The 57,671-nt window shown below is 63.1% G+C and carries 46 protein-coding genes and 2 tRNA genes (2 of these 48 cut by a window edge); 29 read left to right on the top strand and 19 right to left on the bottom strand.

From position 1 onward, the window contains the following. The 4 genes from HV753_RS21495 to pssA all read left to right on the top strand — a co-directional run. Positions 1-1,507, top strand: the 3' portion of a protein-coding gene (locus HV753_RS21495) for an acetolactate synthase 3 catalytic subunit (RefSeq protein ID WP_281370984.1). 263 nt of this gene lie to the left of the window's left edge; only the last 1,507 of its 1,770 coding nucleotides appear in the window; its start codon lies off the left edge, out of view; it ends in the stop codon at positions 1,505-1,507. Positions 1,508-1,517: 10 nt separating this feature from the next. After that, positions 1,518-2,009 carry an acetolactate synthase small subunit gene (gene ilvN / locus HV753_RS21490; RefSeq protein WP_006223608.1) on the top strand — a complete coding sequence of 164 codons (492 nt, stop codon included), beginning with the start codon at positions 1,518-1,520 and terminating at the stop codon, positions 2,007-2,009. Between the two features lie 76 nt (positions 2,010-2,085). After that, positions 2,086-3,102 (top strand): ketol-acid reductoisomerase, encoded by a 1,017-nt coding sequence (gene ilvC / locus HV753_RS21485; protein ID WP_175176601.1) that lies wholly within the window; start codon positions 2,086-2,088, stop codon positions 3,100-3,102. Positions 3,103-3,262: 160 nt separating this feature from the next. Next, entirely contained in the window at positions 3,263-4,036 is a 774-nt protein-coding gene (pssA, locus tag HV753_RS21480) for a CDP-diacylglycerol--serine O-phosphatidyltransferase (RefSeq protein ID WP_175176600.1), read from the top strand. A 71-nt stretch (positions 4,037-4,107) separates the two neighbouring features. Here the strand turns inward: pssA and HV753_RS21475 are convergent, their stop codons facing one another. Beyond that, positions 4,108-4,626 (bottom strand): hypothetical protein, encoded by a 519-nt coding sequence (locus HV753_RS21475; protein WP_175176599.1) that lies wholly within the window; start codon positions 4,624-4,626, stop codon positions 4,108-4,110. A 299-nt stretch (positions 4,627-4,925) separates the two neighbouring features. Between HV753_RS21475 and rpsO the strand changes: the two genes are divergently transcribed. From rpsO to HV753_RS21455, 4 genes are all read left to right on the top strand, one after another. Next, a complete protein-coding gene (rpsO, locus tag HV753_RS21470; RefSeq protein ID WP_006223612.1) occupies positions 4,926-5,195 on the top strand; it encodes a 30S ribosomal protein S15 in 270 nt (89 codons plus the stop codon). A 94-nt stretch (positions 5,196-5,289) separates the two neighbouring features. Then, positions 5,290-7,452 carry a polyribonucleotide nucleotidyltransferase gene (pnp, locus tag HV753_RS21465; protein WP_175176598.1) on the top strand — a complete coding sequence of 721 codons (2,163 nt, stop codon included), beginning with the start codon at positions 5,290-5,292 and terminating at the stop codon, positions 7,450-7,452. 140 nt (positions 7,453-7,592) lie between these two features. Next, positions 7,593-8,318, top strand: coding sequence for a hypothetical protein (locus HV753_RS21460; RefSeq protein WP_175176597.1), 726 nt, complete (start codon positions 7,593-7,595; stop codon positions 8,316-8,318). Between the two features lie 15 nt (positions 8,319-8,333). Beyond that, entirely contained in the window at positions 8,334-9,551 is a 1,218-nt protein-coding gene (locus HV753_RS21455; protein WP_175176596.1) for a threonine ammonia-lyase, read from the top strand. 33 nt (positions 9,552-9,584) lie between these two features. Here the strand turns inward: HV753_RS21455 and HV753_RS21450 are convergent, their stop codons facing one another. The 4 genes from HV753_RS21450 to HV753_RS21435 all read right to left on the bottom strand — a co-directional run bounded on the left by HV753_RS21450 (position 9,585) and on the right by HV753_RS21435 (position 14,889). Further along, positions 9,585-10,148 (bottom strand): PIN domain-containing protein, encoded by a 564-nt coding sequence (locus tag HV753_RS21450; RefSeq protein ID WP_246288344.1) that lies wholly within the window; start codon positions 10,146-10,148, stop codon positions 9,585-9,587. Positions 10,149-10,322: 174 nt separating this feature from the next. Next, the gene (locus tag HV753_RS21445; protein WP_175176594.1) at positions 10,323-11,663 is read right to left on the bottom strand and encodes a C4-dicarboxylate transporter DctA; all 1,341 of its coding nucleotides are present in this window, start codon (positions 11,661-11,663) and stop codon (positions 10,323-10,325) included. A gap of 662 nt (positions 11,664-12,325) precedes the next feature. Next, positions 12,326-13,861 (bottom strand): tetratricopeptide repeat protein, encoded by a 1,536-nt coding sequence (locus HV753_RS21440; protein ID WP_175176593.1) that lies wholly within the window; start codon positions 13,859-13,861, stop codon positions 12,326-12,328. A 29-nt stretch (positions 13,862-13,890) separates the two neighbouring features. Beyond that, a complete protein-coding gene (locus tag HV753_RS21435) occupies positions 13,891-14,889 on the bottom strand; it encodes an RDD family protein (RefSeq protein ID WP_175176592.1) in 999 nt (332 codons plus the stop codon). Between the two features lie 190 nt (positions 14,890-15,079). Here HV753_RS21435 and HV753_RS21430 point away from each other — a divergent pair, with 190 nt between their 5' ends. The 4 genes from HV753_RS21430 to HV753_RS21415 all read left to right on the top strand — a co-directional run bounded on the left by HV753_RS21430 (position 15,080) and on the right by HV753_RS21415 (position 19,377). Beyond that, complete coding sequence (locus tag HV753_RS21430) at positions 15,080-16,000, top strand: LysR family transcriptional regulator (protein ID WP_175176591.1); 921 nt, start codon at positions 15,080-15,082, stop codon at positions 15,998-16,000. A gap of 168 nt (positions 16,001-16,168) precedes the next feature. Continuing rightward, positions 16,169-17,377 (top strand): CaiB/BaiF CoA transferase family protein, encoded by a 1,209-nt coding sequence (locus HV753_RS21425; RefSeq protein WP_175176590.1) that lies wholly within the window; start codon positions 16,169-16,171, stop codon positions 17,375-17,377. 70 nt (positions 17,378-17,447) lie between these two features. After that, the gene (locus HV753_RS21420; protein ID WP_175176589.1) at positions 17,448-18,407 is read left to right on the top strand and encodes a Bug family tripartite tricarboxylate transporter substrate binding protein; all 960 of its coding nucleotides are present in this window, start codon (positions 17,448-17,450) and stop codon (positions 18,405-18,407) included. Positions 18,408-18,447: 40 nt separating this feature from the next. Further along, complete coding sequence (locus HV753_RS21415) at positions 18,448-19,377, top strand: hydroxymethylglutaryl-CoA lyase (RefSeq protein WP_175176588.1); 930 nt, start codon at positions 18,448-18,450, stop codon at positions 19,375-19,377. 11 nt (positions 19,378-19,388) lie between these two features. Here the strand turns inward: HV753_RS21415 and HV753_RS21410 are convergent, their stop codons facing one another. From HV753_RS21410 to HV753_RS21390, 5 genes are all read right to left on the bottom strand, one after another. After that, positions 19,389-19,826: a universal stress protein gene (locus tag HV753_RS21410; RefSeq protein WP_175176587.1), complete on the bottom strand. Its 438-nt coding sequence runs from the start codon at positions 19,824-19,826 to the stop codon at positions 19,389-19,391. 162 nt (positions 19,827-19,988) lie between these two features. Then, a complete protein-coding gene (locus HV753_RS21405; protein WP_175176586.1) occupies positions 19,989-22,376 on the bottom strand; it encodes a TonB-dependent siderophore receptor in 2,388 nt (795 codons plus the stop codon). Between the two features lie 101 nt (positions 22,377-22,477). Beyond that, entirely contained in the window at positions 22,478-23,434 is a 957-nt protein-coding gene (locus HV753_RS21400; RefSeq protein ID WP_175176585.1) for a FecR family protein, read from the bottom strand. Further along, positions 23,431-23,946 carry a sigma-70 family RNA polymerase sigma factor gene (locus tag HV753_RS21395; RefSeq protein WP_175176584.1) on the bottom strand — a complete coding sequence of 172 codons (516 nt, stop codon included), beginning with the start codon at positions 23,944-23,946 and terminating at the stop codon, positions 23,431-23,433. The genes HV753_RS21400 and HV753_RS21395 overlap by 4 nt, the downstream gene beginning before the upstream one ends. Positions 23,947-24,211: 265 nt before the next feature. Further along, positions 24,212-24,299 (bottom strand) — tRNA-Ser (locus HV753_RS21390). 151 nt (positions 24,300-24,450) lie between these two features. Here HV753_RS21390 and HV753_RS21385 point away from each other — a divergent pair. The 4 genes from HV753_RS21385 (at position 24,451) to HV753_RS21370 (ending at position 27,077) form a co-directional block, all read left to right on the top strand. Next, positions 24,451-25,428, top strand: coding sequence for an NAD(P)H-quinone oxidoreductase (locus HV753_RS21385; RefSeq protein WP_175176583.1), 978 nt, complete (start codon positions 24,451-24,453; stop codon positions 25,426-25,428). Between the two features lie 130 nt (positions 25,429-25,558). Beyond that, positions 25,559-26,305 carry a triose-phosphate isomerase gene (tpiA, locus tag HV753_RS21380; protein ID WP_175176582.1) on the top strand — a complete coding sequence of 249 codons (747 nt, stop codon included), beginning with the start codon at positions 25,559-25,561 and terminating at the stop codon, positions 26,303-26,305. A 21-nt stretch (positions 26,306-26,326) separates the two neighbouring features. After that, positions 26,327-26,803 (top strand): preprotein translocase subunit SecG, encoded by a 477-nt coding sequence (secG, locus tag HV753_RS21375; RefSeq protein ID WP_175176581.1) that lies wholly within the window; start codon positions 26,327-26,329, stop codon positions 26,801-26,803. 189 nt (positions 26,804-26,992) lie between these two features. Next, a tRNA-Leu gene (locus HV753_RS21370) sits at positions 26,993-27,077 on the top strand. Between the two features lie 216 nt (positions 27,078-27,293). On the opposite strand, the gene HV753_RS21365 is transcribed toward HV753_RS21370, so the two are convergent. The 4 genes from HV753_RS21365 to HV753_RS21350 all read right to left on the bottom strand — a co-directional run bounded on the left by HV753_RS21365 (position 27,294) and on the right by HV753_RS21350 (position 29,596). Further along, on the bottom strand, positions 27,294-27,599 hold the full coding sequence (locus tag HV753_RS21365) for a hypothetical protein (protein ID WP_175176580.1): 306 nt from the start codon (positions 27,597-27,599) through the stop codon (positions 27,294-27,296). A gap of 65 nt (positions 27,600-27,664) precedes the next feature. Continuing rightward, complete coding sequence (locus tag HV753_RS21360) at positions 27,665-28,444, bottom strand: tyrosine-protein phosphatase (protein ID WP_175176692.1); 780 nt, start codon at positions 28,442-28,444, stop codon at positions 27,665-27,667. A 77-nt stretch (positions 28,445-28,521) separates the two neighbouring features. Further along, positions 28,522-28,707, bottom strand: a complete 186-nt coding sequence (locus HV753_RS21355) for a hypothetical protein (protein WP_246288343.1) — start codon at positions 28,705-28,707, stop codon at positions 28,522-28,524. A gap of 70 nt (positions 28,708-28,777) precedes the next feature. Further along, positions 28,778-29,596, bottom strand: a complete 819-nt coding sequence (locus HV753_RS21350) for an aminotransferase class IV family protein (RefSeq protein WP_175176579.1) — start codon at positions 29,594-29,596, stop codon at positions 28,778-28,780. Positions 29,597-29,703: 107 nt separating this feature from the next. Between HV753_RS21350 and HV753_RS21345 the strand changes: the two genes are divergently transcribed. The 5 genes from HV753_RS21345 (at position 29,704) to HV753_RS21325 (ending at position 34,950) form a co-directional block, all read left to right on the top strand. Beyond that, on the top strand, positions 29,704-30,651 hold the full coding sequence (locus tag HV753_RS21345; protein WP_175176691.1) for a LysR substrate-binding domain-containing protein: 948 nt from the start codon (positions 29,704-29,706) through the stop codon (positions 30,649-30,651). A 139-nt stretch (positions 30,652-30,790) separates the two neighbouring features. Next, a complete protein-coding gene (locus tag HV753_RS21340) occupies positions 30,791-31,390 on the top strand; it encodes a nitroreductase family protein (RefSeq protein WP_175176578.1) in 600 nt (199 codons plus the stop codon). Positions 31,391-31,625: 235 nt separating this feature from the next. Then, entirely contained in the window at positions 31,626-32,681 is a 1,056-nt protein-coding gene (locus HV753_RS21335; RefSeq protein WP_175176577.1) for a sensor domain-containing diguanylate cyclase, read from the top strand. Between the two features lie 249 nt (positions 32,682-32,930). Beyond that, entirely contained in the window at positions 32,931-34,085 is a 1,155-nt protein-coding gene (locus tag HV753_RS21330; protein ID WP_246288342.1) for a COG3904 family protein, read from the top strand. A gap of 37 nt (positions 34,086-34,122) precedes the next feature. Continuing rightward, positions 34,123-34,950, top strand: coding sequence for a lysozyme inhibitor LprI family protein (locus tag HV753_RS21325; RefSeq protein WP_175176576.1), 828 nt, complete (start codon positions 34,123-34,125; stop codon positions 34,948-34,950). 106 nt (positions 34,951-35,056) lie between these two features. Here HV753_RS21325 and HV753_RS21320 read toward each other — a convergent pair whose 3' ends face one another. Beyond that, the gene (locus tag HV753_RS21320) at positions 35,057-35,827 is read right to left on the bottom strand and encodes an extracellular solute-binding protein (RefSeq protein WP_175176575.1); all 771 of its coding nucleotides are present in this window, start codon (positions 35,825-35,827) and stop codon (positions 35,057-35,059) included. Between the two features lie 187 nt (positions 35,828-36,014). Here HV753_RS21320 and HV753_RS21315 point away from each other — a divergent pair, with 187 nt between their 5' ends. Next, complete coding sequence (locus HV753_RS21315; protein WP_175176574.1) at positions 36,015-41,987, top strand: DUF3320 domain-containing protein; 5,973 nt, start codon at positions 36,015-36,017, stop codon at positions 41,985-41,987. A 578-nt stretch (positions 41,988-42,565) separates the two neighbouring features. Then, positions 42,566-43,288, top strand: a complete 723-nt coding sequence (locus HV753_RS21310; RefSeq protein ID WP_217481489.1) for an META and DUF4377 domain-containing protein — start codon at positions 42,566-42,568, stop codon at positions 43,286-43,288. Between the two features lie 103 nt (positions 43,289-43,391). Here the strand turns inward: HV753_RS21310 and HV753_RS21305 are convergent, their stop codons facing one another. Continuing rightward, positions 43,392-45,854, bottom strand: coding sequence for a penicillin acylase family protein (locus HV753_RS21305; RefSeq protein WP_175176572.1), 2,463 nt, complete (start codon positions 45,852-45,854; stop codon positions 43,392-43,394). A gap of 345 nt (positions 45,855-46,199) precedes the next feature. Between HV753_RS21305 and HV753_RS21300 the strand changes: the two genes are divergently transcribed. The 4 genes from HV753_RS21300 (at position 46,200) to HV753_RS21285 (ending at position 51,370) form a co-directional block, all read left to right on the top strand. Beyond that, on the top strand, positions 46,200-46,706 hold the full coding sequence (locus HV753_RS21300; protein ID WP_175176571.1) for a sigma-70 family RNA polymerase sigma factor: 507 nt from the start codon (positions 46,200-46,202) through the stop codon (positions 46,704-46,706). Next, complete coding sequence (locus tag HV753_RS21295) at positions 46,703-47,689, top strand: FecR domain-containing protein (RefSeq protein ID WP_175176570.1); 987 nt, start codon at positions 46,703-46,705, stop codon at positions 47,687-47,689. The genes HV753_RS21300 and HV753_RS21295 overlap by 4 nt, the downstream gene beginning before the upstream one ends. 66 nt (positions 47,690-47,755) lie before the next feature. Then, positions 47,756-50,212 carry a TonB-dependent siderophore receptor gene (locus HV753_RS21290; protein WP_175176569.1) on the top strand — a complete coding sequence of 819 codons (2,457 nt, stop codon included), beginning with the start codon at positions 47,756-47,758 and terminating at the stop codon, positions 50,210-50,212. Positions 50,213-50,320: 108 nt separating this feature from the next. After that, entirely contained in the window at positions 50,321-51,370 is a 1,050-nt protein-coding gene (locus HV753_RS21285; RefSeq protein ID WP_175176568.1) for a hypothetical protein, read from the top strand. A 42-nt stretch (positions 51,371-51,412) separates the two neighbouring features. Here HV753_RS21285 and HV753_RS21280 read toward each other — a convergent pair whose 3' ends face one another. Further along, the gene (locus HV753_RS21280) at positions 51,413-52,543 is read right to left on the bottom strand and encodes an agmatine deiminase family protein (protein WP_175176567.1); all 1,131 of its coding nucleotides are present in this window, start codon (positions 52,541-52,543) and stop codon (positions 51,413-51,415) included. A gap of 148 nt (positions 52,544-52,691) precedes the next feature. On the opposite strand from HV753_RS21280, the gene HV753_RS21275 reads away from it, so the two are divergent. Next, complete coding sequence (locus tag HV753_RS21275; RefSeq protein WP_175176566.1) at positions 52,692-53,555, top strand: LysR substrate-binding domain-containing protein; 864 nt, start codon at positions 52,692-52,694, stop codon at positions 53,553-53,555. A 31-nt stretch (positions 53,556-53,586) separates the two neighbouring features. Here the strand turns inward: HV753_RS21275 and HV753_RS21270 are convergent, their stop codons facing one another. After that, a complete protein-coding gene (locus HV753_RS21270) occupies positions 53,587-54,549 on the bottom strand; it encodes a FecR domain-containing protein (protein ID WP_175176565.1) in 963 nt (320 codons plus the stop codon). Then, positions 54,542-55,081 carry a sigma-70 family RNA polymerase sigma factor gene (locus HV753_RS21265; protein WP_175176564.1) on the bottom strand — a complete coding sequence of 180 codons (540 nt, stop codon included), beginning with the start codon at positions 55,079-55,081 and terminating at the stop codon, positions 54,542-54,544. The genes HV753_RS21270 and HV753_RS21265 overlap by 8 nt, the downstream gene beginning before the upstream one ends. A 339-nt stretch (positions 55,082-55,420) precedes the next feature. Here HV753_RS21265 and HV753_RS21260 point away from each other — a divergent pair, with 339 nt between their 5' ends. Continuing rightward, positions 55,421-57,671, top strand: the 5' portion of a protein-coding gene (locus HV753_RS21260) for a TonB-dependent receptor (protein ID WP_246288341.1). It continues 620 nt past the right edge of the window; 2,251 of the gene's 2,871 nt are visible here — the first part of the coding sequence; the start codon lies at positions 55,421-55,423; the stop codon falls past the right edge of the window.

Genomic DNA, 57,671 nt, shown 5'->3' with positions numbered 1-57,671 from the left:
CCTCGTGACCAGCGGCCCGGGCGTGACCAATGCCGTCACTGGCATTGCCACCGCCTATATGGACTCCATCCCGATGGTCATCATCAGCGGGCAGGTGCCCACTGCGGCCATTGGCGAAGACGCCTTCCAGGAATGCGACACCGTCGGCATCACGCGCCCCTGCGTCAAGCACAACTTCCTTGTGCGTGACGTCAAGGACCTGGCCGAAACCATGCGCCGCGCGTTCTACATCGCGCGCACGGGCCGTCCGGGCCCGGTGCTGGTGGATATCCCCAAGGACATCACCGTCGCGCAGTGCAAGTACACGCCGCCCAAGGGCGAGATCTCGATGCGTTCCTACGCGCCCGTCAACAAGGGCCACCAGGGACAAATCAAGAAAGCCGTGCAGATGCTGCTGGCCGCCGAGCGGCCGATGATCTACACGGGTGGCGGTGTCATCCTGTCGAACGCCGCGCCCGAGCTGAACAAGCTCGTGTCGCAGCTGGGCGCGCCCTGCACCAGCACCCTGATGGGGCTGGGCGGCTATCCGGCCAGCAGCGGCCAGTTCGTGGGCATGCCCGGCATGCACGGCACCTACGAAGCCAATATGGCGATGCAGCATTGTGACGTGCTGCTGGCCATTGGCGCCCGCTTCGATGACCGCGTGATCGGCAACCCCAAGCACTTCGCGCAGAACGCCCGCAAGATCATCCATATCGATATCGATCCGTCGTCGATCTCCAAGCGCGTGCGCGTGGACGTCCCGATCGTCGGCAACGTCAAGGATGTGCTGGCCGATCTCAGTGCGCAGTACGAGGCCGCTTCGGCCGAGCACAAGCCCGCCTCCATCACCAAGTGGTGGGAGCAGGTCGAGACCTGGCGCGGCAAGGAATGCCTGAAGTTCGCCAACTCGGACGAAGTCATCAAGCCGCAGTACGTGGTGGAAAAGCTCTGGGAAGTGACGGGCGGCGACGCCTTCGTCACGTCCGACGTGGGCCAGCACCAGATGTGGGCGGCCCAGTACTACAAGTTCGACAAGCCGCGTCGCTGGATCAACTCCGGCGGCCTGGGCACCATGGGTGTGGGGCTGCCGTACGCGATGGGCGTGCAGATGGCCAACCCTGGGCACGACGTCGCCGTCATCACCGGCGAAGCGTCGATCCAGATGAACATCCAGGAACTGTCGACCTGCCATCAATACCGCCTGACGCCCAAGATCGTCTGCCTGAACAACCGTTTCCTGGGCATGGTCCGGCAATGGCAGCAGATTGACTACGGTTCGCGCTATTCCGAGTCCTACATGGATTCGCTGCCCGACTTCGTCAAGGTGGCCGAGGCCTATGGCCACGTGGGTCTGCGCATCGAGCGTCCGGCGGATGTCGAACCCGCGCTGCGCGAAGCGTTTGGCAAGCACAAGGAACGCCTGGTCTTCCTGGACTTCATCACCGACCGCACGGAAAACGTGTGGCCGATGGTCAAGGCCGGCCGCGGGCTGACCGAAATGCTGCTTGGCTCTGAAGACCTGTAAGGAGGCCACCATGAAGCACGTGATTTCCGTCCTCCTCGAAAACGAACCCGGCGCGCTGTCGCGCGTGGTGGGGCTGTTTTCCGCGCGGGGCTACAACATCGAAACCCTGACCGTGGCGCCCACCGAGGACTCCACGCTGTCGCGCATGACCATCGTGACGACGGGTTCCGACGAGGTCATCGAACAGATCACCAAGCACCTGAACCGCTTGGTGGACGTCGTTAAAGTGGTGGACCTGACCGAAGGCGCCCACATCGAGCGCGAGCTGATGCTCGTGAAGGTGCGCGCCGTGGGCAAGGAACGCGAAGAAATGAAGCGCATGGCGGACATCTTCCGCGGCCGCATCATCGACGTGACCGACAAGTCCTACACCATCGAATTGACCGGGGTGCAGGAAAAAGTACAGGCCTTCCTGGAGGCCCTGGACCGCAGTGCCATCCTTGAAACCGTGCGCACCGGCGTGTCCGGCATCGGACGCGGTGAACGGATTTTGAAGATTTGACCGGCCTTCCAGGCCAAGCCGCACCCTACATCTGAATTAATCGAATATCCAAAATACTGGAATCTGGAGCACAACCATGAAAGTTTTCTACGACAAAGACTGCGATCTGTCCCTCATCAAAGGCAAGACTGTTGCCATCATCGGCTACGGTTCGCAAGGTCACGCGCACGCGCTGAACCTGCATGAGTCGGGCGTGAAGGTCGTGGTCGGCCTGCGCAAGGGCGGCGCCTCGTGGAACAAGGCCGCCAACGCCGGCCTGGAAGTCAAGGAAGTGGCTGATGCCGTCAAGTCCGCCGACATCGTCATGATGTTGCTGCCCGACGAGAACATCGCTTCCGTCTACAACAACGAAGTGCACGGCAACATCAAGGCGGGCGCCGCCCTGGCTTTCGCCCACGGCTTCAACGTCCACTACGGCCAGGTCGTGCCGCGTGAAGACATCGACGTCATCATGATCGCTCCGAAGGCCCCTGGCCACACGGTGCGCAACACGTACAAGCAAGGTGGCGGCGTGCCCCACCTGGTGGCCGTGTACCAAGACAAGTCGGGCGCCGCGCGTGACGTGGCCCTGTCGTACGCCAGCGCCAACGGCGGCGGCCGTGCCGGCATCATCGAAACCAACTTCCGTGAAGAAACGGAAACCGACCTGTTCGGCGAACAAGCCGTGCTGTGCGGCGGTACCGTTGAGCTGATCAAGGCAGGTTTCGACACGCTGGTTGACGCCGGTTACGCGCCCGAAATGGCGTACTTCGAATGCCTGCACGAACTGAAGCTGATCGTCGACCTGATCTATGAAGGCGGCATCGCCAACATGAACTACTCGATCTCGAACAACGCTGAGTTCGGCGAGTACGAAACGGGCCCGAAGATCGTCACCGAAGAAACCCGCAAGGCCATGCGCCAGTGCCTGACGGACATCCAGACCGGCGAATACGCCAAGAAGTTCATCCTGGAAAACACCGCCGGCGCCCCGACCCTGACCTCGCGCCGCCGCATCAACGCGGAATCGCAGATCGAGCAAGTGGGCGGCAAGCTGCGCGCCATGATGCCCTGGATCGCCGCCAACAAGCTGGTGGACAAGTCCAAGAACTGATCGATGCCTCTGCGCGGGGGAATTCCCCGCGCAACAGCGGTCAAAGCGGCATGCCTGCGAGGGCATGCCGCTTTTTTTCTACAGGCACGATCCTTGCTCTGGCCCGCAAGCGGGGCCAGATGGGTTAACCTTTCTAAGTCCGTTGTAAGTTATTGAGACTATGCCCAATTTTTCCATGCGCGATTCCGAGAACCGCCACCGAAGCATCTATCTGCTTCCCAACGCATTCACCACCGCGGCCCTGTTCGCGGGGTTCTATGCCGTGGTGCAGGCCATGAACGACCGCTTCGAAGTCGCTGCCATCGCTATTTTCGTGGCCATGGTGCTGGACGGCATGGATGGCCGGGTGGCCCGGTTGACCAATACGCAGTCCGCGTTCGGCGAACAATACGACTCGCTGTCGGACATGACGTCCTTCGGCGTGGCGCCCGCGCTGGTCATGTACGAGTGGATCCTGAACGACCTGGGCCGCTGGGGCTGGCTGGCCGCATTTGTCTATGTGGCCGGAGCTGCCTTGCGCCTGGCGCGGTTCAACACCAATATCGCCGTCGTCGACAAGCGCTATTTCCAGGGCTTGCCCAGCCCGGCCGCGGCTGCGCTGGTGGCAGGTTTCGTCTGGCTGGCGGTGGACAACAAGCTGCCCATCCATGACAGCCTGATGGCGTGGGTCGCGTTCACGCTGACCATGTACGCCGGTATCACCATGGTGTCGAATGCACCGTTCTTCAGCGGCAAGAGCTTTGCCCTGGGCCGCAGCGTGCCGTTCTGGGGCATCTTGCTGGTGGTGGCCGTGTTCGTGTTCGTGTCCAGCGACCCCCCGGTCGTGCTGTTCGGCCTGTTCGTGCTGTATGGCCTGTCGGGTTGGATCATGTGGGCCTGGCGCTGGAACAAGGCTCGCCGCCTGACGCAAGAACGTCGCGGGCATTCTTCCTGATTCCAGTCCCGTGATCGCATTAAAAAAAACCCGCCAGCTGGCGGGTTTTTTGATGTGGCGGCGGGATGCAATCAACGCCACATGAATTTTTCGTCGTCGTACATCGGGTCGGGGCCGGGGTGGAAGTGCGTCAGCTTGCTGCCGTCGCGGCTCATGTAGACGTACATCAGCGAATTCCACACGCCATTCTCTTTATAGCGGTATGACCAGACGACTTCGCGCTTTTCACCCAAGCCGGTCTCTTCGATGCGGGCGGGCGGCCCGAACTCGCAGCGCACGCGGTCAGGTCCCCAGTCGCCGGTTTCAAGCACCTTGAAGTGCGCGTCGGTCAGCAGCGGCACCACTTGGCCCACTCGTCCGTCGGTGCCGACGTTGGTGCCCCAGGCGTATTGCCCCATCGGTTGCTGGGTCCAGATCACTCGTTCTCCGCCGCCGGCTTGCGGGCAGACAAAGTTAGGCTTGCCAAATTGCGTCAGCACCTCGGCGTAGGGCGTGCCCGGCGGTACCTGGGCCAGGTTGGCACAGGCGGTCAGGCCGGTCAGGGCCAGCGAAGCCAGCGCGATGCGGGCCGTTTTGTAATAATTAGACATACCTTGCTCCTCTTGGGCGCCGGTCGCTCGCTTGCCAGCCTGCGCGGGCAGGACGAAACCGTCTCTGGGGTAATTCTAGCGAATCAGCTATAATCATCGAGCTTTATCAAGTGTATTGATTTTGCAAGATGCTTTGCGCCGGCAGTCCGGCTGCAAGGTTTGACCCCAAAGCGGGGTCACCTTTGCAGCTATTGAAGCAGCAGTGAGAAAGCAAAAACGCTTATCGCCGGATCCACGCAAATTTTTTCCAAACCACGTCAGGGCACCTCGGCCCTGTCGCATGTCCGAAGAGGTCATCAATGTCTGTAGCTGACATCAAGAAATCCGATATCGTTGCGCAATTCCAACGCGCTCAAGGCGATACCGGCTCCCCCGAAGTTCAGGTGGCTCTGCTCACCGCCCGTATCAACGAACTGACTGGTCACTTCAAAGAACACATGAAGGACCATCACTCGCGCCGCGGTCTGCTGCGTATGGTCAGCCGTCGCCGCAAGCTGCTCGACTATCTCAAGGGCCGCAATCCCGATTCGTACCGCGCTCTGATCGAAAAACTCGGTCTGCGTAAGTGATCGACGGGGCTGGCTCCCCATGACGCAATAACCGTGGTCGGTGCGACGTATTGTCGCGACGGCCACGGTTTTTCATTTGTAAGGAATAATCGTCATGTTCAACAAAGTGACAAAATCGTTCCAATACGGCCAGCACACGGTCGTGATGGAAACTGGCGAGATCGCTCGTCAGGCCTCCGGCGCCGTTGTGGTGTCGATCGAGGACACCGTTGTCCTGGCCACCGTCGTGGCTTCCAAGAAGGCCAAGCCGGGACAGACGTTTTTCCCGCTGACCGTCGACTACATCGAGAAGACCTACGCTGCCGGCCGTATTCCGGGTGGGTTCTTCAAGCGCGAAGGCAAGCCGTCCGAAAAGGAAACGCTGACCTCGCGCCTGATCGATCGTCCGCTGCGTCCGCTGTTCCCCGAAGACTTCTACAACGAAGTCCAAGTGGTCATCCACACGCTGTCGGTCAATCCTGAGATTGATCCCGACATCGCCGCCATGATCGGCGCCTCGGCCGCTCTGGCCATCTCGGGCATCCCGTTCTCGGGCCCGATCGGCGCCGCTCGCGTGGGTTACATCGATGGTCAATACACCATCAACCCGAACGCCTCGGACCTGAAGTCGTCGAAGCTGAACCTGGTTGTCGCCGGTACGGAAAACGCCGTGCTGATGGTGGAATCGGAAGCCCAAGAGCTGTCCGAGGAAGTCATGTTGGGCGGCGTGGTCTATGGCCACCAGCAAATGCAGACCGTCATCAACGCCATTCACGAACTCGTGAAGGACGCTGGCAAGCCCGATTGGGATTGGCAAGCGCCGGCCAAGGACCAAGCCCTGATCGCCGCCGTGACCTCGGCTGCCCAGGAAGGCCTGAACGCCGCCTACCAGATCCGCGAAAAGCAAGCCCGCACCACCAAGCTGCGTGAAGTGTCGGCTGACGTGTCGGCCAAGCTGGCTGCCGCCGCCGCTGAAAAGGGCGAATCGCTGCCTGACGCCGTGACCGTCGACAACATCATGTTCTCGCTGGAATCGGCCATTGTCCGCGGTCAGATCCTGAACGGCGAACCGCGTATTGACGGTCGCGACACGCGCACCGTGCGCCCCATCAGCGTGCGTCTGGGCGTGCTGCCCCGCGCACACGGCAGCGCGCTGTTCACCCGTGGTGAAACGCAAGCGCTGGTCGTGGCCACGCTGGGCACCAAGCAAGACGAGCAGATCATTGACGCGCTCATGGGCGAGTACCGTGACCGCTTCATGATGCACTACAACATGCCTCCGTTCGCCACCGGCGAAACGGGCCGCATTGGTGTGCCGAAGCGCCGCGAAATCGGCCACGGCCGTCTGGCCAAGCGTTCGCTGATCCCGCTGCTGCCGGCACCGGAAGACTTCCAGTACACGATCCGCATCGTGTCGGAAATCACCGAGTCCAACGGCTCGTCGTCGATGGCTTCGGTCTGCGGCGGCTCGCTGGCCATGATGGACGCTGGCGTGCCGGTCAAGGATCACGTGGCCGGTGTGGCCATGGGCCTGATCCTGGACGGTGGCAAGTTCGCCGTGCTGACGGACATCTTGGGTGACGAAGATCACCTGGGCGACATGGACTTCAAGGTTGCGGGCACCGAAAACGGCGTCACCGCACTCCAGATGGACATCAAGATCCAGGGCATCACCAAGGAAATCATGCAAGTGGCGCTGGCGCAAGCCCGCGAAGGCCGCCTGCACATCCTGACCAAGATGAAGGAAGCGCTGGACGGTTCGCGTGGCGAGCTGTCGGCTTTCGCCCCGCGCATGCTGACCATCAAGATCAACCCCGAGAAGATCCGCGACGTGATCGGCAAGGGCGGCGCCACCATCCGCGCCCTGACCGAAGAAACCGGTACGCAGATCGACATCTCCGACGACGGCACGATCGTGATCGCCAGCGTCGACGAAGCGCAGGCCAAAGAAGCCCAGCGCCGCATCGTCGAACTGACCGCCGACGTCGAAGTGGGCCAGATCTACGAAGGCTCGGTCCTGCGTCTGCTGGACTTCGGCGCCATCGTGCAAGTGCTGCCGGGCCGCGACGGTCTGCTGCACATCTCGGAAATCGCCAACTACCGCATCGCGAACATCAACGATGTGCTGAAGGTCGGCCAGCAAGTCCGCGTCAAGGTCATCGAGGCCGACGACAAGGGCCGTCTGCGCCTGTCCATCAAGGCAATCGGCGGCATCGAGCAACAGCAACCTGCTGCTGCTCCGGAAGCTGCCCCCCAATCGGAACCGCAAGCTGAATAAGCTTGTTGCCTGATTGATCGAAAAACGGCGCCTTGCGGCGCCGTTTTTCATTGGGCCGCGCCCCTTCCTACTCGGCCCGCCTTTCCTGTAAAGTCGTGCGCGAGAAAGGGACAAGAACAAGGGGATGGGATGGGCAACGCATGACGGGATGGCCGGGAGCCGCTACCGCGGCGGCGCTGCTGACGGCGTTGCTGGCCGGCTGCATGAGCAGCCCAGGCCCGGGTCAACGCGGCCCGAAAGGCGAGGACATGTCGGCCGACCAGTTCGCCCAGACCGATTTCAACCGCACCGTCACCCTGGAAGTGCGCGACAACCTGTCCAGCCTGTATTCCTTGCTGGACAAGCTCTACCGCCGCAATCCCCGGGAATGGCGCAAGACCGGTTCGCCTGACCAGAAGACGGCGGTTAACCGCGTCAAGCACGCCATCGAAGTCCGCATTCCCCCCAGCGACCTGGCCGGCCTGCGGGATATCCAGATCCTGGCGGTATCGCTGGACCCCAACTACACCGGTGACCGGGTCGGGGCCTTCATCTATGGCCTGGCCGACACCATTATCGCGGCCCACAACGGCAAGACGCGCTTGTACGCCACCGACGCGCTGGACGGCCAGCGGGTCTACAATGCCGCACGGAATGTCGAGGCCGCCGCCTGGTTGCTGGCGTCGCGACGCAACAACCAGGGCGAGCTCTTATTGCTGGCCAATGAAATGTCCCCGAACGCCACGAACCTTAGCTTTGAGCGCGAATTCGGCGCCATCATCGGCCGGCTGGACCTGATCGCCAACCTGCTCGGCGAGAATTCACGGCGCATCGGGATCAACTATGCGCAGGGCCTGCTGTTGTTCAATTTCTTGCCTGTGCGCTAACAGGATCTACCCATCGTGATCGATATCGCCTCTATCCAGACCGCCCGCGAGAATCTGCGCGGCCAGGTACTGAAGACCCCGTTTACCCTGTCGCGCACGCTGTCCGACATCTTCGGCGCCGAGATCTGGCTGAAGTTTGAAAATCTGCAATTCACGGCCTCGTTCAAGGAACGCGGTGCCTTGAACCGCATGCTGACCCTGTCGGACGACGAACGCGCCAAGGGCGTGATCGCGGTGTCGGCCGGCAACCATGCCCAGGGCGTGGCCTACCATGCGCAGCGCATGGGCGTGCCGGCCGTGATCGTGATGCCGCGCTTCACGCCCACGGTCAAAGTGGCGAACACGCGCCGCTTCGGCGCTGAAGTGGTGTTGGCGGGCGATACCTTCGATGATGCCAAGGCTCATGGCTATGAATTGGCAAGCGCGCGTGGCCTGATCATGATCCACCCCTATGACGATGAAGCCGTCATCTCCGGGCAGGGCACCGTGGCGTTGGAAATGCTGGAAGACCAGCCTCAGCTGGACATGCTGGTCATCGCCATCGGCGGTGGTGGTCTGATCTCCGGGATTGCCACGGCGGCCAAGGCCCTGAAGCCCGGCATCGAAATCGTGGGCGTGCAGACCGAACGCTTCCCGTCGATGTACGCCGCCGTCAAAGGTGTGGCGATGCCGCAGGGGCAATACACCATTGCCGAGGGCATCGCCGTGAAGTCGCCCGGCGCGCTGACCCAGCCGATCGTCAGCAAGCTGGTCGACCACATCGATCTGGTCAGTGAAAGCGACATCGAGCACGCCATCGTCGTGCTGCTGGAAATTGAAAAGACCGTGGTGGAAGGCGCGGGTGCCGCCGGCCTGGCCGCGCTGCTGCGCGCACAAGAGGCGGGCAGCGACCGCTTCAAGGGCAAGCGCATCGGCCTGGTGCTGACGGGCGGCAACATTGACCCGCTGATGCTGGGCGAACTGATCGAACGCGGCATGGTCCGCGCTGGACGACTGGCGCGCATTCGCGTGGACCTGCGCGACCTGCCGGGCGCCTTGGCGCACGCCACCAAACTGATTGCCGACGCCCAGGCCAACATCACCGAAGTGCATCACCAGCGTGCGTTCACGTCATTGCCGGTGCGCAATGTCGAGGTGGACTTTGTGTTGCAGACACGCGGCCCGGATCACATCCTGGAAGTGATCGACATTCTGAATGCGGCGGGTTTTGCCGCCAGCAATCACGATCATTAAGGCGTTCGACCAGGGCGTGGCCCTGAGTCGCCGTCAGGCGGCGTCGCGAGTCGCGGCGTCGCGCGCAACCAGGCTTTTCAGGCCGTACAGTCGTTCGCGATGCAAGGTCGCGGACAATGGTTCGGGTTCACGGCCCAGCGCGACGTAATCCGCAGGTATCTGCGCGATGGCCTCGCGCATGCGATCCGCATGGGCTTGCCACCACTGCACCAGCATGCGATCCGGGTTGTAGACATCCAGCCCCTGGCGGCGCAATTCCGAACGATTGAAATCCTTCAGATTCCACGTCAGCACCTGCACCACGGGCGGTTGTTGCAGGCCGCAGCGCGCGCGCCGCGCCAAGCCTGCCGCGATCACGTGGAAGTCCTTGGGATCGCTGTAGCGCAGCGATGCCTCGTAGACCTCGGTGTCGCGCTCGTTGGCCTCGGGGAACCGCGCATTCATGTCGGCCCAGAACTCGGCCATCACTTCCGGCGGAATATCCCAGATACGCGAGGCGTTGCGGCGCCATTCCTCGCCGATGCGGTCAGTCCAGACCGGGATGTAGACGTTGGCATCCGCCAAACGCAGCAATAGCCGGCGCAGGATGCCGGACATGAGGACGCAAGCGTCAAGGACGATGAAAGGGGCAGAAGCGGCTGGAGCGGTCAAGATGGGGTCGGGCCCCTGGGCGGGCGGGACGCACGTGGCGTCCCGCTCGCCCAGGTGGGGAAAAGGGTAGGCGAGGCGCAAGAATAAAGGTTTTTTCCCCGGGGCGTTGCAGACGGCGCGTCAGGCGCGGCTTTGGTAGCCAGGCAAGGGCACGACGTCATCGGCTTCCGGATCAACCGGGGCTGGGGCCAAACTCGCCGGGCGCTTGCCATCCAGCACGGCATGAGCCTGCTCGCGGTCGATATCGCCGTTCCAGGCGCCAACCGCCACCGTGGCCACGCAATTGCCGATCAGGTTGCCCAGCGCGCGGGCGATGCCCATGAACCAGTCCACCGACAACACCAGCACCAGACCGATCGCCGGGATCGCCGGAATGGCTTGCAAGGTGGCAGCCAGGATCACGATGGCCGAGCCGGGCACGCCATGTGCCCCCTTGGAGGTGATCAGGGCCACGGCCAGGATGCTTAGCAAGTCCACCGTGGAGATGGGCGTATTGGTCGCTTGGGCGATGAACACCGCTGCCAGCGTGATGTAGATGGAGAAGGCGTCCAGGTTGAAGGAATAGCCCGTTGGAATCACGAGGCCCACCGTGGAGTCCCGGATACCCAAGTGGCGCAGCTTGGCGATGACTTGCGGCAGCACGCTGTCCGACGACGTGGTGGCGAAGACGACCGCCAGTTCTTCCCGCAGATAGCGCAGCAGCTTGATCAAACTGAAGCCGCATACGCGCATCACCACCCCCAGCACGGCGAATACAAAGACCGCCACGGACGCATAGAACACCAGTACCAGCATGCCCAGTTGCTTGAGCGAACTGACTCCATATTGGCCCACGGTGAACGCCACCGCGCCCAGCACGCCGAGTGGCGCCAGGCGGATGATGATGCCCATGATCTTGAACATGACGCGCGAGGTTGCGTCGATCAAGCGCACCACCGGCTTGCCGTGTTCGCCCAATTGCGACAGGGCGCAGCCGAACAGCACGGCAAACAGCAGGACCTGGAGCACGTCGCCCGTGGCAAAGGGATTGACGGCGGTGGTGGGGATGAGCTTCATCAGGAATTCGACGGTACCGCCGCTGGTGAGCTTGTCCGCGTTGGACATGTAGGCGCTCATTGCCGAGGCATCCAGGGTGCTGGTGTCGATATTCATGCCCGCGCCGGGCTTGAACACCATCGCCACCAGCAGGCCCAGGGCCAGCGCCAGCGTTGTCAATACCTCGAAGTAGATCAGCGCCTTGACGCCGACGCGACCCACCCGCTTCAGATCGCCCGCGCCGGCGATGCCATGCACCACGACGCAGAAAACCAGCACGGGAATGATCATCTTGATCAGTTTGATGAAGGCATCGCCCAGCGGCTTGAGCTTGGCGGCGATGTCTGGGGCGGCCAGTCCCAGTATGACGCCCAGGACTAGGGCGAAGACGACTTGACCGAACAACGATGTCGCAAAACGGCGCATGAGTTTGTCCCCTCGGTGTGCCTGTATCGGCAAAGGGTCCGCGTCGGGCGCGTGCTGCATGGCCGGGCGAACCGTCAGTTAACTGATTGATGCATGCTTAAGTTGTATACAAAACATGGGTACGATAAACCGGAATGTCAGGTGTGACTGCTGGGGCATACCCTGCATTTCAAGGATAAAAGGGGGGAGTTGGCGTCGTGATAGCGCGCCAGTAGGCGGCGGCGTGGGGCGCGCGCCGTATTGCTGTGTGTGGGGGTGGTGCCCGAGACCGGAATCGAACCGGTACGACCTTGCGGTCGAGGGATTTTCTTACCACTTCGGCTTTCGCCGCCAGCGCGAGGCGCTGTTCGTGGTCTGGAGCACGCCTTCACCATAGCCTTGCGGCCGTAGGTGCCCGCCGTCTGCTCTCTACACCTTCCTCGATTTTTCAATCAAGGCTTGGCTCGGCGTTGGCTCGGAACAGGTCCAGGGCGTTCGCCGAGTTTGACGGGCTACACCTTTGGAGTTTCCCCCAAAGGGCTCAAATTGTTTAAGTCCCTTGTGTCTACCAATTTCACCACTCGGGCGTGCGTGGCCCGTGTCGGGTCAGCAGCGGGCGAGACTATACCATCTTGGGGGTGATGACATAGGCGCGCGCCAGCGGCGTTCGGGTAATGACGAGACTATTTACGGCCGAATAAACGGCCCAGGAATCCGCGCGGGGCGGCCGCGGCGTCTTCCGCCGCTTGGGCCCTGCGCAACGACAGATCCTGGTAATCGGCTTTGCCGTTCTGCTGATAAGAAGCCGCTGCCTGGCGGAAGGCCATGGCCGATTCGGCGTGGCGCCTCATGTGACCGTAGATCTCTCCGCGTGAAAACAAGGCCCAGCTGCGGTAGTCGGGGTCCAAGCCGATCAGGCGGTCGCACGCGGCAAGCGCCTCTTCCTGTTGCTTTGCGGCAATCAGCGCATTGATGCGCTCGGCATGCAGAGGGCCATCGTCCGGCCACGTCGCGAGCGCGCGATCGGCATCGGCCACGGCCTCGGCGCCACGGCCAAGGTTTGTCAGGGCGTCAATGCGGACCCGGCGCCATTTCAGCCAGTCGGGGTCCAGGGAGATCGCGACTTCCGACAGGGGCAGGGCTTCGGCGTAGCGATCCAGGCGAGTCAGCATGTCGGCGGCGTTGCCCGGCAGGAAATCGTTGTCGGGCGCGATTTCATAGCCGCGCAGGTAGTAGGCAAGCGCCGCTTCCCACTGGCGTTGGTCGCGCTGGGCGTTGCCCGCCACGAACAGCAATTGTGGATCGCCGCTGTCCATGGGATCCAGCCCCTCTAAGGCCTGCTCGGCCAATTCAGGGGCGCCGCCGCGCACGTATTCGCGGGCCTGTTCCTTGCGGCCCTCCCAGCCGGTGTCCGACAGCAAGTCCAGATGCCGCCATAGCGGCGCGGCTTCGTCCGCGCGACCCAATCGGTGCAGGGACCGCGCCTTGCCTTCCAGCGGCCAATCCCAGTCGGGCTCGCGGCGCAGCAGGCTGGTCCATTCCGCCACCGCGTCTTCATGGCGCTCCAGCGCTTGCAGGCACGAGGCCCGGTTGTGCTGGATGGCGTTTTCCTCGCCCAGGATGGCGCGGGCGCGGTCAAACATCGCAATGGCGTTTTTCAGATCTCCCAGACGGCGGTAGTTGTTGCCCGCGTCGTACAGGAAACCGCCGTTGTTGGGCGCCAAGGCCACGGCGCGCTGATGGTAGGGCAGCGCGTCCTGGTAGCGGCCGGCGTTGTGCAGGTTGGAGCCGATGTAGCAATGCGGCGCCGCGGCGGAGGGCCGCAGTTGCGACGCGCGGGTCCAGCAGGCGATGGCGTCTTCCAGCCGGCGGTCGTTGATCAGCAGGTAGGCTTCGGACATCATCAAGCCGAAATGCGAGGGGGTACGCTGCCGAGCCTCGCGCAGGATGCGCCAGGCTTCTTGCTGTTCGCCCGCATCGTAGAGGGCGGTCGCGCGCACGCGCAGGGCATCGCTGCACTGCGGGTCCAAGGTAAGCGAGCGGGCCAGGTCGGCATCGCGTTGGGCGTGGGCGTGGCGCTTGTCGTGATAGTGGGCGCGCAAGGCCCACATCACGGCGGAACCGGGTTGTTCGCGCAAGCCCTGTTCGCACAGGGACAGCATTTGGACGTGGTCGTGGCCGTCATCGGCGCGGTGGATGGCTTCGATCAGACTGGACATGCGGCGCGTTCCGTATTCAAAAGGGCTGGCTAGCGCGCAAAGGCGCTGGTGTCATGGCGGCAGCGGTAGGGGCGGTCGGCAGGCGCGATGTCGTCGCTACCGCATTGCCAGCGGCGCACGCCACCGCCTTTCTTTTCCGAGCGCAATTCCGGCAGATACATCAAGTGCTTGCCCGCCAGCGTGGGAAAGCCGTCATCGCGCGGTGTGCCGGCAATCGTCAGCCGCAACACGCCGTTGACCGGATTCATTTCCAGCTTGGAGAAGCCGCTTTTCTGTAGCGATTCCTGGGTCATGCCGATATCCGCCATCGTCGCGGGGAATGTCTTCGTGCTGCGGTACTGGTTTTCCACCAGCATGCGGATGGGGTCAGACACCAGATCCAGGCGGCGAATGTCCGCGTGCAAGGGATTGTCGCCATCGTCGTTGCTCATGACGCCTACCCCAATGACCACGCCACCCAGAATCAGCGCCAGCACGCCGAACACGAAGAACAGGAACTTGCCGGTGCCGGTGACTGCGGGGGCCTTTGCAACCGCCGACTGCACCGCGCGCGGATTCGCCTGACTGGCGACCACATGAGTGCCGGCCAGGGCGTTGTGCATCGCCCGTTCGCCAAAGATGGCTTGCTGAATATGGTGGAACAGGCCGGGCAGCGCCAGATTGAGTGCGAACTTCAGCGTGTGCCTCCAGATGGAACGGGTCAGGCCGGGGGCTTGCCCCTTGCCATTCACGACGCGCAATTTCAGCAGGCGTTTGCCGGGCGATCCGCTAGCCCAGGAATCCATGAAGGCGGGGAGCAGCCAGCCGATCAGCCCTGCAAGCACCAGCAGCAGCACGGGCCGGGGTTCACCTGTCAGGCCTTCATACGTGAGCGATGCAGCCCAGACGAGCGCGATGATCGCCACCAGCATGAACAGACCGTCGATCGCCGTGGCGCCCAGCCGGGGCCAGATGCTGGGAAACACGGGCGTGCTCTGCGCCGGGGTGGTGCGCCCGGCAGGGGCGGGCGTGGCAGCTTTGACCGGCAACGGCGCGCGGCAGCTGAAGCACTGGGTGTTGGAGGCTGGGTTTTGCCAATTGCAGCGTGGGCATTGCATAAAAGCGTGATCCGCAAAACGAAGGCCGAGCGGAGCGGCCGGACTGCGGATCATACTCAGGTCCTGCGTGCGGGAAAACCCCGATCCCTGCCCGGGCGGCCAACGCGGGACACTTCCTGCCATGAAGCCCGTCCAGCCCGTTCCGCCTGCCCCCCGCGACATCGACCCCGTATCGCTTCGACTGTTTCTGTCCGCCCTGGAAGAGGGCAGCCTGGCGCGCGCCGCTGCGCGCGAGAACATTGTGCCGTCCGCCGTCAGCAAGCGCATGTCGGAAATGGAAGAGGCCTTTGGCGTGCCCCTCTTGGAGCGCGGCGTGAAAGGGGTGCAGCCCACGCCGGCAGGCAATGCGCTGGCAACCCATGCGCGCCGCCTGCTGCAAGACATGGATCGCATGCACCGCGAGATGGCGGGGTTTGCGACGGGCGTGCGCGGGCATATCCGGTTGGCGGTCAGCGTGGCGGCCTTGTCGGGCGACTTGCCCGCTCAGATCCAATCGTTTCGGCGGGCCTTTCCGCAAATCGATATCTCGTTGGAGGAAGACACGACGCAAGCGGCGTTTCGCGCCGTCCTGGAGGGCCATGCGGATGTGGCCGCCGGGTCGGATTTTGGTCATGACGGATTACAGGTCTTTGCTTGCGGCCATTGCGAGCTGGCGGCCGTGGTGCCGGGCCAGCATCTGCTGGCTGACCGCGAGACGCTGGACTACGCGCAATTGTTGCCCTTTGAACATATTGAGCTGAATCGCGATAACGGCATCAGCAGCGTGTTTGAACAGGCGGCAAAAGAGGCAGGGGTGACACGGCGCATCAGCGCGCGCGTCAGTTCGCACGAGACGATCTGCATGCTTGTCGCGCGAGGCATGGGCGTGGCGGTCGTGCCGCAGTATCTGAAGGCACGTCTGCCGCACCTGGACATCCGCTTTGTGCCGTTGACCGGCCCGTGGTCAAGCACGCCGATCTGTATTGCGGTGCGCGATCCGGACGCCGTGTCGCCGGCCGCGCGGGCCTTGCTCGCGCATTTGGGCGTGGTGCCGGCGGGCTAGCGCTAGGGGCAAACCCGGACGTTCCGAAACGAGAATGCCCCCGTGCTGAAAGACTGCTACCCATCACGCCGGCAAGCCCGCGATGATGGATGCATTCGCGGAGCGGCAGAAGGTCTTCTGACTTGTCCTGCACGCATCCCATCACCCGGCAGGCGAGAGGAAACGTTGATGAGCGCAGCACCGGCTTCACCCTTCATGGACAGTTCTGAATTGCCCTTGCGTGGCATCAAGGTTCTGGAACTGTCCCACATGATCATGGGGCCGGCCGCCGGTCTGTCGTTGGCGGATCTGGGGGCCGATGTGATCAAGGTGGAGCCCATTGACGGCGACCGGACACGCCGGCTGAAAGGGTCGGGCAGCGGCTACTTCCCGGTGTTCAACCGCAATAAGCAAAGCCTGGCAATCGATTTGAAATCGCCTGAAGGGCAGGACGTGGTGCGCAAGCTTGCGCTGCAAACCGACATGGTGGTGGAGAACTTCCGCGATGGCAGCCTGGCTCAGTACGGACTGGACTATGCGTCCTTGTCGGCTGACAACCCCGGGCTGATCTATGTGTCGCTGAAAGGGTTCTTGTCGGGGCCGTACAAGCATCGCACGGCGCTGGATGAAGTCGTGCAGATGATGGGCGGGCTGGCCTACATCAATGGCGGCGCCGACTCGCCGCAGCGTGTCGCGGCGTCGGTCAATGACATTCTGGGCGGCACCTTCGGCGTCGTGGGCGCGTTGGCCGCGCTGCATGACCGCCACGCCACGGGCCGAGGCCGGCATGTGCGTTCTGGTCTGTTCGAGAACAATCTGCTGCTGGTGGCGCAGTTCATCGCGCAATACCAATTGACCGGCTCGGCGCCCAAGCCGATGGGTGCCGAGCGCAAGCCGCCTTGGGGTGTTTACGACGTATTTGAAACGGCGGATGGTCGCGTGTTCGTCGCGGTGGTGGGCGATGCGCAATGGCGCAACTTCGCGCAGAAATTCCTGCCGCCAGAATGGGCAGCCGATCCGAGGCTGGCCACGGCCGTCGATCGCGAGGCCGCCCGGCCGTGGCTGGTGCCTGGCGTGGCCGAGATCTTGAAGACCTGGAAGACCGACGCGCTGTGCCAGGCGCTGGAGGCTGCCAATCTTTCTTATGGACCGATCCGGCAGCCGCACGATCTGCTGGACGATGCGCACCTGAATGCCGGGGGCGCGTTGCTAAGAACCCGGCTGCCCGACGGCAGCGAGATATCCACAGCGGCGCTGCCCATCGAGTTTGATGGGCGCAAGGCGGGCAAACGTTGCGATCCGCCCGTGCAAGGCGGCCAAACCCACGCCATCTTGCAAGGCCTGGGGCTGGATGCGGCACGCATCGAGGCGCTGCGCTCGGCGGGAATCATTGCATGAGAGGCTGTAGCGCTTGAGTTCTGTCGAGGCGGCGTCAGACCGCCAAGACATCCATCAAAGAGGAGACCCCATGATTCGAAAACTGATTGCGATGGCCGCTTTGGCCGCCGCCTGCACGGCGCATGCGCAGGACTATCCCAACAAGCCCATCCGCATCATCATTCCGTCCACGCCGGGTGGAGGCACCGACTACATCGGCCGCCTGATGAGCAACAAGCTGCACGAGTTGAACGGTTGGGCCGTGGTGCCTGAAAACAAGCCTGGCGCGGGCACGGCGCTGGGCCTGGCCGAAGCGGCACGTGCGCCCGCGCAAGGGTATGACCTGGTGATCGGCCAATCCGACAACGTCACCTTGATTCCGCTGTTGATGAAGGTGGCCTACGACCCCGTCAAGGATCTGACGCCCGTGGCGCTGGTGGCCACTACGCCGATGGTATTGCTGGTGTCGGAAAACTCGCCCTACAAGACCTTGCCTGAAGTGATTGAAGCCGCCAAGAAAGAACCCGGCAAGATTGCCTACGGCACGTCGGGCACTGGCGGGGGCGTGCACATTGCCATGGAGATGTTGCAGCACGAAGCCGGATTCAAGATGCAACATGTGCCGTACAAGGGCTCGGCACCTGCCCTGGCCGACCTGATGGGCGGCCATTTGCAGTTCGCGGGTTCGTCGATTTCATCAGCGGCCTCGCTGATCAAGGCCGGCAAGGTGCGCGCGTTGGCGGTGACATCGCCCAGGCGCAATCCCGCGTTGCCGGACGTGCCGACCGTGGCTGAGCTGGGCTACAAGGATTTCAGTGTCGTCACTTACTACGGTGTGCTGGCGCCGGCCAAGACGCCCGCCGACATCGTGTCGCGCCTGAACAGCGACTTCAATAAGCTGCTTTCGCGCAAGGACGTGCAAGAGGCGTTGGCCTCGCAAGGATTGGAGACGGATCCAGTCTCCAGCGCACAGTTCGCAGCGCTGATCCGGTCAGACATCGGCAAGGCGCAGCAAACGATCAAGAGCGCGGGCATCGTGGTGCAGCAATAGGGCGTGCCGATAGCGCCCCGCGTATTCGACAGGAGAACATATGAACCAGGAAGTCAGGCTTTGCGAAGTGGGCCCCCGCGATGGGCTGCAAATGGCCAAGGGCATGATGCCGGCGGCCGACAAGCTGCGCTGGATACGCCAACTGGCCCAGGCGGGCCTGCGTGAGATCGAGGTGGGTAGCTTCGTGTCAGCGCGACTCGTGCCGCAGATGGCGGACACCGGCGCCATCCTGCCTGAAGTCCTGAAGATAGAGGGCCTGACCGTCTGCGCGCTGGCCTGCAACCTGAAGGGGGCGATCGCCGCCTACGAGGCGGGCGCGCACGTGTTGTCGTTTCCGATCTCGGTCAGCGACACGCATAGCCATGCCAACGTCGGCAAGGGCACCGATGCGCAGGTGGAGATGATGGCGGCGATCGTGGACTGGGTGCGGTCGCAGCCGCGCGCCATGCGCATCGATGCGGCGGTCGCCACTGCGTTTGGCTGTTCGATGGAAGGCGCCGTGCTGGTGTCGCGGGTGGCGCGAGTGGCCGCCGCCGTGGCGCTCACGGGCGTCGATGAAATTGCATTGGCCGACACCGTGGGCTATGCGCACCCGGCTCAGGTGCGTGATGTGGTGCGAGCCACGCAGGACGCCGTGGGCAGCCAACTGACCAAGCTGCATCTGCATGACACGATGGGGTTGGGGCTGGCCAATGCGCTGGCAGGTTTGAACGAAGGCATACGCAGCTTTGATTCTTGCCTGGGCGGTCTGGGTGGTTGTCCGTTCGCGCCGGGGGCGTCAGGGAACATCGTCACCGAAGATCTCGTGTTCATGCTGGAAAGCATGGGCTTTAACACCGGGGTGGACCTTGGGCGGCTGTTGGACGCGCGCGCCTTGCTGGCCGAGGCCTTGCCACAAGAGACCTTGCGTAGCGGGGTGGCCGCGGCAGGCATACCCAAGACCTTTCACGACGCGCCCGCCAGGGTGTGAAGCCCGCGGGCTTATCGGTACACCAGCACCGGTACCGTGGAGTGCGCCAGCACCTTTTGCGTCTGGCTGCCCAGCAGCAGCGCAGCCATGCCGCTACGGCCATGCGAGCTCATTGCGATCAGGTCGCAATTTTGCGTCAAGGCAATGTCGATGATGACCTGATACGGCGCGTCGCTTTCCCGCATTTCAGTCGTGCAGGGCACGCCCATGGCCTGGGCGCGGGCGGCGGCTTCCGTCAGGTAGGAGCTGGCCAGTTCCTGGGCCTGGTGTTCATACGTCTTGCGCACCCCTTCCAATTGCACGGTTTCCATCGAGGGCATGTGGAAGGAGCCATAGGCCGTCACCACGGTGACGCTGGCGCCCAGTGCGCGGGCCAGGCCCAGCCCTTGCTCCAGGCCTGTGTTGGCCAGGCTGGATCCGTCGATGGGGATGAGAATGTGTTTGTACATGGCAACCTCCGGGGGGCGAGGGCGGCGCGAGTCATGGCCGCCACGTTGGCGAGTCGACAGCAATGACCATACTACGCCTGCGCCGCGTGGGTCGGAAGGTGCGTACCCGCATGCGTCTGACGCCGATCAAGCGCCGGCCCCGGAATGGGGCCGGCAGCCTCCTTACCAGCGGTACGTCGCCGTGCCGATGACGGTGCGCTGATCGCCGTAGTAGCAATTGCCGTAGCCGCAATTGGCGATGTAGGTCTTGTTGGCCAGATTGCGGGCATTCAGCGCCAAGGTCCATTGGTTGACCTGATAGCTGACCATCGCATCGAACAGCAGGAACGACGGCACCTTGGCGGGCGCGGCCTCGCCGTCGCCGAAGTTCGTGCCGGTATAGCGCGCGCCGACGCCAACCTTGATCGCGGATTCAAATCGATAGTCCAGCCACAGCGACGCGCGATGCTTGGGGACGGCAGTGGCCTGCTTGCCGATTTCAGCCGGATTGCTGCTGGCGATCACATCCGCCTTGGGCGTCCATGTGTAGGCGGCGACGACGTTGAAGCGAGGGATGGGCTGAAAGGTCGCTTCAAGTTCCAGGCCACGCACCTGCACTTCGCCCGTTTGATGCGGGATGGATTCGCTGTCGTAGGTAAGGTAGTTCTTGCGGCGCAATTCAAAAATGGCGGCGCTGTAGCTGTCTGTGCGCCCGGCTGGCTGGTAACGCACGCCGGCCTCGTATTGCCGTCCGGTTTCAGGCAGGAAGGGCTGGCCGCTGACCGGATCGATGGTGGAGGTAGGCGAGAACGACTCCGAATAGCTCAGGTAGGGCGCCCAGCCGGTGGGGTCCAGGTAGACCAGGCCGGCGCGCTTGGTGAAGCGATTGTCCGGGAAGCGCGTGGTGGTGCCGTCCTGGCGGTTGCGCAGCTTGCCCGACACGTCGTCGTAGCGACCGCCCAGCGTCAATATCCACCGGTCATTCCATTTGATCTGGTCCTGAAGGTAGACACCCGTCTGCGCCACGGTGATGTCCGCGTCCAGCCAGGGCATCGGCCGTTCGATGCCGCCGCGACCGTACACGGGATCGTAGATCGAGAGCGGCGGCGCCACACCGCCATTGAAACTGACTTGGTCGATGGCGGTGCGCTGGTAGTCCACACCCAGCAACACGCGATGCTGCCAGTTCCCCATGCGTAGGTCGGTCTGTGCCTGGTTGTCGATGGTGAAGCTGGAGATGTTCTCCTTGCTGCCGGAAACGCTGCGCCGCAAGGTCTGATAGTTGGCGGGATCGGCCGGGTTGTCGTTGACGGGCAGATAGCCCAGGGACTGCACCGCCGCGTAATCCACGCGCAGCTTGCCGTAGCGCGCGTTCTGGCGCAGGGTCACGGCGTCGCTGACCCGGTGTTCAAGCAGATAGCCGACCATCCACTGCGTCTGGTCGAAATAGTCGTAGTCAGGCTCGCCCACGAAAAGGTCGGTGGGGATGTATGTGCCGATGGGCGTGGGCACCAACGATCCCACGGCGGGACGCACCCGCGTGTACGTGCCACCCTTCTTGCGGCCATATTGCGACAGCAACGTCAGCGACGTGTCCGCCGACGGCCGCCAAGTCAGCGAGGGCGCGATGTACAGCCGGTCGTTCGAGATGCCATGCGTGGGCATTTCCGAATCCAGTCCCATTGCGGTGATGCGATACAGCCACTTGCCGTCCTCGTCGACCGGGCCCGAGAAATCTCCCGCCAACTGACGCCGGGAATGATCGCCCAACTGGGCCTGCAATTCATGCAAGGGCTCTTCGGTGGGGCGTTTGCTGACCACGTTGACCAGGCCGCCAGGCCCCGTTTGGCCGTACAGCACCGAGGCCGGCCCGCGCAGGACCTCGATCCGCTCCGCGCCATAATTCTCCGTCTGCCATATGCCCCAATTACCGTTATTGCGCAGCGGCATGCCGTCCAGGTAGAAGCCCGGGGAATAGGCATCGAAACCGCGTATCGAAATCCAGTCGTAGCGCGAGTCTGCGCCGTAGGTGGTGGTAGCCACGCCCGGCGTATAGCCCAGCGCGTCCTTAAGCGTGGTGGCGCCAATGGCGTTGATGCGATCCGCCGTGATCACCGAGATCGATTGCGGCGTTTCGATGATGGCCGTGTCGGTCTTGGTGCCGGTGGCACTGCGTTTGGCGACGTAGCCGGCGACCGGGCTCCAAGCCGTCTCGGCGTTGCCGCTGACGTTGATGGGCGCCAGCGTGGTGACCGGGGACTGCGGCACGCGCCGTAGCGTCAACGCGCCACCCGGCAAGACCACGGCCTCCAGGCCGGAACCGGCGGTGACGCGGGTAAGCGCCTCGTGCATCGTGTATTGCCCGGTGAGCGCGGGTGCCGCAAGGTTGCGGACAAGGGCCGGGTCCACGGACAACACGCGGTTGTTCTGCGCGGCAATGCGGTTCAGGGCCACGGCCAGCGAACCCGCGGGAATCTCATAGTGCTGGGCGGATGGGGCAGGCTGCGCGATGGCGGCGGGGGTGGATGCGGCGATGGCCACCGCTAGGCTGGCCCGATACAGAGGGTGCATGACGTACAACTCCGGGTTGCTGATTTCTCGAATTCCTACCCGGAGGTGTATCGACGCCGGAAAACCGGACAACAAAATTGTAAAAACTCAGGCGGGGGTGATCAGGCGTGGTCCACCCAGGTCAGCAAGCCGCCGTAACGGTTGATGCGCAGCGGCAAGGTCGCGGCCAGCGCCGCCCAGGCCTCGTCGGGCCGGTCCAGCGAGAACACCCCTTGCACCCGCAGGCGAGCCGCCGCCGTGGTCAGGTGCACCGTCCCGCGCATGTAGGGGCGCAGCGCCGCCGCGACGTCTTCCAGTGAGGCATCCAGCACGTCGATCCGGCCTGCCTCCCAGGCCGCCAGCGCGGTGGCTGGCATGCCATCCAGCCGCCGGATGCCGTTTACGTCATACGCCGCCGCCTGGCCTTCCACCAACTGCTCCGTCGCGCCGCTGCGCGAGCGCACGCGCACGGTGTGTTCCAGCACTGCCGCCACGCTTTGTTCCGCTTCTTTCCGCACCATGTAGCGGGTGCCCAGGGCCCAGGCAGTGCCGTCGTTCGTGCTGACCCCGAAGGGCCGTGATTCATCCGGCGTCACGGTGGCGATCACGGCGCCTTGCAGCAGCCGCACGCGGCGCACCGCGCTGTTGAATTCAAGCCGGATCCGGCTGTCGGCATTCAGTTGCAAGCGGCTGCCATCGTCCAGCTGCACCGTGCGGCGCTCCGCCGTCCCGGTGACCAGATCACCGCGCTGCTGCCATTGCCGCGCACCGATCCAGCCGGCGCCGGTCGCTGCCGCTGCCAGCGTCAGGGTCTTGCCCAGGAACAAACGCCGCGATGGGCCGCGCACCAGGATGCCGCGCAGTGCTGCGCTGGCGGCATCCTGTGTGTGGGCCGCACCCAGCGTGCGTAGGGCTTGCAGCGGTCCCGCCACGCTTTCCTGCAACAGGGTCCAGGCCTGGGCGTGCGCGGGGTCGGCTTCCCGCCATTGCTGGAATCGGAGCTGTTCGGCGGCATCGGTGTTGCCGGCGTTCAGCCGCAGCATCCATTGCACGGCTTGGCGATCGATCTCGGGCGTCATGCGCCCGCCTCGCGACGCACCCGCAGACAACGTTCCAGGGCCAGCGCCATGTGGCGTTGCACGGTGCGCACCGATAAACCCATGCGGCGGGCAATGTCGTCATACCCCAGGCCGTCAAGCTGGCTGTAGAGAAAGACCGCGCGCACCGCCGGGGGCAGTCCATGCAGGACGGTGTCCACGCGCACCAGCATTTCCACGCCCAGCGCCACGGCCTCGGGCGACGGCGCCATGTCGTCGGCATGCAACGCCAGCCATTGCAGATACGCCTGTTCCAGTTCTCGGCGCCGCCAAAAATGGAACAGGAGCCGGCGGGCGATGGTGGACAGGTAAGCCTTGGGCTCGGCGATCGCCGTCACGGGTTCGCGGCTGACGGCGGCTTGCAAGAACGTGTCGGATGCCAGGTCCTCGGCATCCGCCTGATTGCGCAAGCGGAACCGCAGGCGGTCCACGAGCCAGGGACGATAGGTCACGTACAGGGAAGCCAAGGCGGAATGGGCGGAGTGCTTTCCCATGGACGGAAGATCTTAAAAAATAGGAATAAGTATCATTCAGTATATAGAAAAAGGTCCGCCGCAAATAGCGCGGGAACACCCGCAGTCCGCGTCGGTTGGCCGCAAGCGATCGAGCGCGATCCGCAAGGCGGCGCCGTGGAAGAAGCAAGACGGGAAAGGGGGCGCGCGGGCGTCCGTGCGCCAGGCGGCGAAGAAATCAGTGCGTACGGCACGGGGCCGAGCCACTGTGCGCATGGCCGGGTGCCATGCGATTGCCAATGATAATTGGCGGAAGCGGTGAGATTCGAACTCACGAACGGTTGCCCGTTGCCGGTTTTCAAGACCGGTGCAATCGACCACTCTGCCACGCTTCCGGGGATTGCTTGAACTTGCTGACTTGCTTGGCAGGCACGCTGTGCCTGTCGTCCGGCGATTCGGCCGTCAGGCAAACATTCTGCCTGAACGACAACGCGATATGCCGTAAAGGGCGCAATAATAATCGATTTGCTGCAAAGGAGGCACGCGATGCACGCTGTAGAAATCTCCCGCCCCGGCGGCCCCGAGGTTCTGGTCCCCGTAGAACGCCCCACGCCCGAAGCTGGCGCGGGTGAAGTCTTGATCAAAGTCAGCGCCGCAGGCGTCAACCGTCCGGACGTTTTCCAGCGCAAGGGCAACTACGCGCCTCCGCGCGGCGCCTCCGATCTGCCGGGTCTGGAAGTGGCCGGTGAAATCGTGGGCGGCGACGTGGCCGGCAGCGGCTTCGCCGTGGGCGACAAGGTCTGCGCGCTGGTGGCAGGCGGCGGCTACGCCGAATACTGTGTCGCGCCCGTGGCGCAATGCCTGCCCATTCCCAAAGGCCTGTCCGACATTGAAGCGGCCGGCCTGCCGGAAACTTATTTCACCGTCTGGAGCAACGTGTTCGATCGCGGCCGTCTGTCCGACGACGAGATCTTGCTGGTGCACGGCGGCGCCAGCGGCATCGGCACCACGGCGATTCAGCTGGCCCGTGCCATGGGCCACAAAGTCTATGCGACGGTCGGCAGCGATGACCGTGCCCGCGCCGTCGAAGCGCTGGGCGCCGAAAAGGGCATCAACTACAAGACCCAGGACTTCGTCAAGGAAGTCATGGACGCCACCGGCGGACGCGGCGTGGATGTCATCCTGGACATGGTGGCGGGCGATTACATCGCGCGCGACATGCAATGCCTGGCGGACGACGGCCGTATTGTCATCATCGCCCAATTGGGGGGCGCGCGCGCCGACGTGGATACGTCCCAGGTCATGCGCCGCCGCTTGACGATCACGGGTTCCACGCTGCGTCCCCGTCCGATTGCCTTCAAGGGCGCCATTGCCCGCGCGTTGCGCGAACAGGCCTGGCCTTTGTTGGAAAAAGGGGCCATCAAGCCGATCGTCCACGCCACGTTCCCGCTGGCCGAGGCCTCCAAGGCGCACGCCATGATGGAAGGCGGTGAAAATATCGGCAAAATCATCCTGACGATGTAAGAAACGCGCGGCGTTCGGCGTATCGCCGCGCAACAGGATACAATCTCGGGTTTCGCCTGGAATTTTTTCCAGGCTGGCCCGTGGGCGGTCGCGTCATCCCCCGGGGCTCACCCTCTCAGACAATTGCGCCATGACTTCAGTCGAAAACCGCGCCCGCCTCGTGCTGGGCAACTGGAAGATGCACGGCAACCTGGCCGAGAACGCCGCGTTGCTGACCGAGTTGCGCGCCGCGGATGCCGCGAGCCACTGCGACATCGGCATCTGTGTGCCGTTTCCCTATCTGGCGCAAGCCGGTTCAGCCTTGACCGGAAGCAGCGTGTCCTGGGGCGCGCAAGATGTCAGCGCGCACGAAAAGGGCGCCTATACCGGTGAGGTCTCCGGTGCGATGTTGAAAGAATTCGGCTGCCGCTGGGCGTTGGCCGGCCACTCCGAGCGCCGTGTTCTGCACGGTGAGACCGACGAGACCGTGGCCGCCAAGGCACAAGCCGCGCTGGCCGCTGGCCTGACCCCCGTGGTCTGCGTGGGCGAATCGCTGGCGGATCGTGAAGCCGGCAACACGCTGGCCGTCATCGAACGTCAGTTGAAGCCGGTTCTGGCGCTGGGCGCCGATGCCGTGTCGCGCATGGTGCTGGCTTATGAGCCCGTTTGGGCCATTGGCACCGGCCGCACCGCCAGCCCCGAGCAGGCGCAGGAAGTCCACGCCGCCATCCGCGCGGCGTTGCGCGCGCTGGGCGCGGCGCAGGTGCAAGTTTTATACGGCGGTAGCGTCAAAGCTGCCAACGCCGCCAGTTTGTTCGCCATGACTGATATCGACGGAGCCCTGGTCGGCGGCGCGTCGCTTGTGGCTGAAGAATTTTTGCGTATTGCCGCCATCTAAGTTTCCGTTCCGGAGTCTGTAATGCCCTTGATGCTTAAACTTCTGCTGGCCGTCCAAGTGATTTCGGCGCTGGCTATCATCGTTCTGGTCCTGCTTCAGCAGGGCAAGGGCGCCGACATGGGTTCCGCTTTCGGTAGCGGTTCGTCCGGTAGCCTGTTTGGTGCCACTGGCGCTGCCAACTTCCTGTCGCGCGCCACCAAGTGGGCCGCCGTGGTCTTCTTTGCCTCGACCGCTGGCCTGGCTTACGTCAGCCACAAGGGCACCAGCGGCCCGGCCGTTGACTCGGGCGTGATGCAAAGCTTCCCGTCTGACCGTTCCGTGCCGCAAGTGCCGGGCGCCGCGCCCGCCGCTGGTGGCTCGGTTCCTGGCGCCGCGTCGTCGGTTCCGGGTTCGGTGCCGGCAGCTCCTGCTGCCCCGGCCAAGCCTGACGCCTCGGTTCCGGCTGTGCCCGCTGCACCCGCCACGGGCGACAAGCCGGCCGAAACGCCTGCCAAGTAAGCCCACGGCAAGCACGAAAAAGACCGGCGCATGCCGGTCTTTTTCTTTGCCTGGGGGGCATGGAGGTTGCCGCAGATGCGGTTTGCGTCGGCCCCCCATTGCAGGCGCTTACGTCATTTATTCAATCCGTGCTAGAATGCTCGACTTTCTGGCAATGCCTATGGGCAGTGCTTCAGAAATCTGGTGAAAGCCGACGTGGTGAAATTGGTAGACACGCTATCTTGAGGGGGTAGTGGCGAAAGCTGTGCGAGTTCGAGTCTCGCCGTCGGCACCAAGAATTCCTCGCAAAAAGCCTGCTGAAACGTTACGTTTCAGCGGGCTTTTTGCTTGGGCGCGCATATCGCACACTCGGCCACTGCCAAGGGGCCAATGCAGGGGCCAATGCAGGGGCCAATGCAGGGGCCAATGCAGGGGCCAATGCAGGGGCCAATGCAGGGGCCAATGCAGGGGCCAATGCAGGGGCCAATGCAGGGGCCAAGGCAGGGGCCAACTACGTCAGATGGTGGCCGAACGCGATCACCGACACGACGAATACGGCCGCGCCAATCGCCGCCAGCCAATGGGCGCGTTTTGCCGCATGGGCGTTGTTTCGGCTCATGCCGACCATCAGCGCAACCAGCGTCCACAAGCCCGTGAATGCCAGCAGGGCAAGTGTGTAGACCCAATTCGAGAGATCGTAGCCGCCGCCTCCGATGGACGGGTAGCGGGCGCTTTTGGGCCATAGCAAGGCAATCAAGGTGCCGGCCACCAGGGCAAACAAGGCGAGCCAGATTTGGAATCCGCGGTCTTTCAGCATGGGTCTGGTCCAGGGAAAGAAATGCCATGAGGCATTCAGCGTTGTCGGTAAACGCGCGAAGGCGTTCATGCCTCTAGAAAATGTGCCCGCAATACCTCCACGTCCACACCCATCGTCACCCGTAAATACTGGTCCATGCCACCGAACTCCTGTTCGATCGCCTGCATGGATGCCTCTAGATATGCGGGCGCGACCTCAAGCAGCGGCATCATGACCTTATCGGGCACGCCGCGCTGGCTGGACTTGGCCAGGATTTCGCTGAAAAAGCGTGCGTTCCAGTGATTCGATTCCAGATAGTTCGACAGGATGTCGTCGTGCGCCACGCCTAGCGCGGAGAGCAGCAGCAGCGAGGCGAAGCCGGTGCGGTCCTTGCCTGCCGTGCAATGGAAAAGCAAGGTCTTGCCTGTCTGGGCGGTTTGCAGAAAGCCGCCGAATGGCGCTTGGTAGCGCGTGGGGAATTCGCGGTAGATCTCCACCATCATGGTGGTGCTGAATTCTGGCGTGGCTTCGCGCAGGCGAGGCAGCAGCGAGGCCATCGCCATGTTTCCGTCCAGCACGGGCGATGCGATCCAATGGAAGCGTTGGCCGAAATGGGCCTCGTCATGGGCTTTTTCTGGCTCCGCGCGAAAGTCGATGACCGCTTCAAGACCCAGCGCGCTTAGCGATTCAAGGTCCGCGGCGCTGGCTCGGCCGGGGTTTCCGCTGCGAAAGAGTTTGCCGGTGCGCAATGGCCGCCCTTCGGCGCCGGTCAGACCGCCCAAGTCGCGGGCGTTATGGACATTTTCCAGATTCAGGCCGCCTCGGCCTGTGCTAAGCGGTGCATCGGCGTGGTCCGTGCTGGGCATGGCGTGTGTCATGGATTCCGGATAAGAGGAAGGCTTGCCGGTGATCGTATCACCGCGGCCTGAAGCCGCCACGCAGCCTATCCCAGCTGGCCCAGCAGCCCGATCAATTGACGTTTGTCGGCCGCGCTCAGCAGTCTGCTTATCCGCGCATCGTGCGTCTGCACGGCCAGAGTGATATCGGCCAGTGCCGCGCGGCCCGCTTGGGTCGCCGCCAGCGAATACGCGCGTTCGTCGCGCTCGGCGGGGCGTCGGGGGCAGGACACCACGCACCCTCAGATCCACGGTGCGCCATTGGGCTTGGGGGTGCCCAGCGCGGTCAGCATGCCACCGCGATCATGGCGATACCGGCGTCTCTGCCTGATACGCCGCATGCAGCAATGCCAAAAATCGGGGGGCAGCGGGCAGGGTGGACGCACCGATCCGGTTTACCGGCACGCCGGGCGTCCACGAATTCATGACAACCGCGCCAAGCAGGGCAGGCACGTCTTCAGGCGTGATGGCCTGCACCCGCTGTAGCACGCCCATCCGGTCCAGTTGGCGCCGTACGATGCCCATCGTCGTGCCCGTCAGCATCGCGGCATCCGGCCACACGACCGCCTCGCCATCCCAGAACGCCAAGTTCCAGATCGACGCTTCGCTCAGACGGCCCTGCTGGTCCACGAACGCCGCATCATCAAACCCGTCTGCGACCGCCTGGCGCAATAGATAGGTCTTTGCGACTTCGCCCACATGCTTCACCGAAGGCAGCATCCGCTCATGCGCGATCGCCGCCAGCGCCAGCGGCCCGCTGGGGCCGGCCGAGGGTGGGCTGGTACGCACCAGTAGTTCCGGTTGCAGGTCGGGTCCGGCCACCGTGAATTCGCCGGCGGGGGAATACACCGTTGCCACCAGAGACATCTCCGCCGGCCCCGCCTGGATCGCCGCTCTCAGCGCGGCCAGGATCTGTGTGTCAGGCAAGGCCTGGCCGAACATGTCGATCGATGCTGTCCGCAGCCGCGCCAGATGCAAGTCCAGTCCGCGGACCCGTCCGTCCCGAATCTGCATGGCGGTGAAATGGGCGTAGCCGGCAAACGCCAAGGGCGTCAGGTCTTGCAGGGACGCGGACTGGGCATTGCGTTGCACGACAAATGAAGCGGGCGGGGTGACTGACATCGAAAGGCTCCGGAGGATGGATCATCAAGTCCTTTCACTATCTATGATTGCCCTGCCCAGGGGAAACGAGTAATTTTCACTGGATCATTAAATATGGCTTGAAGATGATGAATCGATTGCTGCCGGGTACGCGGGCCCTGAGAACGTTTGAGGCCGCCGCGCGCCATCTGAACTTCACGCGGGCCGCGGACGAGGTTGGGCTGACGCCAGCGGCCGTCAGCTACCAGATCAAAGAGATCGAAGACCAACTGGATATCGTGCTGTTCGTCCGCAGCAGCCGCAGCATCCAGCTGACGCCCGCAGGCAAGGTGCTGTTTGAGGCCGCAGCCGATGCGCTGGATACGCTGCAACGGGCGGCCTCCAAGGCCCGGCGCATCAGCCGCGGTTCCGCGCATCTGCGTATTTCAGTGGGCGCGCGCTTCGCTACCAACTGGCTGTTGCCGCGCTTGCCGCAATTCCGCGCCGCGAACCCGGGGCTGGAACTGACGTTCGATATCAGCGATGAGGTGCGGGATTTTGATGCCGATGACGTTGATGTGGCGATCCGGTTTGGCGCGGGCACCTACGGCGGCGCGGTCACGCACCGGCTGTTCCACACCCTGGTGGTGCCGGTGTGCAGTCCCGCGCTGCTTGCGGCCAGCCCCGCCTTGAAGACACCCCGTGATCTATTTGCCCACACGCTTTGCTATGTGGATTGCAGGCCGGGTGGCATGGTCTGGCCAAACTGGCCCATGTGGATGGCTGCGGCCGGCATTGAAGGTTTCGACGACAGCCGCAGCGTGGCTTTCACCGAGTCCAGCCATGTGGTGCAAGCCGTGATCGACGGTGGAGTCGTGGGGTTGGTGGAATGGGAGCTGGTTGAACGGGACGTCCAAGCAGGGCGGTTGGTCAGGCTTTTCGACGTGGGCGTACGGGTAGCGCCGGAATATGCCTACTACCTGGTGTATCCGCTGGGTAGCGATGCGGATTCCCGAGTGGGCGCGTTCCGGGACTGGATGATTTCAACCGTCGCGGAAGGGCGAACGAATAGCGCTATTGATCGTGTTGTTGGGTAGATTGAGTGCATGGATGGAACAGTTTGTTCCGGTCAAAATCCGCTGATTTCAAGCTTGGACGGGTGTTCTGGTCATGGGCCTGCCGGTAGAATTCGTTCGCATATCACCCTCTATCTACTGGTCGAAAGGTTATTTTCTTATGAGCAACGCTTATCTCGACGCACTCAAGAAGCGCCGCACGCAGTATTCGCTGGGCCGCAACCTGTCGGCCTCCAAAGAGGCACTGACCACCCTGATCCAGGATGCGATCAAGCACAGCCCCTCGTCCTTCAATTCGCAAAGCTCGCGCGCAGTGATCCTGTTTGGCGCCGAAAGCGTCAAGCTCTGGGATCTGGCCATCGAAGCCGTGCGCAAGGTTGCGCCCGCCGAAGGCTTTGACAAGACCGAAGCGAAGCTCAAGAGCTTTGCCGCAGGCGTGGGCACCGTGCTGTTTTTTGAAGACCAGGACGTGGTTCGCAGCCTTCAGGAAAAGTTTGCGCTGTATGCCGACAACTTCCCGGTGTGGTCGGAGCAGGCGGGCGGGATGGCTCAACTGTCAGTCTGGACCGCGCTGGCAAACGCTGATGTCGGCGCCAGCCTGCAACACTACAACCCGCTGATTGACGGCGTGGTGGCTGGCGAGTGGAAGATTCCCGCTTCGTGGAAGCTGCGCGCGCAAATGCCGTTCGGCTCGAACGAAAACGGTTTTGGCGACAAGGGCTTCATGGACGACGCAGAACGCTTCCGCGTCGCCGGCTGACCTGATTATCTTGGGCGCTGATTGGCGTTCGACATAATGGTGGGATTCAAACCCGCATTTTCCGTAGAGGGAAATGCGGGTTTTCAACGTTTTACGGGAAGCGACCGACCCGTCGCGCTCGGCAAACGTGCACGATGCCCAGTGCATAATGGCGGATGACCGGTCCATACCCATACCAGAATAGGGCCGATTGACTGCGCAGCGAAAGACGTGCGCGATTCCGAGGAGATGTTTGTTGGATCCGATACTCGCCGGACTGTCGAATTCCTTGCCGCAAGCCAAATCGGTCGAGCAATTGACCCGCCCGCTTCTCGATATGCTGGGTAGCGTCACGGGGCTGGAATCCACTTATCTCACGTCGATCGATTTAAAAGCCGATGTGCAGCATGTGCGTTTTGCGCGCAATGTCGGCGACCTGCAAATTCCCGAAGGCTTGTCAGTGCCGTGGTCGGACACGCTTTGCAAGCGCGCGCTGGAAGAAGGCCGCATGTGCACCAGCGATGTCGCCCACTGCTGGCCTGATTCCGATGCTGCTCGTCAGCTGGGCATCCAGACATATGTCAGCGCGCCCGTGCGCACGGACGAAGGCATGTTGCTGGGCACGCTCTGCGCCGCTAGCGCCAAGCAGCATCAGATCGCCCCGCAAGCCGAGACCGTGCTGAAGCTGTTCTCGAACGTGATCGCCAATTTCCTGGAACGTGAACTGCTGATGGAGCAGTTGCATGCGGCCAACGTCCGCCTGATGTCTTACGCATTGACCGATCCGCTGACCGGCCTGCCGAACCGCCGCGCGCTGTATGAAGAGCTGGAACGCCTGGAAAAACGCGCCTTGCGCGAGGGCGGCAGCGTGTTGGTGGGAGTGATCGATCTGGATGGTTTCAAGGGAATCAACGATACCTACGGGCACCAACAGGGTGACGTGTTCTTGCAGGAGATATCGCGGCGGCTGGCCAGCACGCTGCGTACCTCGGACATGCTGGGGCGCATTGGCGGCGATGAGTTCGTGCTGATCGGCCCGGGGCCCGCCATCGAACGAGGCAATGCCGGGCCAGGGGGTGAAGCCCTGCGCGGCGAAGCCGAAGACGCGGCCCGGGCGCTGGAGGAACGCGCGACGGCTGCGACCATTGGACGCTATCAGCTGGGCGAGGCGCAGGTACCGTATGAAGGCGCCAGCGTGGGCGTCGTGGCGGTGGACCCGCGTGGTCTGGACGCCGAGGCGGCGGTTCGTCTGGCGGATGCGCGGATGTACGAGATCAAGCGGGCACGCAAGGGCGCGCGGACGTTACATTGAAATTGAAGGCGATCTCGCCGCCTGGACGCTCCGGAACGATGAATTCTGTTTCATTTCCTGGAGTGCTCCCAGCCTTATTCACCCTCCGCAACATGCGCATAGTGGATAAAGGCTGCTAAATTCCCGCTTTCATGGGCGTCGATGGATGTTTTCCACTCTGGCGGCCCCAGGCCGAGAAATGCTCATTTCTCTACTTGCGATAGAACAGAACCGATGCTGAAAAGAAAACTAACGGCTTTTGGAATTTGCATGGCATTGTCGCTGGGCGGCATTGCAGCCACCTCGGCTCAGGCCCAGGCACCCGCGCAACCGCAGAAACCGGCGGAAGAGGCTGAACGCTATGGCCCGTTCGTCTTTTTCCCCAGCGCGCCCAGCCTGCTGATCTATCACACGGGTGTCGGCGCCAACGACATGCTCAATCTGAAGAAGGCGCTGCGCGAGCATCCCAGCATCGGCACCCTGATTCTTCAGAACAATGGCGGCGGGCTGGTGCATATCGGCCTGGTCGTGGCGGAAGAGGTCTACGAGCGTGGACTGAACACGTTCATTCCCAAAGACAGCTACTGCGCCTCTGCCTGCGCATTCGTGTTTTTCGCCGGCCGCCAACGGGTGGCCGAAGGCCGTTTGGGGGTGCATCAGATCTCCGCGCCGGAAATGACGGGCGAACAGGCTCAGTTCGGCGTATCGGATATTGTCGCGACGCTGCCGAAGTATGGCGTGTCGGCGGATGTGCTGGGCATCATGTTCAGCACGCCACCCAAGGAGATGTATTTCTTCACGCCGCAGGAAATCGCCAAGTACGGCATCAATCGCACGGGGCAGACGCAGACTGCGCAAAACAGCCCGCCACCGGCGAGCGCGGGCGGCCGTCAGGCCAATGCGCCGGCAGCGGCGCCGACGTCACCGCAAGCCCAGCCTCCCGCGCAAGCGCCGGCTCAAGCACCGGCTCAAACGGCGCATTCGAATACTGCGCCGGTTGCCAATCCGTACATGAAGAAGGAAACCGCGCCTGCGGCCATTTCGGACGAACAGAAGGCGATCAATGCGGCCGCGCTGATGATTCAGGCGGGTAGCGGCACAAATGAAGAAGCGATGAATTTCACGCGCGAGTTCTATGCGGACAGCGTTGACTACTTCAAGAAGCAGCGCCCCAAATCCGAGATTCTGGCGGACAAGGAAGCGTATTTCGCACGCTGGCCCATTCGCCGCTTCGTGGTGGACCAAAGCACCCTGAAGGCGAAGTGCAAGGACCAGATGTGCATGGTCGTGGGTATCTACGACTACAAGGTGTCCAGCCCGGCACGCGGCAAGACCGCCACCGGCGCGTCGAACTTCACCTATGTGCTGGACTTGCGCAATCGTTATCGCATTGTGATGGAAGATAGCGAAGTCATCAGCCGTTAAGCCGTCCCGGCTGGCTCCTGGAATAGAGAAGAACTTGATGAAATCCGGTTTGTCCCTGGTAAGACCGTTGCTTCTGGCTGGCTTGTTCATGGCATCGGCGCCCGCGCTGGCCATCAATTGCGGCAAGGCCAGCACTGCTGCTGAGAAACTGATCTGCTCGGACAAGAAGACCGTGGCAGCCGATGCTGAACTGAATCGGGCCTACAGCGCGATACTGAAGCAGGCGCCCGACGCCGACGTTCGCACCATGTTGATGGACAGCCAGAAGCGATGGGTCGAGGCGCGCGACAAGGCGCTGGACCGGCTGATCACGGACCCCGACGCGGTGTCCGATGACAAGACCGTGGGCGAGATCGTGCGCGAATTGATCCTTAACCGCGCGGCGCAGTTCAAGGAAACCAGGAAAGGATCCGCAACGCCTGACATGATCAGCCGTGTGGTTCAGCAGAAGCAATTCCAAGCGCAATTCACGGGGGGCGAGTTCGCGGGCTATTGGACGTCTTGCGATGTGCTCCCGCGCGATTATGACTACGCCTGCTTTGCGATTCGCCACTATCAGAACAACGACCGCGTTTGCTCCGTGGATGAGTCCTGGGCAACTGGCGCGGTTTACGTCAAGCGGTACGTCGCCAATGTGGTGGCCGGAAAGCCCAAGGTCATTGCGTCCTGCTCGTTCAACAGTTCGGACGAGGCTTGCGCCAGCGTGGGCGATACCAAGGCCAATTGGAATCGGCAGCCGAAAGCGCCGGAGTATGTCTATGCATCAGAGCCGTTGCCCAAGATCGACGGGGAGATTGATGCGTCGGATGATTTTGAATGGGTCAAAGCCTGCTTGACCGACCCTGCGTATCCGCCTGCCCAATAGACCCGTGCGGTATCTGCCGCTTGCTTGCCGTGACGCATTCTGAAACCCGCATTCCCCGATCGGAGAATGCGGGTTTTGTTTTGGGACGTAGCGCGCGGATGCGCGATCAGTCCGTCTTCCAGCCCCACTTCTTGAAGATGGCCTTGCCGTCGCTTGATGCCAGATAATCCACGAACGCTTGGGCCTGGGGATTGTTCTTGCCCTGTTTCGTCACGACTGCACCGGCGTCGCGATAGATGCGGTAGGGTTCCTCTATATCCACCACGCTGGCCAGCGTGGGATTCGAGACTTGCCAGATATTCCAGATCAGCCAGGCGTCGATGCTCTTGTCCTCGGTCCACTGGGTGCGTGCCATGGCGCTGTTGCCGGCCTCGGGCAGAACCAGGTTGGCGCGAAAGGCGCGCACGGTTTCAATATTGCCCAAGCGGCCCGCCACGTCTTCCCACAGCCCGGTTTGTCCCGCGCCTGACACGGCCATGACCTTGATGCCCGGTTTCAGCAAGTCCTTGAACCCGCTGATGCCCTTTGGGTTGCCGGGACGCACCAGGATCGCAGACGGGCGCAAGTACAGCGTGCGGGCGTCGCGCAGGTCAAACACGCCGGGCAGCGCGGTGGCAAAGCCACTCATCATGTTCTCGGCGCCGCTGAACAGCACGTCGGCATCTTGCTTGGCTTTGTCCGCCCAGGCCGGCGTGGGGCCAGCGGTGACGTTGACGTTGATGTGATGGGTGCGGCTAAATGCCTCGGCGGCTTCCTTCATGGCGGGGGCCGGGCCGCCGGGGCCGTAGACATTCAGGTCCTGCGCGGCCCACGCGGGGGCGGTGGTCAAGCATGCCAAGGCGACGATGCCGCCGGCGAAGGTTTTGAACGACTTCATATCCTTCCCTTTTCGAGTGTCTTCGATCCGCGCCGACAAGCGGCGTCCCAATGGATAGACGTTGGCGGACAGGTGAATATTCCGCAGGGAATGGTGCTTACCGGCGCCGCTACTCGACGCGGGCTTTAGAATTCGTCCTTGCGGATTTGAAATGGGGCGATTGCCCCGTACTGGCAGAGAGAGATCGATGGATAAGCGACAAGACCTGGAACAGCCGGCGATCCAGGAAGGCGCGGCGCATGCCGCAGGGGCGAACACGCCCGATGCCATCGCCATCGACATCGAAGCGGACCCGACATTGGGGTATGCCTCCATTCAGAATGCGGTTCCCGTCGTCCGTTCCCTGCGTCTGACCAATCGTTCTCCGCAGGGCTTCGAGAACATCGCAGTCCACCTTCATTGCAATCCGGCCTTCGCGCAAAGCGTCACATTGCGGTTCGACAAGCTTTCGCCCGGCGAAATCCGGCGCGTCTCGCCGTTGGACCTGGCGCCGGATCATGCCTACGTGGCCGATCTGCAAGAGGCCGTGCGCGCCGCCATCAACGTGACCGTGCAGGCGGGCACGCAGGAATTGGGCCGGGCGTCGCAGCCCATTACCGTGCTGGCCTATGACCAATGGGCCGGCACGCGCGCCTTGCCTGAACTGCTGGCCGCGTTTTCCATGCCCAACAATCCGGCGGTGGATGTGCTGATCGGCAAGGCGTCCAAGCTGCTGCGCGCGCAGCATGCCGAGTTGCAGATGAACGGCTACCAGTCCAAGAGCCGCGACGTGGTGTGGAAACAGGTGTCGGCCATTTACAGCACCCTGGCTGCCGAGAGCCTGCATTACGCCGAGCCGCCCGCATCCTTTGGTGTGGATGGCCAGAAGATCCGCACGCCAGACCGCATCATGGAAGCCCGTGTGGCCACGTGCCTGGACCTGGCCATGTTGTTCTCGTCCTGCCTGGAGCAGGCAGGGCTGCGTCCTGTCATCTTGCTGAAGGACGGGCACGCCTGGGTGGGCGTGTGGCTGCATCAGGCCTGCTTCGCGGACCCATTGACCGACGACGTGCAGGCCGTGCGCAAGCGCGTGGACAGTGGTGAGTTCCTGGTCTTTGAAACCACCGGCATCGCGCAACACCCGAACTTCCGTCCGTCGCTGCGGCTGGCGCTGGAGCAGGGGGCGGCGCATCTGCGCGAAGAGAACACGTTCCGCTACGCCATCGACGTGCATCGCGCGCGTGAATTGCAGATCAAGCCGCTGCCGTCGCGTGTGGTGTCGGTGACGCCGGGCGACGCTCACGACGTGGAGCGCCCAGCCGCCATCGAACCTACGCCCGACCTGCCGCCGCTGGACCCGGAATTCGTCATCAGCCTGGAGCCGGCCGACGACACGCCGGAAGGCCGATTGGCCAAGTGGAAATCGCGCCTGCTGGACCTGACACTGCGCAACCGCCTGCTGAATTTCAAGCTGACCAAGTCCACCTTGCCGCTGGTCGTGCCTGATCTGGGCCGATTGGAAGACGCCATTGTCGACGGCAGTGAATTCCGCATCCGCCCCTTGCCCGCCGCGCTGATGGAAGGCAACGACCCGCGCGTGGCCGACGTCCACGTCAGCCGTGGCGGCCGTGCGCCGGTGGACGACATGGCGCTGGAGGCGTTGGGCAACAAGGAACTGATCGCTCGTGTGACGCAGGACGCGCTGGACGCCAATCTGTTGACGATCTTCGGCGCGGCGCGCATCGGCCTGGAGGAAGGCGGCGCCAACACGCTGTACCTGGCGATGGGCATGTTGCGCTGGACGGAAAGCCCCGGTGCGGAAAGCGCCCATCTGGCGCCGCTGATCCTGGTGCCGGTGTCGCTGCAACGCCAATCGGTGCGCAGTGGTTTCCGGTTGGTACGCCACGATGACGAGACCATCATCAACCCTACCTTGTTGCAAATGCTGCGCAACAACTACGAACTGCGTATCCCGGGTCTGGATATCCTGCCCGCCGATGACAAGGGCGTGGACGTGGCGCGCGTGTTGCAAGCCTTCCGGCTGGCGGTGCGCGAGATCGCGGGCTGGGAGGTGCTGGAGCAGGTGCACCTGGGGATTTTCTCGTTCACCAAGTACCTGATGTGGAAGGACTTGCAGGACCGCACCGAGCAACTGAAAGCCAATCGTGTCGTCAAGCATCTGATCGATCATCCCGGCCAAGCTTTTGCGAAGGAACCCCTGGATGCGCGTTTTGACCGTCTGGACGACAGCTACAAGCCTGAAGACCTGTTGACCCCGCTGCTGTCGGACTCGTCGCAGTTGAAAGCCATTTGCGCCGTGGATGCCGGCCGCGACCTGGTGCTGGAAGGTCCGCCGGGAACGGGCAAAAGCCAGACCATCACCAACCTGATCGCGCACTTGCTGGCCCGTGGCAAGACGGTGTTGTTCGTATCCGAAAAAATGGCCGCACTGGAGGTCGTGCATCGCCGGCTGGCCAATATCGGCCTGGGCCCGTTCTGCCTGGAACTGCATTCGTCCAAGGCGCGCAAAGCCGAAGTGTTGCAGCAGTTGGGCAAAGCGCTGGACCATGGCGGCCAGCGCACCAGCGACGACTGGGGCCGCGAGGCCGAGCGCCTGGCCGTGCTGCGCCAGGAGCTGAACGGTTTGGTCGATGCGCTGCATCACGAGTACGCCAATGGCCTGACGGTGTTTGATGCCATCGGCACCTGCATTCAGAACGCGGGGAAGGATCCCTCACCGTTGTCCTGGCCGGATGCGCAGGTACACGGGCGCAAGGACCTGGCGCAATTGCGCGAGACCGCCCGACGCATGTCCACGCTGTCTGGCGAGCTCGGCACGCTGCACGGCCATCCGCTGGCACACATCGGCATGGCCGAGTGGAGCCCCAGCTGGCAAGACGCGCTCTTGCTGGCGGCACAGGCGCTTGAACAGGCGGTCGCCGAATTTCAGGAACGAGCGGTGTCGGTGGAAGAAGGCCTGGGTCTGCCGACCGCCGGCCTGAGCCTGGACGCCTATGCCAAGCTGGATCAATTGATCGACGTGCTGCTGGCCGCGCCGCAAGTGCCAGCCGGATTGGCCGCGCAAGCCCACGATGCCGTCGTCCGGTCTCAAGTGCAGGCCATGGCCCGCCACGGACTGGCGCGTAACGCGCATTGGGCGCAAGTGGGCACGCAATGGAATGCGCAACTGGCTGAGCTGGACGCCAATGTGCTGAAAGCCGAATGGCTGGGCGCCTGCTCGACATGGTGGCCGAAGTCCGTGTTCGCCAAGGGTGGCATCCGCAAGCGTCTGGCGGCGTATCGCACAGACGCGCAACGTCCGGATGAGGCGGCGATAAGCGCCGTGCTGGCGCCACTGTCGATGGTCAACACGGAAGATCGCGAGTTGGCTGTCTTGAAGGCGGATGCCCAGCGTCTGCTGCTGGACACCTATGACGGACTGGGCACGGATTGGGAACAAGTCCAGCGCCACGAGCAATGGGCGCAACGTTTCGCCGACATCGTGACCCTGGTCGCGGGTGATCCCGCCGCGGCGGCCGACCTGCGTGCGCGCCTGCAACCGCTGGTCAGCGAAAACCGGGCATTCCTACAAACTGGCGCCGTCTTGGGCAGGCACTTGCTGGACTATCGCCATGCGTGGCGAGCCCTGCAAGACAAGCTGGCTGATGTCGACACGCTGGCCAAGCCCGTCCAGGCGTTGTCGGGCGCCACGGACGCCAATGGCGCACTGGAACGCATCCAGGCCGTCATCGCCGGCTGGCGCCACAACAAGCAGTTTCTGATGCCTTGGTGCGTCTGGCGCGAAGCGCGTGAGCAGGCCGTCGGGGCCCAATTGCAAGGCTTGGTCGCATCCCTTGAACAGGGCCGCGTGCCGCTGGAGCAGGTGGAAGCCCATTTTGAATTCAGCTACCGCAACTGGTGGGTGAAGAAGGTCATCGACCATTCGCCCGTGCTGCGCTCCTTTTCCAGCGCCGACCACGAACGCAAGATCCGGGAATTCCGCGATGCCGATGACCGGTTCCAGAAACTGACGTCTGCCTATATCGCCGCGGTATTGGCAGGCAAGGTGCCCGCCGGCAATGGCATCCTGGTCAGCCCCGACAGCGAATTGGGGCTGCTGCGCCGCGAACTGCAAAAGAAGGCCCGCCATGTTCCCGTGCGCCAGTTGATGCAACGCCTGCCGTCGCTGTTGCCCAAGCTGAAGCCTTGTCTGCTGATGTCACCGCTGTCTGTCGCGCAATACCTGGATGCGGGCCATTCGCAGTTCGATGTCGTCGTCTTTGACGAAGCGTCGCAGATTCCCGTGTGGGATTCCGTGGGCGCCATCGCGCGCGGTCAGCAACTGGTGGTGGTGGGCGATACCAAGCAACTGCCCCCCACCAGTTTCTTCAGCAAATCCACGCCCGAGGAAGACGGCGCTGGTGATGACGGCCAGGTGGAAGACCTGGAGAGCATTCTGGACGAGTGCCTGGGCGCGGACATGAACCGCCTGCGCTTGCAGTGGCACTATCGCAGCAAGCACGAAAGCCTGATCACCTTCAGCAACGTCACCTACTACGACTCGCAATTGATCACTTTCCCGTCGCCTGTCACGGATGACGTGGCCGTGCGCCTGGAGAAGGTGGCCGGCATCTACGATCGGGGTGGCAGCCGTACCAACCGCCGCGAAGCGGAAGCCATTGTGCAAGGCATCGAGCAACACTATCTGGACAAGTCGCGCCGCCGTCAGACCTTGGGCGTGGTCACGTTCAACCAGCCTCAGCAATCGCTGATCGAAACCCTGCTGGATGCCCGGCGCCGCACCAACGCGGAACTGGACAAGGCGATTTCCGCGCAGTCCCGCGAACCGTTGTTCATCAAGAACCTGGAGAACGTGCAGGGTGATGAGCGCGACGTCATTTACTTTTCGATCACGTTCGGCCCGGATGCGGCCGGCAAGATGACGATGAACTTCGGGCCGCTGAATGGCGAAGGCGGGCATCGCCGTCTGAACGTCGCCATTTCGCGCGCGCGCGAAGGCGTGGTGATCTACAGCACCTTGTTGCCCGAGCAGATCGACCTGTCGCGGGTGCGCGCGACCGGTGTTCGCGACTTGAAGCACTACCTGGAATTTGCGCTGAAGGGGCCGCGCGCCTTGGTCGAGCAATCGCTGCCGACCGGACGTGAACCTGACAGCCCGTTTGAAACCCAGGTCATCAAGGTGCTGCGCAACCAGGGCTGGGTCGTGCATCCGCAGGTGGGATGTTCGGGCTACCGGATCGATATGGGCGTGGTGGATCCGCGTGCGCCCGGGCGGTATCTGTTGGGGATCGAGTGCGATGGCCGGGCGTACCATTCCGGGGCCACGGCGCGCGATAGGGATCGCTTGCGGCAGGTCGTGCTGGAAGGCTTGGGATGGCGCCTCCATCGCGTCTGGTCGACCGATTGGTGGATCAATCCGGAGCGGGAAGTCCAGAAGATCCTTGCCCGCTTGAACGCGGAGCTGGAGCGCAAGACCGAGGAAGCGCCAGAGGTCGAAGGCGTGGTCCAGGAGGACGTTGCGGATGCCGCTGGCGCGGTGGAATTCGTGATCACCACCGAAGAGGGCGCTGCGACGGCTGAACACGACGCATCGCCTGGCATGACGGACGGTTGGATGACGTATCAACAGGCGGAGTTGACGGGCGGCGACCCAGAGGCGTTCTACAGCCGCGGCAGCAACGGCCAGCTGGCCGAACAACTGCGCGCGGTGATTGACGCTGAAGGACCGATTTCCGAGGCTGTGCTGCATCGTAAGGTGGCGCGTGCCTGGGGATTGGAGCGAACGGGTGTCAGGATCGTGGAAAGACTGCGTGCCTTGACGCCCGGGGACGTGGGCCAGACCGAGGAAGGTCATGCCACGTTCTATTGGCCCACGGACGTGAGGCCCGAAGAATGGAAGGATTTTCGCGCAGCAGGCGATGATGACGCATCACGCCGCCGGATTGACGACGTGTGCATCCAGGAATTGGCCAACGGCGTCATGCGTGTGCTGGCCACGATGGGCAACGCGCCCAAGTCCGATGTGATCAAGTCCGTGTGCCGGATGCTCGGCATGTCACGGACGTTGACGGATGCGGAGGCCAGGTTGGGACTGGCGGTGTCCCTGTTGGTGGATCGGGGAACCATCCGTGACAGCGAAGGGATGCTTCGGGGAGCGTGAACCGTCGCTGGGTAGGGTTTCCGGTGAGCGGTGCGTCACGGAAACGGGCAGCCGCTTAACGGAAGGGAGTCCGAGCCCGATGCAAACCGAAGCGGCCATGTCGCGCGGATCGGACTGCCTGGCGCCATCTTGCGCGGCCCTTCACGTTGGCGGCCGGTCAGTCGGGCAAGCACTTCGTGTTCGTTGGAAGTAAGCGCCAAGAAAGTGCTGATTTTGGATGTGCCAGGGATCAAAGACCTGCGGGGTGTAGCGCAGGTATGGTGTCAGACTGTAATTGCGGATCGAGTCCGCAGGCGAGAAATGGAACGGCCGAACCCCTGTTGCTGCCGCATGACGCGGGGTTGCCAGGCTTGCCGTAGCCTGGATTCGAGGGCAGATCATGCAGCAAGATCTTGAAACTGTCTGGGGGCCTGTTCGCCTGATTCGTCCATACTGTGGACGTAGAATGCCGCTTTTCATCAGTGCCATCCGGCTTACAGGAACGAACCATGAAAAAAACAATCCTCCTTGCGTCCGTGTGCGCCGCGCTGCTTCAGGCTTGCGCCCCGGTTTCCTCCCCCAGCGAAGGATCGTCCTCCATGCCCAACACCACCGCCACCTCGCCCGCCAGTCAATTGACCCTGCCCGCGTATTACTGGCGTCTGGCGTCTGCCACTGATTCGTCCGGCAAGCCGATTGCCGCGCTTCAGAAAGGGATCGAACAGCAATTGCGCCTGACGTTCTCAGGCGATGCCTTGAATATTCGCGGTGGCTGCAACGCGCAGTTCGGCGGGTATACCTACAAGAACGGCGTGCTGCATGTGAATAACCTGGCGTCCACGATGAAGGCTTGCGAGCAAAGCCTGATGCAGCTGGATGCCGAGATCGGCCAGCGGATCAAGGGTGATCTGCGGGCGACGCTATCCGGCGATACCGCCGAGCCCGCATTGGAACTGGTGGCGCAAGATGGCAGCGTGCTCAAGTTTGTGGGTGAACCGACGCCCGAGACGCTGTATGGCAGCGCCGGCGAAATCATGTTCCTGGAAGTCGCTGCGAAGAAGGTGGAATGCAGCCACCCGCTGATTCCCGGCTACCAGTGCCTGAACGTGCGTGAACGCCGCTACAACGAGGCAGGCATCCAGCAGCCGACGCAGGACAAGTGGCATCCGCTTTATCAGTCGATTGAAGGCTACGAGCACCACGATGGCGTGCGGACGGTGTTGCGCGTGAAACGTTACGACTGGAAGAACCCGCCCGCCGATGCGCCGTCGAAGGTGTATGTGCTGGACATGGTTGTCGAGCAGGATGCGTCAAAGAAATGACGGCAGTCTGACGATGGCAGACCGTGGCCTGCGCGCCGTTTGAGCAGGCACGAATAAAAAGGAGCCGGGCAGTTGCCCGGCTCCTTGCATTCGTAGCGGCTCTTCAGTTACCGGAAGGCCGCAGTGTCAGCGTGTCCGCGCGTTCGCTATCCACCTTGGTCCGGCTGAACGCCATGGGGAAATATTCCCCCGTGGCCCAACCCTTGAGCAGATCCTGATAATGCGGACTGCGGGGATCCGCCGATTGTCCCGGGACGTTCTGGACGCGCGAGTTATCCCAGTTGGCCACATCGATCACTTGGCGGTACGACGAACCGCTGATCTGACGGAAGTCGGTTTTGCGGAACGTACCGCGATGCACCGTGTCGTTGTCGCCGCCGACCGGATAGCGCGGCGTGCCATAGGCGCGGGCGGTGTCAGGCGGCAGCAGGCTTGCCAGGCTGTGCTCGAACTGGATGTGATGCAGCTTGCCCCATTGCCACTGGGTCGCATCCGGTCCAAGCTTTGCCCGCAGCTTTTGGGTGCCGTCGGCCAGCGCTTGCAGCAGCAGCGCGTCACGGCCTTGCTGCGGCGTGGGGCCGAACGCCGCGTCGGGAGTGGCCAGCTTCTCTAGCGTCTTGCGGGTAGAGAGTTCGCCGAAGGCCGCGCGGCCGTTGGCTGGCACGTAGAGATCCGTCACGCGCTTGACGACTTCGGGCAACCAGAATGCATAGACCGAGGCGGCCCGCGAGTCGGCGCCCATGCGATAGTCCCAATCCTTGAGCAGGGCCAGCGCTTCATTCGTTGCGGGGTCGGCCGAATTCAGGGACTTGGCATAGCCCGCGAGGGTGCGGGCCGGGATGGAGAGATTGTCGTACTGAAGATCTTGGGATTGCTGCACCGTCAGGCCTTTGCCTTCGGCCAGGACTTCTCGTATGCGCTGCACGCGGTAGGGTTCGGCCCAGGTGCGCGCCGACATGTCCTTGTACGCGAAGTCGGCGGGCAGGTTGTACTCGTTGGCGGTGGCGACGTAGCCTTCGGGCGGGTTGTAGGCTCTGGGCAACGCGCTGCCCGGCAGGATGCCGGCCCATTCGAAATCGCCATTGCCGGGCACGGGCAGCATGCCTGACCAGTCGGCGCGCGGACGGATCGGCGCGATGCTGCCGCCAAACCAGCCGATGTTGCCGTCCACGTCGGCATACACCATGTTCTCGCTGGGCGTGTAGTGCTTCTCCATGCCGGCCACGAACTCGTTCCAGTTTTGTGCCTGGTTCAACCGCAGGCTGGCCAAATAAGCCGCCGTGCCCGGGTACTGTAGATACGCGGCCCGCAAGGCGTAGGCCTTGTGCCGCACCAGATCTTCGTGGATCACCGGGCCGTGGCGCGTGAATTTCAGGTTGCGGACGGCGGGCGTTGCGCCCCGCACGGGAATGGACTCGTCGACCTGGCGCATTTTTTCCCAACCCCCCTTGTATCGGTATTCGCTGGGATTGGCCGGGTTGGTGTCATAGACGTAGAGATCCTCTTCGTCGCCGAACGCAAAGATCGTCAGCCCGAAGGCGATGCGGTCGTTGTGACCCATGGATACGCCGGGCAACGCGGGCTCTCCGGCGCCGATCACATTCCAGCCCGGTGCGTTCAAGTGCACCATGTATCGCAGCGAGGGCATGGTGATGGAGCGGTGCGGGTCGCCCGCCAGGATGGGCTTCCCACTGGCGGTGTGCTGCCCGCCAATCGTCCAGTTGTTGCTTTCATAGCGGGTCGCCATCGGATCGAAATCCGGGTCCAGCGACGCCAGCCTGCCTTCCGAGAGCGCGTTGGCAAGTCTTGCGCGCTCGTCGGCGGCAAGCGGGCTGCGCGGGAAGTCGGCTGCGACGAATTTCTGGCCATCGCGCGCCAGGGCGTAATCGGCCAGGATCGTCTTGTCGATCTGACGCACGTCCAGGCCCGCCGGCACCTGCAACGCCAGCGGCGGCTCGAAGGTGCTTAGCCCTTGCACGTTGTTCAGGCCCAAGTTGGCGACCTGCTGCGCCATCTTGACTTCCTCGTTGAGGTTGCGCGTCAGCGCGTAGATGCGGATCAGCGAGGTCTCCGGGCTCCAATAGCCGGGTTCGGTGCCGGTCAGCTTGAATTCGGGTGGCAATTGTTCGGGATTCGCCTTGACCCAATTCACGTAGGCGTTGATGCCGTTCGCGAAGGCGGTCAGGATGGCCTTGCCCTCGGGATGGTAGCTGGCGAATTCAGCTTGCATGTCGCCACGGAAAAGGAACAGGCGGGCGGCGCGGTCCTGCTCGATGAAGCGCGGGCCGAACTGTTCGGCCATCTTGCCTTCGCCCTGACGGCGCCAGAGGTCCAGTTGCCACAAGCGGTCGCGCGCGGCGCTGAAACCCTGGGCAAAGAACAGATCGCTTTGGTTCTGCGCATAGATATGCGACACGCCGTGCTTGTCCCTGACGATCTCCACGGGCTGGGACAGTCCCGCCATGTTGATCGTGTCTTTCTTGCCGCCCGGCGCGGCGCAGCCAGCCACCAAGACAATCAGCCCGCTCGCCAGCGATGCGGCGATCCTGCGATAAAGAATACGCATGGCTCCTCCTCGAGATTATTGCTTTTGTATATGCCTACAGGCCCCAGGGCGTCATGCCGCCGGACGCGCCCGCAAGCAAGCCATAGAACTAAATCAGGCGAGGCGCTCGAGGTGTTTTATTTGATGAAATCTGAGTGGGCTTGTAACGCCGGCCACGCACGCGGCCGCGCCTGGGGGCGCTGCCGGATGGGCTCCGGGGGCGGCTTGGGCGGCAGGAGAGGCCAGCCGGTCATCCAATGCATGAAATTGCAGTCTGATACTTTTACTCAGGGGCGATGGTTTTTTCCCAACCCCAGAGCCGATGTTGTAAATTGTAGTCATTCTCATCTATGTTCGCGCGTTTCCATGGCTGCTTCCGACCCGACCCCGCAGCACTCCCTTCATACGCTGTACCAAGACCATCAGGGCTGGTTGCAGGGCTGGCTTCGCAAGAAGTTGGGGTGCGCCTTCGACGCAGCGGATCTGGTGCACGACACGTATCTGCGCGTGCTGGCCCGCCGAGAACCGGGGGACATCCGCGAGCCGCGCTCCTATCTGGCGACCATTGCGCATGGCCTGATGGTCAATCACCTGCGGCGCAGGGATCTTGAACGCGCCTACCTGGATACGCTGTCCGCACTGCCTCAGACGCATGCCCCGTCGCCCGAGGCGCGCGCGCTGGCGCTGGAAGCCTTGTTCGAGATCGATGCCATGCTCGACGGCCTGCCGATACCCGTGCGGCGTGCGTTCCTGCTTTGCCAGCTTGAAGGCCTGACCCACGCCCAGATCGCCAAGACCTTACGTGTTTCCGTGGGCTCGGTGCGACTTTATATCGCGCGCGCATTGCGCCATTGCCTGGATGTGGCGCCGTGAACGCTGGCGGAGCAGGGCGCATCGACCCGCGCGCGCTGGATGGCGCGGTGGATTGGTTCTTGAGGCTGACGTCGGGCACCGCCACCGAGACCGATCGCTTGGAATGGCAGGCATGGCGCCAGGCCGATCCTGAGCACGAACGGGCCTGGCAGCGCACTGAAGCGTTGACACGACGCTTTGACACCTTGCCCAAGGGCGTTCTGCCGGTGTTGGGTCAGCCGTGGTCACCCGCCCGACGACGTGCGCTGGGCAAACTGATCGTGCTGGCCAGCGCCGGGGGGGCGACCTGGTTCGCGTATCGCGACGAGGCGTGGCGCGGCTGGGTGGCGCAGTATCGGACGCCGGTGGGGGCGAGGCGCGACCTGGCGTTGGCTGATGCCAGCCGCGTCGTGCTGAATGCGTCGACGTCCATGGACGTGCTGTTCGATGCGCAGCAACGCCTGATCGCGCTGCATGCGGGGGAAATCCTGGTCGAGACCGCGCCCGACCCGGAGCGCCGCCCACGGCCCTTTATCGTTCGGACTCGCGAGGGCAGCATCACGGCGTTGGGCACCCGCTTCGTGGTCAGGCGCGATGACGGCGTATCGGCCGTGCAAGTGCTGGAAGGTGCGGTGCGGGTGGCCGTCTCCGGCGCATCGGACGACGACGCGCGGATCGTGCCGGCCGGCATGGGTCTGCGCTTTACGGGGGGGCGCACCGCTCAACCCGAGCCGCTGACGGGCGATCCGTCGGCGTGGCAGCACGGCATGCTGCAAGTCGACAACATGCCGTTGAATGCGTTCCTGCGCGAGCTTTCCCGCTACCGGACGGGCTGGGTCGATTGCGCACCCGAGGTGATGCACCTGCCGATCTCTGGCGCGTTCCCGCTGGCGGACACCGACCGCGTGCTGGCGAGCATTGCCGACACCCTGCGCTTGAGCCTGCGCTATCGCACGCGCTACTGGGTATCGATCGTGCCGCAAACCGGCGCCATGAATTTGTAACCGCGACTAGCACTTTGCGCGTCTTATCTGGCTACGAGGGTAAGACCAACCTTTGGAGTGCCCGTCATGCCCCCGCGTTTTTCCCATTTGCGCGCAAGCGTCTTCCGTCATGCCTTGCGCGGCGCAACCGCTTTCGCATTTCCGCTGGCGGGCATGATGGCGCCAGCCCACGCGCAGACGGCCAGCGGGCAGGTAACGGTTGCCATCGAGCCAGGGCCACTCAGCGCGGCAGTCTCCGCATACGCCGCCCGGGCAGGCGTCCTGCTTTCCTTTGATCCGGCGTTGACGCGAGACCTGCGGTCGCCAGGGCTGAACGGGACCTACGGTTTTGAAGAGGGACTGCGTCAGTTGCTGGCCGGCAGCGGCCTGGAATCCGCGCGGCGGCCTGACGGCGGCTACACCCTGCGCAGGCTGCCTCTGGGCGAGGTCACGTCCTTGCCCGCCGTGACAGTCACCGGGAATCGTGACGGCGATGCCCCGACGGAAGGGTCGGGGTCCTACACCGCGCCTGCTTCCGGCGTCGCCACGCGCATGGGGCTGTCTCTGCGTGAAACGCCTCAATCCATCAGCGTGGTCACTCGCCAGCAGATGGACGACCAGAACCTGGTCACCTTGGATGAGGTGTTGCGCCAGACGCCGGGCATCGTGGCAGACCGGCTGGATGAGCGCGTACGCTTCACGTCGCGCGGCTTTGAGCTGAATACGATGATCGACGGCTTGCCGACACTGGCCTTCAGCGGCGTGGCGGCCGAGGCCAGCATGTTCAACACCGCCATCTATGACCGGGTGGACGTTCTGCGCGGCGCGGCGGGCCTGCTCAACGGCGTGGGGACGCCCGGCGGCGCCATCAACCTGGTGCGCAAACGGCCCACCGAGGAATTCGCGGGCAGCGTCACTGCGGGCGCGGGCTCATGGAACCGCTATCTGACGGAAGCGGACTTGCGCGGTGGCCTGAACGCATCGGGCTCGGTGCGCGGGCGTATTGTGGCCTCGCACAGCGCGGGAGACAGTTTCATCGACGACAAAAAGCGTAAGGATGATGTTTTTTACGGCATTGTCGAAGCCGACCTGACCGCCAACACCCTGCTGACTGCCGGCTACGAATACGAGAAGACCGCCATCGACGGCGCCAACTTCGGCCAGAGCCCGCTGTACTTCAACGATGGCACGCGCACGGATCTGCCGCGATCCTTCAATTCCAGCACGCCCTGGAGCGTCTGGAACATGACCACGCAGCGCGCCTTCCTGAATCTGGAGCATCGCTTCGCGAACGAATGGCGGGTGAAGGCCGAAGCCGCCTATATGAAGAACGATCGCAAGCGTTACGGCGGCGACCTTTGGTTGTGGCCGTCGGACATCAACCCCGACACCGGCGAGGGTGTGCTGGATCTGGGCAACAACCCCGCTGGCAGCACGAACAAGTCCTTCGACATCTATGCAACCGGGCCCTTCCAATTGTTCGGCCGCACGCATCAAGCCAGCGTGGGCTTCAACCTGAACAGCTATTCCAACTGGGTCTCGGGCACCAGCGCCGTGCCCGGTGGCGACGATAAACGGCCGATCAACATTTACCAGATGTCGGCCATCCCGAAACCCGATTTTCCGTATCCCGCCTTCAAATTCGGCACCGACACGGAGGAACGCGCCCTCTATGGCTCCACGCGCCTGAAGCTGGCCGATCCGTTATCCCTGCTGCTGGGCGCCCGCGTGTCCTGGTACCGCAGCACCGATTGGGACCGGTCATGGGCTGATGGCGGCGATGGGCACCGCACCGTTGCCGCCCCTACCCGGGAAAGCAGCGTCTTCACCCCCTACGCAGGCATTGTCTACGACGTCAGCCAGAATTACTCCGTCTACGCCAGCTACACCGACATTTTTCAGCCCAACACCGCGCGTGACCGCAACAACCAGGTGCTGGATCCCAAGCGCGGAAAGAACATGGAGCTGGGCATCAAGGGGGAACACTTCGACGGTGCGTTGAACACCAGCTTTGCCGTGTTCAGGACGCAGGAAGACAACGTTGGGGTCGATGACGTTGGCGCACCGCCGCTGCCGGACGGCACCGCGCCGCAACGGGCTGAGAAGGGCGCTCGCAGTCAGGGCTTTGAACTGACCGCCGCGGGTGAGGTGCTGGCGGGATGGCAAGTCATGGCTGGCTATACGTATCACGCGAAGCGGGACAAGCATGACGTGTTGATGAATCCGACCTATCCCCGCCGATTGCTGCGGATCGCCACCAGCTATCGGCTGCCGGGCGATTGGAACAAGCTGACCGTCGGCGGTAGCCTGAGTTATCAGAGCGACATCTATTTCGACGAATACTACGGATTGGGGCGAGTGAGGCAGGGTGGGCTTACCCTGCTGGGATTGATGGCGCGTTACGACATCAGCAAGAATGTGAGCACGTCATTGAATGTGGAGAACCTGACCGACAAGCGTTACTACGCAGGATTGGGCGGGTACAACGGGTATACCTATGGAAATCCGCGAAACGTGTGGCTGAGGGTCAAGTATCAGTTTTGATGCCACGGGGAACCGTCCTCGGGTTCTGAAATAAACTGCATGGAAAGACGGGCTGCGCGGGTTTGCACCGGCCGCTCTCGAATCACGTCAACTTCCGCCGCCCTTTCCATGCCTATCGATGACCTCATCGCCGCGCTGACCGCGCCGATCCACACTCCCGACGACCTGGATTCCCTGGAGCAGTTCTTCAAGCGCCCCGAAGTCGGCGCGTTCTACGCCTATGCCCAAGAGCCGGCCCACACCGCCGCTTGCCTGCAAGCTTGCGCGGAACTGCTTGCCACGCTTCATCCCGGCCGTGCATCGGCACTGGCCTTGATGTGCGGTTCGCTGGTGGAAGATGGCGCCGATCCCGCCGTCCTCTTTCCCACGCTGCAATCGCTGTTGAAGCAATGGCTGCAAACCCTGCGTCCGTATTGCGCGCTGGAAGTCGAAGAGGATGATGAAGAAGTCGAAGAGGCCGATCGCCAAGCCTGGTCCGATGCACAAGAGAAAATGGCCGAGGTCGCCACGGACAAGCGCTGGGAGATCGAAGCCCTGCACCAGGCGGTGGACACGCTGGTTCTACCCATGATGACCATGCTGATGCGTAGCCGCGCCAACCATCAGGCCTTCATCGCCGACAAGGAATTGCTGTTGCTGCTGCACGCCATGGCGACGCTGAACGACAGCCTGCCATTCGAGCAGCTGCATTACCTGTGGCTGGCATCGCAGATCAGTTACGAGGACGAGCTGATCATTGTGCTGCCCACGTCGAAGACGGGTTTTGTTGCCCAGGCGCATGGCATCAACAACACGTTCCATGCGTTCACGCTATTGCAGATTCTGATTGGTGAACACGCGCAGGCGTTGGGCGTGACGCGGGAGATCGCCGCGCGCGAGCCAGACATGGAACGGGATTCGGCGGATTTCCAATGGCTACAGGCGGGTGCCTTTGTGAACGGCGAACTCGTCAACTCGATGCAGTATGCCTGGGGCGAAGCCGCGTTGCGGGACAACATGCCCCGCAACGGCAAGCGCGTGCTGATTGCACTGGAGACAGAAGAGGGCATGAAGCGCAACTGGTCGGGATTCAATAGCGCGATCCACGATGCGCAACAGCCATCCATGACGTTCAAGCGTTACCTGACGCCGGAAGAGGTTGCTTCGTTTCTGGCGTGACGCGGCGGCCTACGGAATGCGTGTTGCGTCGGCTCAGTGTGCTCAGGTAGCGACGGGCAACTGATTCGTCACGCAATGAATTCCACCACCGCCGGACGCGATCGCATCGATATTCAGCTGCACCACCTTGCGGCCGGGATACAGCCGGGTCAGTAGGTCGTAGGCCTTCCGGTCTGCGTCGCCGTCGCCGAACTCCGGCGCAATCACTGCGTCGTTGATGACGAAGTAGTTGATGTATCCGGCGGCGAAATCCGGGTTGCTATCCAGGAATTTGCTGCGCCGCGGACGCAGCGGCGGGCTCATGGTGTGGATTTCCAGGGGATTGCCGTCGGCATCGGTGGCACGGCGCAGGATGTCCAGGTGGGTGCGGGTGAGGGCATGGTCGTAGGAGTCCGGGTCCATGTCCAGGTTGGCGACGACAACGCCTGGCCGCGCGAAGCGGGCGTAGAAGTCCACGTGGGCGTCGGTGATGTCGCGGCCTTTGATGCCGGGCAGCCAGATGATCTTGCGCAGGCCCAGGCAGCGCTTGAGTTCGTCCTCGACCTCAGCCTTGGTCCACTCGGGATTGCGGTTGGCATTGATCCAGCTGCTTTCAGTCATGATGCCGGTGCCGCGGCCGTCAACCTCGATACCGCCGCCTTCGCCGATGAGGTCGCTTTGCCGGTATTCGGCATTGGCCAGTTCCACGGTTTCAGCGGCAATCTCTGCGTCGGCGGCATGGCGTTGCTTATCGCCCCAGCCGTTGAAGTTGAAGTCCACGCCGCTGACGCCGCCTTGTCCATTCAGCAGGAAGTTGGCGCCGATGTCGCGCATCCAGATGTCGTCCAGGCGGGTTTCGACGAACGTGACATGGGTTGCGCCGCAATGGCGCTGCGCCTGACGCAGTTCGCCTGCGCGGCAGAACACGGTGACGGGCTGGTACGTGGCGATGGCGCGGGCAATCCGGCCGAGCGCGGCCTGGACATCGGCGGTGAAGTCTTCCCAGATGGCGTCCTGGGCACCGAAGGCGATGAAGGCGCGCGCCTGGGGGGCGCCTTCATCGGGCATGTGCCAACCTGGCTTTTGCGCGGCGCGTGCGGCAGCGGGTGCAAGCAAGCCCAGACCGAGTGCGGCGGCGGCGCGGGCGCCGATAAGCAGAGAGGCTTGTTGGATGAGTCGGCGGCGGGAGGGCACTGGAATCTCCTGGAATTCGGGGGAATTGATAAATACTGGTTATGTGAAAGGAAAAGGTGCGCACCTCTTGGAAAACAGTGTATTTCTGGATAAAACATGCCGACAAGCGATATATTTAGCGGAATTATGATTAGCAGAACTTATCAATATGCTTAAGCAATGGCCTCCGCTGAATGTGCTTCGGGGCTTCGAGGCCGCCGCCCGGCTGGGTAGTTTCCATCAGGCCGCCGCGGAGCTGCATCTGACGCAATCGGCGATTAGCCAGCAGGTTCGTGGCCTGGAAGACTATCTGGGACAGCCCTTGTTCTTTCGGCAGGGCCGCACGGTGTCGTTGACCGATGCCGGGAGGGATCTGCTGGCGACGACGCAGGCGATGCTCCAACAGTTGGCGGCCGGCATTCGTCGGCTGGACCAGTATCGCAAGCCCAATCAATTGGTGGTGAACACCAGTCCGGCGTTTTCAAGGCACTGGCTGCTTCCCCGGCTGGCGTCGTTTCGCGAGCAGCACCCCGAGGCGGATTTGTGGCTGTATACCAGCGACGCCGCGCCGGACATGGCCAAGCAGACGATCGACATCGCGATACGCGATGACATGGGGCCACAAGCCGATTGCGAGTTTCGCGTCTTGTTTGAAGACCGCTTGTATCCGGCTTGCCACCCACGCTGGTTGGCACCAGAGGCAGGGTCGCGCCCCACGCTGCATGGCGAACGAGAGATGGATTGGAGCCATTGGGATACGCAGGGCGGGGCCGATGTGGGGCAGCGTGCGCAAGGCATGAATTTCTCGGACCCGGGCCAATTGCTGGATGCTGCCCGTGAGGGGCTGGGCATGGCGCTGGTCAGCAGCCTGTTGGCGGATCGATCTTGCCGTGACCGCTCGCTGGTGGCATTGACCGACCAGACGGTGCGTGGCCCGAAGTGGACGTGGCTGGTGCATCGGGACAGTCAGGGCGACTCGTTGACACGCGCTTTCTGCGAATGGGTGTGCGGAGAACTGGGGGCGCCGTCCTAGGACAGCGCGGCGCGAGGCGCATCGCGGAACGCTACCGGCCGATGCGCAGGCGTTGCCCTTCATGCCGGATGCGCAGGCCGTAGGTTTGCGCCAACATGCCAACGGCCAGCGGCAGATCGTTGACGGGGAAGGAACCCGACACCCGCAACGGATTCAGCGAGGCATCGCATTCGATGATGTCGCGGCCATAGCGCATCAGTTCATCAGCCCATGACCGCACGGGCATGTCGTCCGCCACCAGCAAACCCTTGCGCCAAGCCAGTGCGTCAGCATTGGCGGGTTCGATGCGGCCCAGGCCGTGGCGGTCGAACCGGACTTGGTGTCCGGCCTCGATGACATTGGCGCCCAGTGGGGCGCCTGCCCCGTCCAGATGGACCTGCACGGCTCCTTCGTACACGGCCAGCAGCGTGTGATCGGTGAGTTGCCGCACGGTGAACCGGGTGCCCAAGGCCAGCATCAGCCCGTGATCGCTCTGCACCAGGAACGGGCGCGGCGGGCGCTGGATATCCGTTGCGGTCACGACATGGATTTCGCCTTGACGGAGGCGCAGCAGCCGCTGCTGGTCGTCATAGCGCACGTCCAGTGCTGTGCCGGTGTTCAGGGCGATCTCGGCGCCATCGTCCAGCTTGATGTCCAGGCGTTCGCCAACCGCCGTCACGTAGTCGGCCGCCAGCCAGTCCCGCCAGATCTGATGCCGCCATGACAGCCATCCCAATGGGGCCGCTGCGAGCAGCAGGGCGATGCTTCGCAGCATCGCACGCCGTCCCGTCTGCGCGGGACGTTGTAGTGCGGGTTTTGCCAAGGCAGGCGGCAGGCCGCCCATCCGGGCAAGCAGCCGTTCCGCGCGTCGCCAAGCGCGTTGATGATCACTGCTGCGCACGCGCCAGCGCTCAAACTCGGTTTGCTGTGTGGGGGCCAGTGGCGCCTCTTGCATCAGCAGCAACCAGGTCGCCGCCTCTTCCAGGATGCGCGGCGAAAGCGGGACGTCATTCATCGGGCATCAGGCTCAGGCATGCCAGATAGGCTTTGTGAATGTCGCTCTTGATGGTGGGGACCGACACCCCCAGAGCCTGCGCGATCTCCTGCTGTTTCATGCCGTCCAGCGTCGCCATCAGGAACGCTTGTTTGACACGCGGTTTCAGCGTGTCGAGGATGGCGTCGATCTCGTGCAGGGTCTCCAGGATGATGCTTTGCTGTTCGGGCGACGGGTGCTGCGGTTCGGGCAGCGTGGCCAGCGCGTCCAGCCATGCTCGCTCCAGCGTCTGGCGGCGCATCCAGCTGAACAGCACGCCCTTGGCCACGGTGGTGAGGTAGGCGCGGGGTTGTTGGATCGACTCGCGCCGCGTGCCCGCGCGGCTGGCCAGGATGCGGACGAAGGTGTCGTGAGCCAGGTCGTCCGCCATGCCCGAGCCCCAGGAGTTCAAGCGGTAAGCCAGCCAATTGCGCAGCCAAGCGTGGTTCTCGATATAGAGGGCCGCGACGCTGTCGCGTTCTGCGCTGGGGAGCGGTGGGCTTGGGGCGGTCATCACGGAAGCGGGCAGTTCAAGGACAGGAAGAGAGGGGGCGTAGCGGCGACTTTGCCTGGCGCGCGTTGTGCGTGGTTGGCATTTGAATAAAAACAATTATCATTCAGTAATTAGCGATTCGCAACCTGAGGGCCAGATGTGGAGCTTGCAAACAACAGTGGCCGCCTGGTCGATCCCATGAACCATCCCCAAAACCTATCCCTTTTCCGATCTCGTGCGGCAAGGGCTCTGAGAACTCGCGTCAGACGCGGGAACCAGACCCAACGAGTTAGGAAAAGCATGCATCGAGTCCGTCGTCTCCCCTCAGGTCCGCAATCGTCATGGCGGTTGCGCCCAGCTGTGTTCGCGTTGCGTTGCGCGCTGATCAGTCTGCCCGCAGGCGGCGCTGTCGCCCAAGCGCAGGACGCCCCGGCAGCCGCCGCCGCCCCAACTGCGCCTACCCGGTTGGACGATGCCGCACTGCGCACCTATGACGTCGCCGCGGGCCCGTTGGGCACGGCATTGGGTAGCTTCGCCAGCCAGTCGGGATTGTTGCTGTCGTTCGACCCGGCGTTGACGCGCGGCTTGACGGCGCCCGCGTTGGTGGGGAGCTATACGGTGCGTGCTGGCTTGCAACGGTTGTTGGCGGGGACGCCGCTGCAATTGGTGCCACGCCAGGACGGCAGCTACGCGCTGGCGTCGATGCAGACGTCATCTTCCGGCGCTTTTGCGTTGCCTGCGGTGTTGACCACCGCTGACGGGTTGCCCGAGAAAGAGGTCTATACGGCGCCGCGTTCATCCGTGTACCTGTCCAGCCAGGACATTGATCGGTTTGGCCGGATTTCCGCAGGCGATCTGCTCAAGGGCGTGCCGGGCGTGCAGGTGGGCGATAGCCGCAACGGCGGCGCGCTGGATGTGAATATCCGGGGCATTCAAGGGCAAAGCCGCGTGGCGGTCAAGGTGGATGGCGCGGAGCAAGCGCTGGACGTCTACCGTGGTTATGCGGGCACGCAGCAACGCAGCTACATCGACGCGGACCTGATCAGCAGTGTGACGATCAACAAGGGCCCATCGATGAAGTCGGGGGCGATCGGCGGTTCGGTCGAGATGCGCACGATTGGCATCCAGGACATTCTGGTGGACGACAACACATTCGGCGTGCGTCTGACGGGCGACGTCTGGAATAACGGCGTCGAGCCCGCCTATCGCGACCCCGACAACAGCAAGGAGAGTCTGTTTTCCGCGCCGCACGACAGCCGCGGCAGCTTGTTCGGTTCGCAGGCGAAATCAGGCAGCATTGCCTTGGGGTACACGAACGACCGCCTGGACCTGGTGGCTGCCTATGCGCGCCGGAATCAGGGGAATTACTTCAGCGGCAAGAAAGGGCAGGACCGTTATCGCACATACAGCAAGTATGGCCGTGAAGAGAGCAGCGTGGCCACCGTCTACAACGCTGGGGAAGAGGTGCTGAATTCGTCAGCGGAAACGGAGTCGATCCTGCTGAAGGCGACGATACGGCCAGCCGACGGTCATACGCTGAGTTTCAGCTACCGCAACTACGACGGGAAAATGGGCGAGATCATGCCATCGGATATCTTCCGATCCGGCACGGCCGGCATCTATCAGTACCCGTTGAGTGAAGTCAAGATCGACACCTACACGGCGCGCTACAACTTCCAGCCGGCGGGTAACCCGCTGGTGGACCTGACGGCGAACCTGTGGATGACGGATGCCCAGACCAGCCAACTGACAACGGTGCTGGCGCCGAAATCGCAGGCCTACCGATCGGATCGGAACTGGACTCGGCTGGCTGACCGCCGTATTGGCGGTGAACTGGGCAATGTCTCCAGATTTCAGACGGGTGCCGGCGATTTCAAACTGGATCTGGGCAGTTCGTTCCAGATTGAGGACATTCGCCCGCAGAAGGGCGTGGTGACCACGCAGCACGACATCAACGCTCGCCGTACGCTGCGCGACGCTTCCAGGCAGGAGTTCAGCTTCAGCGGGCAATTGGACTACAAGCCGATCGACAGGCTGACTCTGTGGGGCGGTGGCCGCTACAGCCACTTCACGACGAAGGACAACGGCATCTCCGCCACGGCCCGGCGCGAGGACCGTGAATTGCGCTACATCTCGGCGTCCAAGCCCGGCGGTTGGGGCAACATGATGTGGTTCCCGGACCAGAACGGGCAGTACACCGATGCCACGGACCCCCGGCTGAATAACGGGATCGTCTTCGGCAATACGAACAATCCCTTCGAGGGCGTTCCGTTCAACGAGTTCGGTGCGACCCGCGTCAATGTGTACCCGTCGCAGGTCGGGCCGGTGGTCACCGGATACGACTATTCCGGCAAGCAGCGCAGCAGTGGCGGCGGCTTTTCGCCGTCGGCGGGCTTCAATCTTGAACTGGTGCCCGACACCTTTGTCTATGCGTCCTACACGCAGGGCCTGCGCATGCCGTCCTTGTTTGAAACCAGCCGGGGCACCTTGCAAACCGACCCAGGCAAGGCACTGAAGCCCGAGCGCTCGAATAGTTGGGAACTTGGCGCCAGCACCTTGCGCGGCAATGTGCTGACCGACGGCGATTCGGCCGCCATCAAGGTCGCGTACT

Source organism: Achromobacter pestifer, assembly GCF_902859625.1.
Lineage (GTDB): Bacteria > Pseudomonadota > Gammaproteobacteria > Burkholderiales > Burkholderiaceae_B > Achromobacter > Achromobacter pestifer.
Note: the sequence above shows the minus strand (reverse complement) of the source record. Positions and strands in the feature narration are given on the sequence as shown.

What these genes read in the sequence shown, in the direction of transcription:
- ilvN (WP_006223608.1), top strand. Translation starts at nt 1,518, where the DNA reads ATGAAGCACGTGATTTCCGTCCTCCTCGAAAACGAACCCGGCGCGCTG.
- ilvC (WP_175176601.1), top strand. Translation starts at nt 2,086, where the DNA reads ATGAAAGTTTTCTACGACAAAGACTGCGATCTGTCCCTCATCAAAGGC.
- pssA (WP_175176600.1), top strand. Translation starts at nt 3,263, where the DNA reads ATGCCCAATTTTTCCATGCGCGATTCCGAGAACCGCCACCGAAGCATC.
- HV753_RS21475 (WP_175176599.1), bottom strand. Translation starts at nt 4,626, where the DNA reads ATGTCTAATTATTACAAAACGGCCCGCATCGCGCTGGCTTCGCTGGCC.
- rpsO (WP_006223612.1), top strand. Translation starts at nt 4,926, where the DNA reads ATGTCTGTAGCTGACATCAAGAAATCCGATATCGTTGCGCAATTCCAA.
- pnp (WP_175176598.1), top strand. Translation starts at nt 5,290, where the DNA reads ATGTTCAACAAAGTGACAAAATCGTTCCAATACGGCCAGCACACGGTC.
- HV753_RS21460 (WP_175176597.1), top strand. Translation starts at nt 7,593, where the DNA reads ATGACGGGATGGCCGGGAGCCGCTACCGCGGCGGCGCTGCTGACGGCG.
- HV753_RS21450 (WP_246288344.1), bottom strand. Translation starts at nt 10,148, where the DNA reads ATGTCCGGCATCCTGCGCCGGCTATTGCTGCGTTTGGCGGATGCCAAC.
- HV753_RS21445 (WP_175176594.1), bottom strand. Translation starts at nt 11,663, where the DNA reads ATGCGCCGTTTTGCGACATCGTTGTTCGGTCAAGTCGTCTTCGCCCTA.
- HV753_RS21440 (WP_175176593.1), bottom strand. Translation starts at nt 13,861, where the DNA reads ATGTCCAGTCTGATCGAAGCCATCCACCGCGCCGATGACGGCCACGAC.
- HV753_RS21430 (WP_175176591.1), top strand. Translation starts at nt 15,080, where the DNA reads ATGAAGCCCGTCCAGCCCGTTCCGCCTGCCCCCCGCGACATCGACCCC.
- HV753_RS21425 (WP_175176590.1), top strand. Translation starts at nt 16,169, where the DNA reads ATGAGCGCAGCACCGGCTTCACCCTTCATGGACAGTTCTGAATTGCCC.
- HV753_RS21420 (WP_175176589.1), top strand. Translation starts at nt 17,448, where the DNA reads ATGATTCGAAAACTGATTGCGATGGCCGCTTTGGCCGCCGCCTGCACG.
- HV753_RS21415 (WP_175176588.1), top strand. Translation starts at nt 18,448, where the DNA reads ATGAACCAGGAAGTCAGGCTTTGCGAAGTGGGCCCCCGCGATGGGCTG.
- HV753_RS21410 (WP_175176587.1), bottom strand. Translation starts at nt 19,826, where the DNA reads ATGTACAAACACATTCTCATCCCCATCGACGGATCCAGCCTGGCCAAC.
- HV753_RS21405 (WP_175176586.1), bottom strand. Translation starts at nt 22,376, where the DNA reads ATGCACCCTCTGTATCGGGCCAGCCTAGCGGTGGCCATCGCCGCATCC.
- HV753_RS21400 (WP_175176585.1), bottom strand. Translation starts at nt 23,434, where the DNA reads ATGACGCCCGAGATCGATCGCCAAGCCGTGCAATGGATGCTGCGGCTG.
- HV753_RS21395 (WP_175176584.1), bottom strand. Translation starts at nt 23,946, where the DNA reads ATGGGAAAGCACTCCGCCCATTCCGCCTTGGCTTCCCTGTACGTGACC.
- HV753_RS21385 (WP_175176583.1), top strand. Translation starts at nt 24,451, where the DNA reads ATGCACGCTGTAGAAATCTCCCGCCCCGGCGGCCCCGAGGTTCTGGTC.
- tpiA (WP_175176582.1), top strand. Translation starts at nt 25,559, where the DNA reads ATGACTTCAGTCGAAAACCGCGCCCGCCTCGTGCTGGGCAACTGGAAG.
- secG (WP_175176581.1), top strand. Translation starts at nt 26,327, where the DNA reads ATGCCCTTGATGCTTAAACTTCTGCTGGCCGTCCAAGTGATTTCGGCG.
- HV753_RS21365 (WP_175176580.1), bottom strand. Translation starts at nt 27,599, where the DNA reads ATGCTGAAAGACCGCGGATTCCAAATCTGGCTCGCCTTGTTTGCCCTG.
- HV753_RS21360 (WP_175176692.1), bottom strand. Translation starts at nt 28,444, where the DNA reads ATGCCCAGCACGGACCACGCCGATGCACCGCTTAGCACAGGCCGAGGC.
- HV753_RS21350 (WP_175176579.1), bottom strand. Translation starts at nt 29,596, where the DNA reads ATGTCAGTCACCCCGCCCGCTTCATTTGTCGTGCAACGCAATGCCCAG.
- HV753_RS21345 (WP_175176691.1), top strand. Translation starts at nt 29,704, where the DNA reads ATGAATCGATTGCTGCCGGGTACGCGGGCCCTGAGAACGTTTGAGGCC.
- HV753_RS21340 (WP_175176578.1), top strand. Translation starts at nt 30,791, where the DNA reads ATGAGCAACGCTTATCTCGACGCACTCAAGAAGCGCCGCACGCAGTAT.
- HV753_RS21330 (WP_246288342.1), top strand. Translation starts at nt 32,931, where the DNA reads ATGGCATTGTCGCTGGGCGGCATTGCAGCCACCTCGGCTCAGGCCCAG.
- HV753_RS21325 (WP_175176576.1), top strand. Translation starts at nt 34,123, where the DNA reads ATGAAATCCGGTTTGTCCCTGGTAAGACCGTTGCTTCTGGCTGGCTTG.
- HV753_RS21320 (WP_175176575.1), bottom strand. Translation starts at nt 35,827, where the DNA reads ATGAAGTCGTTCAAAACCTTCGCCGGCGGCATCGTCGCCTTGGCATGC.
- HV753_RS21315 (WP_175176574.1), top strand. Translation starts at nt 36,015, where the DNA reads ATGGATAAGCGACAAGACCTGGAACAGCCGGCGATCCAGGAAGGCGCG.
- HV753_RS21310 (WP_217481489.1), top strand. Translation starts at nt 42,566, where the DNA reads ATGCCCAACACCACCGCCACCTCGCCCGCCAGTCAATTGACCCTGCCC.
- HV753_RS21305 (WP_175176572.1), bottom strand. Translation starts at nt 45,854, where the DNA reads ATGCGTATTCTTTATCGCAGGATCGCCGCATCGCTGGCGAGCGGGCTG.
- HV753_RS21300 (WP_175176571.1), top strand. Translation starts at nt 46,200, where the DNA reads ATGGCTGCTTCCGACCCGACCCCGCAGCACTCCCTTCATACGCTGTAC.
- HV753_RS21290 (WP_175176569.1), top strand. Translation starts at nt 47,756, where the DNA reads ATGCCCCCGCGTTTTTCCCATTTGCGCGCAAGCGTCTTCCGTCATGCC.
- HV753_RS21285 (WP_175176568.1), top strand. Translation starts at nt 50,321, where the DNA reads ATGCCTATCGATGACCTCATCGCCGCGCTGACCGCGCCGATCCACACT.
- HV753_RS21275 (WP_175176566.1), top strand. Translation starts at nt 52,692, where the DNA reads ATGCTTAAGCAATGGCCTCCGCTGAATGTGCTTCGGGGCTTCGAGGCC.
- HV753_RS21270 (WP_175176565.1), bottom strand. Translation starts at nt 54,549, where the DNA reads ATGAATGACGTCCCGCTTTCGCCGCGCATCCTGGAAGAGGCGGCGACC.
- HV753_RS21265 (WP_175176564.1), bottom strand. Translation starts at nt 55,081, where the DNA reads ATGACCGCCCCAAGCCCACCGCTCCCCAGCGCAGAACGCGACAGCGTC.